This window comes from Granulicella sp. S156, assembly GCF_009766105.1.
GTDB lineage: Bacteria > Acidobacteriota > Terriglobia > Terriglobales > Acidobacteriaceae > Granulicella.
This window is the reverse complement of the sequence record NZ_LMUH01000022.1, coordinates 576,571-634,241: the sequence shown is the minus strand read 5'-3', so window position 1 is coordinate 634,241 and position 57,671 is coordinate 576,571. Positions and strand designations below refer to the sequence as shown.

Annotated in this window: 32 protein-coding genes (1 of these 32 running past the window's edge); 19 read left to right on the top strand and 13 right to left on the bottom strand. The window is 56.0% G+C overall.

Translation table 11 applies throughout. The features are described 5' to 3' along the window. From GSQ91_RS18345 to GSQ91_RS18310, 8 genes are all read left to right on the top strand, one after another. Positions 1–776, top strand: partial view of a TIM barrel protein gene (locus GSQ91_RS18345; protein ID WP_158823189.1) — the 3' portion only. The gene continues 418 nt to the left of window position 1, outside the view; the window shows 776 of its 1,194 coding nt (coding positions 419–1,194); its start codon lies beyond the left edge, outside the window; the stop codon is at positions 774–776. 104 nt (positions 777–880) lie between these two features. Next, a complete protein-coding gene (locus tag GSQ91_RS18340) occupies positions 881–2,092 on the top strand; it encodes a substrate-binding domain-containing protein (protein ID WP_158823188.1) in 1,212 nt (403 codons plus the stop codon). Positions 2,093–2,424: 332 nt separating this feature from the next. After that, positions 2,425–4,626 carry a bifunctional rhamnulose-1-phosphate aldolase/short-chain dehydrogenase gene (locus tag GSQ91_RS18335; protein WP_158823187.1) on the top strand — a complete coding sequence of 734 codons (2,202 nt, stop codon included), beginning with the start codon at positions 2,425–2,427 and terminating at the stop codon, positions 4,624–4,626. Continuing rightward, on the top strand, positions 4,623–6,083 hold the full coding sequence (locus GSQ91_RS18330; protein WP_158823186.1) for a rhamnulokinase family protein: 1,461 nt from the start codon (positions 4,623–4,625) through the stop codon (positions 6,081–6,083). Before GSQ91_RS18335 ends, GSQ91_RS18330 begins: the two co-directional genes overlap by 4 nt. 279 nt (positions 6,084–6,362) lie before the next feature. Continuing rightward, positions 6,363–7,757: an APC family permease gene (locus GSQ91_RS18325; protein ID WP_158823185.1), complete on the top strand. Its 1,395-nt coding sequence runs from the start codon at positions 6,363–6,365 to the stop codon at positions 7,755–7,757. A gap of 440 nt (positions 7,758–8,197) precedes the next feature. Then, entirely contained in the window at positions 8,198–12,142 is a 3,945-nt protein-coding gene (locus GSQ91_RS18320; protein WP_158823184.1) for a TonB-dependent receptor, read from the top strand. Positions 12,143–12,340: 198 nt separating this feature from the next. Beyond that, complete coding sequence (locus GSQ91_RS18315; protein WP_158823183.1) at positions 12,341–13,798, top strand: ATP-binding protein; 1,458 nt, start codon at positions 12,341–12,343, stop codon at positions 13,796–13,798. After that, positions 13,770–14,462 (top strand): response regulator transcription factor, encoded by a 693-nt coding sequence (locus GSQ91_RS18310; RefSeq protein WP_158823182.1) that lies wholly within the window; start codon positions 13,770–13,772, stop codon positions 14,460–14,462. Before GSQ91_RS18315 ends, GSQ91_RS18310 begins: the two co-directional genes overlap by 29 nt. Before the next feature lie 167 nt (positions 14,463–14,629). Here the strand turns inward: GSQ91_RS18310 and GSQ91_RS18305 are convergent, their stop codons facing one another. The 3 genes from GSQ91_RS18305 to GSQ91_RS18295 are packed head-to-tail and all read right to left on the bottom strand — an operon-like array spanning position 14,630 to position 15,915. Continuing rightward, positions 14,630–15,100 carry a DUF3617 family protein gene (locus tag GSQ91_RS18305; protein ID WP_158823181.1) on the bottom strand — a complete coding sequence of 157 codons (471 nt, stop codon included), beginning with the start codon at positions 15,098–15,100 and terminating at the stop codon, positions 14,630–14,632. A 27-nt stretch (positions 15,101–15,127) separates the two neighbouring features. Beyond that, complete coding sequence (locus tag GSQ91_RS18300) at positions 15,128–15,580, bottom strand: DUF3617 family protein (RefSeq protein WP_158823180.1); 453 nt, start codon at positions 15,578–15,580, stop codon at positions 15,128–15,130. Then, entirely contained in the window at positions 15,577–15,915 is a 339-nt protein-coding gene (locus GSQ91_RS18295; protein ID WP_158823179.1) for a hypothetical protein, read from the bottom strand. Before GSQ91_RS18295 ends, GSQ91_RS18300 begins: the two co-directional genes overlap by 4 nt. A gap of 115 nt (positions 15,916–16,030) precedes the next feature. Between GSQ91_RS18295 and GSQ91_RS18290 the strand changes: the two genes are divergently transcribed. Then, positions 16,031–18,382 carry a winged helix-turn-helix domain-containing protein gene (locus GSQ91_RS18290; RefSeq protein ID WP_158823178.1) on the top strand — a complete coding sequence of 784 codons (2,352 nt, stop codon included), beginning with the start codon at positions 16,031–16,033 and terminating at the stop codon, positions 18,380–18,382. Positions 18,383–18,407: 25 nt separating this feature from the next. On the opposite strand, the gene GSQ91_RS18285 is transcribed toward GSQ91_RS18290, so the two are convergent. From GSQ91_RS18285 to GSQ91_RS18270, 4 genes are all read right to left on the bottom strand, one after another. Then, positions 18,408–19,616, bottom strand: a complete 1,209-nt coding sequence (locus GSQ91_RS18285; protein WP_158823177.1) for an alginate lyase family protein — start codon at positions 19,614–19,616, stop codon at positions 18,408–18,410. A 103-nt stretch (positions 19,617–19,719) separates the two neighbouring features. Further along, entirely contained in the window at positions 19,720–22,236 is a 2,517-nt protein-coding gene (locus tag GSQ91_RS18280) for a glycoside hydrolase family 2 TIM barrel-domain containing protein (RefSeq protein WP_158823176.1), read from the bottom strand. A gap of 165 nt (positions 22,237–22,401) precedes the next feature. Beyond that, a complete protein-coding gene (locus GSQ91_RS18275) occupies positions 22,402–23,604 on the bottom strand; it encodes a Gfo/Idh/MocA family protein (protein ID WP_254064689.1) in 1,203 nt (400 codons plus the stop codon). Positions 23,605–23,807: 203 nt separating this feature from the next. Further along, complete coding sequence (locus GSQ91_RS18270) at positions 23,808–24,911, bottom strand: YncE family protein (RefSeq protein WP_158823175.1); 1,104 nt, start codon at positions 24,909–24,911, stop codon at positions 23,808–23,810. 342 nt (positions 24,912–25,253) lie between these two features. Between GSQ91_RS18270 and GSQ91_RS18265 the strand changes: the two genes are divergently transcribed. Then, positions 25,254–26,006: a response regulator transcription factor gene (locus GSQ91_RS18265; RefSeq protein ID WP_254064687.1), complete on the top strand. Its 753-nt coding sequence runs from the start codon at positions 25,254–25,256 to the stop codon at positions 26,004–26,006. 38 nt (positions 26,007–26,044) lie between these two features. On the opposite strand, the gene GSQ91_RS18260 is transcribed toward GSQ91_RS18265, so the two are convergent. Next, positions 26,045–27,142, bottom strand: coding sequence for a carboxypeptidase-like regulatory domain-containing protein (locus GSQ91_RS18260; RefSeq protein ID WP_158823174.1), 1,098 nt, complete (start codon positions 27,140–27,142; stop codon positions 26,045–26,047). A 341-nt stretch (positions 27,143–27,483) separates the two neighbouring features. Here GSQ91_RS18260 and GSQ91_RS18255 point away from each other — a divergent pair, with 341 nt between their 5' ends. Further along, positions 27,484–28,902 carry an ATP-binding protein gene (locus GSQ91_RS18255; RefSeq protein WP_158823173.1) on the top strand — a complete coding sequence of 473 codons (1,419 nt, stop codon included), beginning with the start codon at positions 27,484–27,486 and terminating at the stop codon, positions 28,900–28,902. A 108-nt stretch (positions 28,903–29,010) separates the two neighbouring features. Here GSQ91_RS18255 and GSQ91_RS18250 read toward each other — a convergent pair whose 3' ends face one another. Together GSQ91_RS18250 and GSQ91_RS18245 are read right to left on the bottom strand one after the other, a co-directional pair. Further along, positions 29,011–32,142, bottom strand: a complete 3,132-nt coding sequence (locus GSQ91_RS18250; RefSeq protein WP_158823172.1) for a glycosyl hydrolase — start codon at positions 32,140–32,142, stop codon at positions 29,011–29,013. 143 nt (positions 32,143–32,285) lie between these two features. Next, on the bottom strand, positions 32,286–35,957 hold the full coding sequence (locus GSQ91_RS18245) for a TonB-dependent receptor domain-containing protein (RefSeq protein WP_158823171.1): 3,672 nt from the start codon (positions 35,955–35,957) through the stop codon (positions 32,286–32,288). Between the two features lie 409 nt (positions 35,958–36,366). Between GSQ91_RS18245 and GSQ91_RS18240 the strand changes: the two genes are divergently transcribed. After that, entirely contained in the window at positions 36,367–37,716 is a 1,350-nt protein-coding gene (locus GSQ91_RS18240) for a hypothetical protein (protein ID WP_254064685.1), read from the top strand. A 12-nt stretch (positions 37,717–37,728) separates the two neighbouring features. On the opposite strand, the gene GSQ91_RS18235 is transcribed toward GSQ91_RS18240, so the two are convergent. Beyond that, positions 37,729–38,850: an ROK family protein gene (locus GSQ91_RS18235; protein ID WP_254064683.1), complete on the bottom strand. Its 1,122-nt coding sequence runs from the start codon at positions 38,848–38,850 to the stop codon at positions 37,729–37,731. Between the two features lie 401 nt (positions 38,851–39,251). Here GSQ91_RS18235 and GSQ91_RS18230 point away from each other — a divergent pair, with 401 nt between their 5' ends. From GSQ91_RS18230 to GSQ91_RS18205, 6 genes are all read left to right on the top strand, one after another. Beyond that, complete coding sequence (locus GSQ91_RS18230) at positions 39,252–40,229, top strand: sugar phosphate isomerase/epimerase (RefSeq protein WP_158823170.1); 978 nt, start codon at positions 39,252–39,254, stop codon at positions 40,227–40,229. Between the two features lie 8 nt (positions 40,230–40,237). Continuing rightward, the gene (locus tag GSQ91_RS18225; RefSeq protein ID WP_158823169.1) at positions 40,238–41,506 is read left to right on the top strand and encodes a Gfo/Idh/MocA family protein; all 1,269 of its coding nucleotides are present in this window, start codon (positions 40,238–40,240) and stop codon (positions 41,504–41,506) included. A gap of 104 nt (positions 41,507–41,610) precedes the next feature. Then, positions 41,611–44,946, top strand: a complete 3,336-nt coding sequence (locus GSQ91_RS18220) for a TonB-dependent receptor (protein ID WP_158823168.1) — start codon at positions 41,611–41,613, stop codon at positions 44,944–44,946. Between the two features lie 77 nt (positions 44,947–45,023). Next, positions 45,024–46,562 (top strand): M81 family metallopeptidase, encoded by a 1,539-nt coding sequence (locus tag GSQ91_RS18215; protein WP_158823167.1) that lies wholly within the window; start codon positions 45,024–45,026, stop codon positions 46,560–46,562. 274 nt (positions 46,563–46,836) lie between these two features. After that, entirely contained in the window at positions 46,837–47,238 is a 402-nt protein-coding gene (locus GSQ91_RS18210) for a BlaI/MecI/CopY family transcriptional regulator (protein ID WP_158823166.1), read from the top strand. A gap of 11 nt (positions 47,239–47,249) precedes the next feature. Further along, positions 47,250–48,818, top strand: coding sequence for a GWxTD domain-containing protein (locus GSQ91_RS18205; protein ID WP_158823165.1), 1,569 nt, complete (start codon positions 47,250–47,252; stop codon positions 48,816–48,818). Positions 48,819–49,300: 482 nt separating this feature from the next. On the opposite strand, the gene ccsA is transcribed toward GSQ91_RS18205, so the two are convergent. Both ccsA and GSQ91_RS18195 read right to left on the bottom strand, forming a co-directional pair. Next, entirely contained in the window at positions 49,301–50,032 is a 732-nt protein-coding gene (gene ccsA / locus GSQ91_RS18200; RefSeq protein WP_158823164.1) for a cytochrome c biogenesis protein CcsA, read from the bottom strand. A gap of 180 nt (positions 50,033–50,212) precedes the next feature. Further along, positions 50,213–53,626, bottom strand: coding sequence for a carboxypeptidase-like regulatory domain-containing protein (locus GSQ91_RS18195; protein ID WP_158823163.1), 3,414 nt, complete (start codon positions 53,624–53,626; stop codon positions 50,213–50,215). A gap of 428 nt (positions 53,627–54,054) precedes the next feature. On the opposite strand from GSQ91_RS18195, the gene GSQ91_RS18190 reads away from it, so the two are divergent. Further along, on the top strand, positions 54,055–57,671 hold a 3,617-nt coding region (locus GSQ91_RS18190), incomplete at its 3' end, for a carboxypeptidase-like regulatory domain-containing protein (protein ID WP_158823162.1).

The window sequence follows — 57,671 nt, the reverse complement described above, 5'->3', positions numbered from 1 at the left end:
CGGAGGTCTCTCTATGGCTTTCCGATGGATCGAACTATCCTGGCTCGCAGAGCATCCGCCGCCGTATCGGCTGGATGAAAGAGGCGTTGGCAAAGACACATGCCGCGCTTGCGCCGGGCCAGACCCTGCTGGTGGAGTACAAGCCTTTCGAGCCGGCCTTTTACCATACCGATATTGCCGATTGGGGCATGGCGCTTGAGATCGCGCGCAGTGCGGGGCCGCAGGCGAAGGTGCTGGTGGATACGGGCCATCACTACCAGGGGACGAACATTGAGCAGATCGTCGCATGGCTGATAGAGCTCGACGCTCTGGGCAGCTTCCACTTCAACGACCGCAAGTATGCCGACGACGATCTGACGCTGGGGTCGATCGACCCGTACCAGATCTTCCGCATCTTCCACGAGATCCTGTTCGAGAAGAGCAAGGGCGGCGTATTCAACGCGCCGACGTTCATGATCGACCAGAGCCACAACCTGAAGGGCAAGGTGGAGGCGATGGTGCAGACTGTCGTCACCGCGCAGGAGCTCTATGCGAAGGCTGCGCTGGTCGATCACGCCGCGCTTGCCGAGCTGCAGGACAGTTGCAGCCTGGTCGATGCGGAAGAGGCGTTTCGTGGGGTGTTCTGGCAGGACGTGCGCCCATGGCTGGCGGAGTGGCGCGAAGCACGCGGTCTGCCTGCCCATCCCCTGGCCGCGTTGCGCGAGGGTGGATACGTGGAACGCATCACCGAAGAGCGTAAGGAGAAGAATACTGCCGGTGCCAGTTCGTATGCCTGAGGCTGCGAAGTTTACAACTGTATTTCTGTGATGTAAGAATTCATTAGAGGAATTGCGGATTGGCCGCATGCCCCGTGAGTTTTGCATACCCGGAAGGGGTTGAGATGGCGCCTAAGACGAAGACGAAGCGGCTGTATCTGATTCCTGTTCTCACCAAGGCGCTGGACATCCTGGAGCTTCTGCAGAATGAAAACCAGCCGATGGTGCTGGAGACCATCCACAAGCGCACCAAGATTTCGAAGACCACCGTCTACCGGATTCTGAAGACGCTGGTTCATCGCGGCTACGTTGGACAGACGGCGGACCGGCATTACCGGCACATTGCGCGGCCCAAGAAGCTGCGTTTTGGCTTCGGTAGCCAGAGTGCGGAGATGCCGTTCTCCGAGGCGGTAACGGCGAGTCTGCGCGACGCGGCGGTAGCGGTTGGCGTCGATTTGCTGGTGCTGGATAACCGCTACAACGCGGCGACGGCCATTGAGAATGCCGAGACGTTTATCCGCGAGCGGGTCGACATCATTATTGAATTTCAGGTGGACGAACACGCCGCCCCGATTATTGCCGACAAGATCGCCGAGGCGAAGATTCCTCTGATTGCAGTAGACATTCCGCATCCCCATGCGACGTATCTCGGAGTCGACAACTACCGTGCCGGCCGGGAGGCAGGCGGTCTGCTGGCGGAGTTTGCGCAGCAACGCTGGGGCGGCAAGATTGATTGGATGATGGGTCTCGATCTGGCGGAGGCCGGGCAGTTGGTGCAGAGCCGCATCACGGGGGCTTTTGAGGGAGTGAAGACGCGGTTGCCCGATCTGCCTGTCGAGTGCTTCGTCCGGATCGATGGACGCGGAATGCGCGATCTCAGTTACAAGCTGGTTCTCGACTTTCTGAAGCGTCACCCGAAGGACAAGCACATCCTGATTGCAGCGGCGAATGACACCAGCGCGATGGGTGCTATTGCTGCGATTCGCGATCTGGATCGCGAGAAGCATGTGGCCATTGTGGGACAGGATTGCCTGGAAGAGATGGTGATCGAGATGCAGCGGCCGGGAAGCCCGGCGATTGCGTCCATCTCGCATGAGGTGGGGCGGTATGGGCCGAGATTGATCGAACTTGGCCTGGCACTGCTGCGTGGGGAGACGGTGGCTCCTTACAACTATGTCGAGCATGTGGCGATTACCGCGGATCGTGCCGGCCGCGGGTTGGAGGCCGATGCAGGACTTGCGCCGGTGGCTTTAGCTTCTAAAGCCGGAGATGAGAACAAGTCTGCGTCGAAGCGTGGCCGGAAGTCGAAGGAAAGCGCAGGGAAGAAGGCGAAGTAGAGCGTAAATCGCCGTTGCTCTTGTTTTTCTTTCTGTCATTCCGAGCGTAGCGAGGAACCTGCTTTCTCGCGTTCGTTGTTCGTGCTGCCCATAAATATGTGGTCTGGAACTGGAAGACATGGTTTGCGCTAAGGCATAGCATTTGTGGTGGCACTAGCGAAAACGGGAGAAACCAGGTTCGCTCCCCTTCGGCTTCGCTCAGGGTCGGAATGACAAACTAGAAAAACAAGGCAATTTTCTCTATAGAAATATTTGTCCTATTGGTATTCTATGTGTAATCATCATCACGCCGCACAAGCGGGTGACTCACATTACAGGACCGGAAAATCTGAATGACAACCTCCAATAAACTCCACTTCCTCGAAGACCGCTGGGACGAGGCTGTGGCTTCGAAACTCGACGCACCAGAGCTGCTGCGCTATCGCTCCAACCTGCTGGGCTCCGACCTGCGGCTGACGAACTTCGGTGGCGGCAACACGAGTTCCAAGATCGAAGAGACCGATCCGCTCGACGGGCAGAAGAAGACCGTGCTTTGGGTGAAGGGCTCCGGTGGGGACCTTGGCAGCATCAAGAGGTCCGGTTTTGCGACCTTGTACCTCGACAAGGTATTGTCCCTGGCCAAGAGCTACAAGGGCGTTGAGCTCGAAGACGAGATCGTCTCGATGTATCCGCTCTGTACGTTCAATAACAATCCGACGGCGGCCTCTATCGATACTCCGCTGCACGGCTTTCTGCCAGCTCCGCATGTGGACCATCTGCATCCTGACTGGGCGATTGCGCTGGCTGCTTCTGCCAACGGCAAAGAGAAGATGGAAGAGTTCAACCAGCGCTTCGGGCACAAGATGGTCTGGGTGCCGTGGCAGCGCCCGGGTTTTGAACTTGCAATGATGTTGCAAAAGGCTGTTGCCGCCAGACCCGGCTGTGATGGCGTTGTGCTGGGCGGACATGGTTTGTTTACGTGGGGGCAGACGCAGCGCGAGAGCTATCTGAACACGATCACGATCATCGACCAGCTTGGTCTGTTCATTCAGGAACATGCAGCGAAGAAGCGAAGCAGTTTTGGCGGCGCGAAGCACACGTCGCACGAAGAGCGGAAGAGTCTTGCGCTGAAGCTGATGCCGGCGATTCGTGGCCGTGTCTCTGCAAAGCAGCGTGTCATCGGCAGCTTTACGGACGCGCCGGATGTGCTGGCGTTCGTGAACTCGAGCTCGGCGAAGAAGCTGGCGCATCTCGGCACTAGCTGCCCGGACCACTTCATCCGCACGAAGATTCGTCCACTGTTCATCGACTGGGATCCTGCGACGAGCCTTACCGATCTCGAGGCGAAGCTGGATGAGTCGCTTGAGACCTATCGTGCCGAGTATGCGGAGTATTACAAGGCGCATGCGGCGACGGAGTCCCCGGCTATGCGCGATGCGAGCCCGACGGTTGTGCTGGTGCCGGGTATTGGCATGTTCAGCTTTGGCAAGAACAAGGCGGAGTCGCGCATCACAGGCGAGTTTTATATCAATGCGATTCATGTGATGGAAGGTGCGGGAAGTCTGGATGAAGGCAAGTTGCCTGCGGAGTTGCCGCAGGCGGGTTGCGCGCCGACTTCTGCATTTAGCGTGCATGAGAACTATGTTGCGCTGCCGCCGAGCGAAGCCTTCCGTATCGAGTACTGGGCGCTGGAAGAGGCAAAGATTCGCCGTCAGCCGCCGGAGAAGGAGTTGAGTCGGCGTGTTGTGCTGGTAGTCGGCGGCGCAAGCGGCATTGGGCGTGAGACGGTCCTGCTGGCTGCGGAACGCGGGGCGCATAGCGTGGTTGCCGATCTTTCGCTGGAAGCTGCGCAGAAGGTGGCGGATGAGGCGAAGGCTATCGGCGGCAAGGAGTGCGCGGTGGCTGCCGCCATCGACATCCGCAAGCGCGATGCGATCAAGAGCGCTCTGGATGCGACGATTACAGCGTTCGGCGGCGTCGACATTCTGGTGAACACAGCTGCCATCTTCCCGACTTCACCGGATGGCACGATCAGCGATGCGCAGTGGGCTTTGACGCTGGAGATCAACGTTACAGCGAACTACCTGCTCACGGATGAAGCGCAGAAGGTCTTCAAGGTGCAGGGAATACCCGGCAGTGTGGTGCTGACGAGCTCTGCGAACGCGGTTGTTGCCAAGCGCGGCTCAGAGGCTTATGACGTGAGCAAGGCGGCACTGAGCCATCTGGTGCGCGAGCTTGCGATTACGTACTCTCCGCTGCTGCGCGTGAACGGCATCAGCCCGGCAACGGTTGTGAAGGGATCGACGATGTTCCCGCGCGATCGCGTGAAGGCGTCGCTCACGAAGTATGGGATTGCGTTCGACGATAACGGCAGCGACGACGAGATTCGCAATCTGCTGGCCGCGTACTATGCCAAGCGCACGCTGACACATGTGCCTATCGATCCGAAGGACTGCGCGGAGGCTATCTTGTTTGTTGGCGGCCCCAAGGCTCCGGTGACAACGGGTCACCTGATTCCAGTTGACGGTGGCCTGACCGAGGCATATCTGCGATGAGCGTAGGCGGTACAGCGGCAACTCTTACTCTGCCAGAACCAACCGATCGGCGTGCGCTGGTTGCGATCGATCTGGGGGCGGAGAGCTGCCGCGTATCTTTGCTGCGCTGGTCTGCAGAAGGTCCGCGAATTCAGTTGGTGCATCGTTTTGCGAATCATGCGGCTGAACGCGCGGATGGTCTGCGGTGGGATCTCGGCTGTATCCTCGACGGACTACATACGGGACTGCGTCTTTGTGCAGAGATTGCGCAGGAGGGCGTGCGGTCGATTGCCGTGGATGGCTGGGCGGTAGACTACGTGCGGCTCAACGCGAGCGGTATGGCGATTGCCGATCCGTTCTGCTATCGCGACGAGCGCACGGTTGCTGCGGAGCCGGCGTTGCATGAACGCCTCTCGGCGGAGCGGATGCGTGAGATTACAGGCTTGCAGCTGCTGCGGATCAACAGCGTCTACCAGATGTTTGCCGACGATGCTGAGCAGAAGAGACGCTGCTGGCTCAACCTGCCCGAGTACGTTCTGCATCGGCTCGGCGGTGATGCGGTTTCAGAGCGTACCAATGCAACGCATACGCAGATGGTCGGGCTCGATGGAGAGTGGTCGAGGGAGATCTTTGAGGCGATTGGGCAATCATTGTTAGAAGCTCCGCCGATCGTTTCGCCGGGAACCGATATAGGAGAGGTGCAGGGTGAACTGGCGTTGCTACCCGTGTTTGCGAAGACACGCCTGATTGCGCCGGCATGCCACGATACGGCTTCGGCGATTGCCGCTATTCCTGATCCGGGTGACGACTGGGCCTACATCAGCTCGGGCACGTGGTCTCTGGTGGGAACGCAGTTGAAGACTCCAGTGAACTCAACTGCCGCGCGCGAAGAGAACTTCACCAACCTGGGTGGAGTGGATGGAACAGTCTGTTTCCATAAAAATGTGAATGGGATGTGGCTTCTGCGGCAGTGCCTTGAAAGCTGGAGAGAAAGAGGCACGACTCTCGATCTCACGGAGCTGGTTGCGGCGTCTGAAGAGTTTAGTCCTCGGGAGTATGTGCTGCATGTGGATGATCCGGACCTTATGCTCCAGGGCCACATGCCGGAGCGCATCAATACACAGCTTCGGCGTCGCGGATTGGCTGAGTTGAGTCCAGAGGCCAAGGATGCGGCTGAGATGGCCTCGTTCCTCTTTCATAGCCTGGCGGCGCGATATGCGCATGTGCTGCGCAGTGTTGCAGAGATTACCGGCAAGCGCTTGCGGCGGCTCTACATGATGGGTGGTGGAAGCCAGAATGATTTTCTGAATCGGCTGACTGCGAAAGCCACGGGGCTTGAAGTATTGAAGGCGGGGACGGAGTGCTCTACATTGGGCAACTTTGCTGTTCAGCTTGCGACTTTAGAGAAGACAGGCGAGACGAGTTCGCGACCGGCGTGTATCTGGGCAGGTAGGCTTGCGAAGGTGCAACAAGTTTGAGCCGACACAGGCCTTAGCTGTGATCCATCCGGTGCAATGGCACAGGTGTTATCGATAAGGTGAAGATGAGCAGGAGCGGTCGGGCGTTCGCCCGATGCCCACCTTAGCCGCGCAAAAGACGCGCGTCGAAGATGGGGCACCCGGGATGTTGCTGGTGCGGGCAAGTTACAGCCGCAGAGCTTGGTTGCGCTATGCTGAATCCACACGAATCATCCAGTCGGTTTTTCCCGGCCCAGTCTGTGGGGCTCTTAACCGAACTTCCACCTGCGGGGTTGAACGATGGATTCCTCCATGGTCGCGACGGTAAGCGACGACCAGAAGACTGAGACTTCGCCGTCTTATGGGCTGCGGCAGCATGTGCTCTCTCCGCTCGAAACATTGGCGCAGTCTGTCTCCCTGATTGCTCCAAGCACGACGCCAACGCTTACAGTGCCTTTGGTATTTGCGCTGTGCGGAGCAGGTACAGGTCTCGCTTACCTGATTGCGACTGTTGCAGTCGTTCTGGTGGCACTGTGCGTAGCGAGCTTCGCACGCGAGTCAGCTTCGCCAGGCTCGCTGTACAGCTATGCCCACTCGTCGCTTTCACCCGCGTGGAGCGCGGTAACCGCATGGGCACTGTTCTTTGCGTATGTGACGACTGCATCGTCGGTTATCGGAGGCTTTCTCAACTATGCGTATGTCTTCCTCGATGAATACCACCTGCATGTGTCTCCTGTGCTGCTGTCGCTGGTAGCAGCCGGTGGAGCGATGTGGGTTGCGTACCGCGATATCAAGGTGTCGGCGGAGCTGATGCTGTGGATCGAAGGGGTGTCGGTGTGTCTTGTTGCCTTCGTCACGGGCATTACGCTGTGGAAGCATGGACTGCACTTCGATGTGTCGCAAGTGCGTCTCAAGGGAGTCTCCGCGCAGCAGGTAAGGATGGGCGTCATGCTGGCGATCTTCAGCTTTGTAGGCTTTGAAAGCGCGACGACACTCGGCTCGGAGGCCCGCGAGCCCCTGAAGACGATTCCTCGTGCGGTCATTCAAAGTGCTCTGCTGGCGGGCGTGTTCTTCATTGTCTGTACCTATGGTGAGATTCTTGGATTTCACGGATCTCCAACGACGCTGGATGCCAGCGCTGCGCCTTTTCACTATCTCTCCGCGCAGGCTGGGGTCAGGATCGTTGGCACGGTCATCGATGTGGGTGTGCTGATCAGCATGTTTGCGGCGACGCTGGCCTGTGTCATTGCCGCATCGCGCGTTCTGCTGCTGATGGCACACCACGGTCTTGCGCATAGCCGGTTCGGGGTCACACATGCTCGCAATGAGACGCCTGGTCTGGCTAGCATCCTTACGGCAGTACTTGCGTTCCTGCCGGTCGCAGTGATTGCTCATCGCGGCGCCAGTGGAGCAGATATCTATGGCTGGATGGGCACGCTGGCGGTCTTCGGCTTCCTCACGGCGTATACGATGGCGGCCATTGCACTCGCAGTGCATCTGCGGCGAGAGCAGCGGCTGACCTTGGCGAAAGGTCTGCTCGCTGCCGCGGCGACGCTGGCGATGGTTGCCGCTCTGGTGGGAAATATCTTTCCTGTTCCACCGGCCCCTTACCGCTACTTCCCCTATATCTACGGTGTGTATCTGGTGTTGGCTATGGGCTGGTATGGCTTGAGCCGGCAACGCGATCGAGCGTAGATCTGCTGATAAGCCGGTCTTTTTCCGCAGGCTCGGCGTTGAAAGCGCATATTTTTATTGGATTCCGTTGAATTGTCGGTTATTCTTTGGTCATCGCAACACAATTTACGGGACGCCAACCGCTCCTCTAACCCAGTACCTGGCTTCGAACTTAACCATTCGATCGAACCTATCTTTTTAACCTCGATTGAATTGCTCAGTAAGTGTCCTTGCGGCACGGCGCGGAGTTGTATCCGTTGTCGAAACTAGAACGTACATCCCCAGTCGTCCGGGGCTGTACCTCCGTTTTTAAAGACGTACCCAAAGTGCTGTGGATACGGGGCGGAAACGCCGCTCCGATCGCAGACAACAAGTTTCAGAACAACGGCCTCTGGGCTGCATGCGATACGTGTATCTATCCATTGCGGCGCTCCCGTGGGTTCTTCATAGGAGGTAACACCTTGCTATACCTACGCAGAACGGCCGCGTCGCTTGTCCTTTTCACACTTTGCTTTTTCTTCCTGGCAACGAATACAGCCCGCGCTCAGCAGACCCTTGGTGGCATCGTCGGAACGGTGACCGACCCCTCGGGCAGCGTCGTGCCCGGTGTGCAGGTGAAGGCTGTTTCGGACGATACGAAGCTTACGCGCACCGCTCAGTCCAGTGGACAAGGTTCTTACACTCTGAACGATCTGCCCATCGGCAAGTACACGCTCACGTTTACGCGCGACGGCTTTACGTCCCAGAAGTATCCGGGCATTGTGGTCCAGGCGGACCGCACGGTTACCCTTCCGGCACAGCTTGCCGTGGGCGCCGTTGCCGACTCTGTAACCGTCGAAGTTAATCCGCTGCTGAACGCCACCGACACGACCAACGGCTATGTGCTCGACAAAGCTCAGATTGAAAACATTCCGATGCCTGCTGGCAGCGTACTTGGCGCTGCCACACTCTCCGCCGGTGTCAACGCTGAACTCTCACCTGGCACCGGAGCGAATGCCGGTCTTGGCAATCCACCTATCTGGGCCAACGGCCAGCGCGATACCAGCAACAGTTTCTCTTTGAATGGTGTTGACTCCAGCAACCTCTTCAACGGCAAGAGCACCAGCGAAGTGGGCTCAGCGCGTGTGATCAACAGCACCGGCGTCTCTACGAGCAACGGTGCCGGCGGCGTTATTTCGTCGACAGCCTCCATCTACCTCTCCATTGGCAACGCCATCCCTACGCCTGCCCCTGAGACCATTCAGGAGGTTCGCGTGAATGCTTCCATGTACGACGCCTCGCAGGGGTCTACTTCCGGTGCTCACATCGATCTCAGCACGGCGTCCGGTACGAACAGCTACCACGGCACGCTCTATGGTCATCGCGGCACCAACTGGCTCAACGCCGCGCCGTTCTTCTTCAAGAACGATGGCGACATCCCCGATAACCTCAAGAACCCGGAGTTGCATCGTTACACGGTCGGTGGCACATTCGGCGGTCCTATTATCAAGGACAAGCTCTTTGGCTTCGTTGCCTATCAGCATGTGCATGTCTCTGATCAAGAGATCGGGGACGACTTCCTCAACGTGCCCGTGGGTCTCTCAGACACCACCCGCAGTGCGGCTGGTTTTGCGGGTATTGTCGCCGCACAGTACCCCGACGCAAGCGTTACAACGGGCAACGATCTGGCCGCAAGCGATATGAACACTACGGCCCTCGCCTTGTTCAACTCACCTGCGCTTCCAGGGGAACCCGGCAAATGGCTGATCCCTAATGACACAGGATCAGGTTTGCTTTCGCCCTCTCATCCCTTCAACGCCTTCCTTCCTGGAACCGGTCGTTTCAAGGCCGATCTGGCGGTGGCTAACCTCGACTACAACGCCACCGCGAAGGACACTGTCGCGCTGAAGTATTACTACCAGCACGATCCCACGATTGCTCCGTATGCGTACTCCAGTGTCCCTGGATTCACCCAGCATCTTGATGCCGGAGCGCAGGTCTTCTCCATCATCAATACCTACCTCATCAAGTCCAACCTGAGCACTACGGAGACTGTCGGTGTTCTTCGCGAGAAGATCTGGGGCGATAATGAGCAACCCTTTGGCCCTAGTGCTATCCCGGGTGGCTCCTTCGGAACGGTGTCGATCAATGAGTTCGGTTCCAACTACTTTCCGGGCGTCTCTATCTACAACGTACTCGGCAATGCGGCGACCAACGCCGGCCTTAGCAGCAAAGGAGTTTTGAACATCGGCCCCAATGCGGAGGGCCAGGCTCCCAACACCGGTGTCTTCCAGAATCGCATTGCGCCTTCAGGTAACGCTATATGGACGCTCGGCAAGCACACCATCAGCTTCGGCACCAGCTACACGTATACGCAGCTCAATACTATTGACAAGCGCACTGGCAAAGGTACTGTCGCCACCGACGATCTCAGCGCCTTTTCCCAGGGCTTTGTCACTCCTGGCAGCTCCGCCACCGGCTTTTATGTCAGTTCCTTCCTGCAGGGTGACGCTAATCGCTACTACCGTGCCAATCAGCTTGGCACTTACGTGCAGGACAAGATCCAAGTCACACCGAATCTTTCGCTCACGGCGGGCCTTCGCTATGACTGGGATGGCGGGTTGACCGAGAAGTACGGCCGCCTCTATAACTTCGCTCCCAATCTCTACAACTACAGCGCGACCGCTGACACCATCGTCAATCCAGGACTGGTGATAGCCGGCAACAACGCCGAAGGTACGGCTGGTGTAAGCCCGACCACGTTGACCGGTCGCCAGTGGGGCATTGCTCCTCGAGTGGGTCTTGCCTGGCAGCCTGAGGAGTTCCATAACAAGCTCGTCGTCCGTACAGGTTTTGGTATGTATTATGACCGCGGCGAACTGTTCAGCTACTTCTCTCCCGGTTACGCGATCGGCACGGTGACTGGAGGTCCCTTTGGCGTGAACCAGTCGCTTCCTTTCGTCAATGCCTCCAGCTGCCCTGTCGGGAGCCTCTACGACTACTACATTCCGACCTGCGGCGGTGGCGGTGGCTTCAACCCTCCGACTGCACTTCCAACCGACGCTGAAGGCAATCTGGCGAATCCCTACGGTCTATCACCGCTGCCTGCGCCGAACAACCCCAAGGCCTCTGACCTCAGCAAGTACCTGCCTAACCTGGCGAGTATCAGCAATGGCGGCCAACCCATCTCACTGGGTGTCTATGATCGCGCTAACACGCTGCCCTACACCTTTAACTACACCTTTGATATCCAGTGGCAGCCACGCAATGACCTGGCCATCGACCTGGCCTACGTTGGCAACATCGGTCGCCATCAGGTTATTCCGCTGCCATTCAACCAGCCGGGAATCGCCTCTCCTGGCAATCCTATTCACGGAGAGCAGTACAGCTACGGCTACACCGTGGGAGGAGCTACCCTGCCCAATGGCAATAGCTACGACGCTGACTACGAAGGCGGCAACGTCGATCATCGCGTTCCCTATGTCGGCTATGCCGCGGAGTCTATCGACTATAAGGCTGTGGGCATTGACGATTACAACGCACTTCAGGCCCACATCGAAAAACGCATGAGCCATGGCTTCCAGGTAGGGGCTTCTTATACCTATTCGCATGCTCTTGATGAGCAGAGTGGCCTTGGCCTCTTCTATAACGGTAACGATCCTAACAATCTACAGAGCGGTTATGGTTCTTCCGACTTCGATCGTACTCATGTCATCAACTTCAACTACGTCTACCAACTGCCGGACTTTTATGGCAAGGGCACGCTTGCCGGTAAGCTCGCCGATGGCTGGTCGTTAGTTGGTCTCACCGTACTACAGAGCGGCCAGCCCTATAGCGTCATCGACTTTAGCGGTGCTATCGGCAGCATCTACTACAGCACTGCCGATGGCATCACGAATCCCATTGTGCCGCTTGCTCCAGGTTGCACGGCTAAGAACGCTAAGACCGGTCTCTCCGGGGCCTTCAATGGCGCGAATCCAAATGATGTTGCACTAAAAGCGAACTGCTTCACGCTTCCAATTCTGCCAGCAGGAGGCTTGAATGGCGCCATTCCCACCTCGGACCCCTACGAAACTGGCTTTACTAGCGGCCAGCGCAATATCTTCCGTCAGGCCTTCCAGAAGCGTGCTGATGCCTCGCTGGTCAAAGTCACAAACTTTACCGAGCGATATGCTCTCAAATACACATTCGATGTCTTCAATCTCACGAACACCAGCAGCTTTGACGTGCCCGGCAACGAAGTCTCGCAGAACATAAACTACACCTCTTTCCCAACGGGGGGAACGACTCCGCTGCCTACCGGCTGCAATGCACAAGGGCAACAGACAAATACCAGCTTCTACAACTGCCCCGCAGGTCTGGGTATAGTCAGTCACACTATCGGCAGCCCACGACAGATCCAGATGTCGTTGCAGTTGACCTTCTAAAGCGGTTCCCATAACCCTCACAACAGAACGGCGGAGCTTAGGCTCCGCCGTTCTGTCGTTGATGTAGCGTAGTGTAATCCTGTAGGTTCCGGGCTTAGCATCCCTCGGAAAGGTGTAAAAGAGATAAGGAAATCGCGCGACGTGGCGGCTTTATGAATTCTTTACGGATCTCTATCTATGTTGATTAAAGAGATAATTTTGTACGTTCGCGCCAGGTCCGTTCTTGCCACGCTTACAGCCTGTGCTCTTATGGTTGGGCTCGGAGCCATTAATCTCCGGCATGAGCTTGGGCTTGCGACCGCCATTCCGCTGTACATGTTGGTAGTTCTTCTAGTCGCGTGGCGAATGAATTTTCTTACCGCGGCAATCGTATCGGTCTGTGCGACGCTGTGCCTGGACTTCTTTTTTACTCAGCCCCTCCTTACGTTTCGAGTCTCCTCTCCCACCAATGTATTGGCTCTGGTTACATTCGGTTGCATCTCGCTGTTGGTGAACCGTCTTTCGCAGAAGATCAGCCGGACAGACCTTGCACTGCAGCGTCATGATGAACAGCAGCGAGCGATTTATGAACTATCCCAGGGGATGCTGCTGCTGGATTGGCGAGATTCCGTCGGCATACACCTCTGCATGCTGGTTCAGGAGTGCTTTTTTCTCGATGGCGTTGGGCTGCTGGAGGCCCACGAAGAACGCTTCGCGTGGACAGGAGATGCTGAGGACTCTTCTGAGTCTCTGCGAGCCTCCTTGCTGGCAGATCGCGACCTCGATCTTGAAAGCAGGCATGAAGCGGTTCGTGTATTGCGGTCCGGCACGCGCCCGATTGGAACGGTGTTGCTGCGCGGCAGTCTTATCGATCCGCTCATGGCCAGCGCCATCGGCACGCTATTGGCTTCTGCGCTTGAGCGCGGACGTGCCCTGAAGGCGGAGGTTGTAGCCGAGTCGGAGAAACTCTCGGAGCAACTTAGATCGGCGGTGCTCGATGGTCTTGCTCATGCGGTGAAGACTCCGCTCACTACGATCTCCGTTTCGAGTGCGGGACTTATGGAGATCGGTGGGCTGACATCGGTCCAGAGAGAACTCGTTGAACTGATCGAAGGGCAAGCGGCACGGCTATCGAGCCTTACCGGCAAGTTGCTGCGTACCTCCAGGCTAGATGTCACGGAGATGAAACTTAATCGAAGGCCACTGGAGTTGCGAGCGCTATTGCAGTCGGCGATGGATGATCTTGGAGCGGAGTTCGACGCCGAGCGGCTGCAGGCAAATTTTGAAGAGGGCCTGGCGATCGAGGGTGACCGTGAACTGCTCAGTATGGCCCTGGCGCAGGTCCTCGAGAACGCACAGAAGTATAGCCCTGCGGGATCTGCCATTATGTTGTCGGCGAAGGCGGACCACGATTCCATCATTCTATCCATCCATAATGACGGTTCTTACGTTCCGGTAGAAGAGCGAGCGCTGATCTTCCGGCGCTTCTATCGCAGCCACGATGTCGAACACCGCGCCCCCGGTACCGGTATTGGGCTCTCCGTTGCACTGCGAGCCGTGGAGGCGCATGGCGGTGAGCTATGGGTTGAGAGCGAACGCGACACCGGAACCACTTTTTATATTTCATTGCCTGCCCAAGGAGAAGCTAGTGACGCAAGGCTCAGTACTAATCGTTGAAGATGACTCTGCCCTAAGGCATAGCCTGCATAGCACGCTGCAAGCGCTTGGATTTTCCGTGGGGGATGCCTCGAACGGAGAGAATGGCTTATTGGAGTTGCGGCAGAGCAGTTATGACGTCGTGTTGCTCGACATGAATATGCCTGGCATTGGGGGCATGGCTACCTGTCACAAGATGCGCGAGCAGTACCCTCGGCTTCCGATCATTGTGCTGACCGTTCTCGATCGAGAGGAAGACAAGGTACGCGCTCTGGACGCGGGCGCCGATGACTATGTGACCAAGCCGTTCCAGCTGTCGGAACTGGCCGCGCGTATCCGGGCGGCGGTTCGCCGGGTACGCACTCCAGTGGGCGAAGATACACGCGCGCTACAGATCGGCGATGTAGCTTTAGACCCCGTCACGCATCGCGTCACGAAGCATGACGAAGAGTTGCATTTGACGCCGAAGGAGTTCGAGCTTTTACATCTTCTGATGCAGCATGCAGGAAAGCCACTCGCACACAACCGTCTGCTGAAGACGATCTGGGGGCAGGAGTATGGTGGTGAACGCGAATATCTGAGAACCTACATCAGCCAGTTGCGGAAGAAGATCGAGGATGATCCCGCCGAGCCGCAGTATCTCCTTACGGAAAACTATGTTGGCTATCGGTTTCGGCAGGAGTGATGAGAGGCAAGTGTGCGGGCATTTCCTCCTGATGCAGAGCGTGATGCCAACGTTTGTGGTGCGCTTAGCATCATTCCCTCAGCGGCTAAAGCCGCACTGATTCGGGGAGCTTTCCGGCGGGACTGAAGTCCCGCCCCTTCAAAGCAAGGCACTTATTCAGAGATTCCTTAGTGGACTGTGACAGGCTTGTCGGGAGTGACTGTGCCACAGTCCGAGCTAATGAAGTGGGAGGTCGTCGCGGAGTCGATGGTGACCCCCTGGGGACCCGAGTCCGTGTGAACAGTGCCATGGAGTGCGGCCGGGCTGTCGAAGGTTGTTTCGTAATGCGATGTCCTCTTGCCCTTGCTGCAACTCATGTCGAAGCTAAAGCCGGTAGAACTGTAAACCTCGTTGGAGCGCACGCAGCTTTTCTGATCCTGCTGCGGACCGACACCCTTGGCCCAGCTATCGGGTGTAAAACAAACACGCATGACTGTCGTGCGCGGTCCACCACCCAGGAAGCTAGGTGCTCCGGGGGGCAGTTTCACGGTCGTATTGATGGTCGACTCCCACAGACCCATCTTCACGGGTGGGGTGCTGGGCATCTGCATCATCGCAGCGCCGATCAGGACGGCTCCTAAGAGCAGGGTAGTTTTCACGATAGATCTCCTTCAGAGTAGGCGTACTTATTTAAGGATCTCGGGGTTGCTCGGTGTGACCGTACCGCAACTGGAGCTGACAAAGTGGACGTCTACCTTGCTGTCACTCGTTCCTTTGACCGCTCCTCCTGTGCCGAAATCCATGTGCATGGTGCCATGTCCTGTCTCTGGGGTGTCGAAGTCGATCTGCATGTGTCCGGATGTGGTTCCGCAATTCAGATCTAGTGAGTAGCGCTGAGGGGTCCAAACCAGATTCGTTAGTTTGCAGTTCTTGTGCACCTGCGTGAATGGGTTTACAGGGGTCACACACAGGCGCATCTTCATGGTCTGAACCTCTCCGCCAGGTATGACCGTTCCGGGAATGTGGGTTGTAGCGGTGACAGTCTCCTCCCACAGGCCCAGTTTCATGGGTGGAGTGCTGGGCATCTGCATCATCGCAACGCCGATCAGGGTGGTTCCTATAAATGGCATGGGCTTCATGGCAACTCCTTGGGTAGAGCGTTTTTCAACGATTCGGAGCAGATGAATACCTTGCCCGAGCTCAATTCCGTGAAATGAAGGCCGGCTATCTCCATCAATCGATAGATCTCGTGGGGCGTCGTTCCGGCCATGGCTGCAGCAGCTTCAGGTGTGAACTTGAGGACCACGCGGTGGCATTGCTTGCAGCGGCCCGTGAAGCTGGCCACGGGATGTTTGAGAACGGAGACCATCTTCTGCTTAGCGGTCGTCTCGACGTAGCGATAGGTCCGCACAGGGCTCTTGCGATTCTGTCTGGAGACATCTCTGGCTGATACAGTGTGGGGAAACAGCTTCAAGTGGAACTCCTGTCGTGAGGTCGACTGGCAACGTCGAGTTCCACTACACCCCGAGTCCTTCTATAGAGTCTTTTAAATCGGATTAATCGTTCTTAATTGTTTGTGGGTTCCTTCTATGTCGTTGACAGCAAAACGTGTTTACCAATTCGGCGAGTTCGAGTTGAATGTGGAATCGCGTGTGTTCGAACGGCGGGGGAAACGCATCCCTCTGGGGTCGAAGGCGTTCGAGGTCCTTGTCTGCCTCCTTGTCCATGCAGGGGAGGTGGTCAGCAAGGAGATGTTGCTGAACACGGTGTGGCCGGAGTCCTTCGTCGAAGAGAGCAATCTGGCTCAGCACATCTTTGCGCTGCGAAAGGCCCTGGGGGACCGGGCAGGCTATATCGTCACCGTTTCGGGGCGGGGATATCAATTTACAGAGGCTGTTCAGGAGATCGTACCGGAGAGCGCACAATCCCTGCCGGAGAAATCCCACGAGGCTATTGTGCAGCGCCTGATCGAGCGCACACATCTCCTCATCGAGGAGTCGGCGGCTTCGCCGGTTTTGGATGCTGGCGCCAGGCAGAAGCGTCTCTCCTCCAGGCGGCGCTTCTGGATAACAATGGCCGCCGCATTGGCTATTGGTGCTGTGGTCATTGCGTGGATTGTGGTGCGGAGGCGAGTTCATTCGTTATCAAAGCCCGCATCGGTGGTCGTTGCTGATTTCCTCAATGCCACGGGGGACGCTGCCTTCGATCGCACCCTAAAGCGTGCGTTAGAGATCGACATGGCGCAGTCTCCCTACATGGATGTTCTGAGCGGACGTGAGACTGTGCGCACGCTCCGGATGATGGGACGCCAGGGGGACGTCACACTCACTGCCGATATTGCGCGAGAGGTCTGCGAACGAACCAACCGTCAGGTATTGCTGGTGGGAAGCATCTCCAGCGTGGGTAGTGAATACCTGCTCACTTTGGAGGCGACCGACTGTAGCACCGGGGAGCGGCTCACTGGAGCCAAGGCAGTGGCGAAGACGAAGGCGAAGATCCTCAGCGCATTGGATTCAGTGGCTGAGCGTGTCCGCACAGGACTGGGCGAGTCCGAAAAATCGGTGGAGAGCTTCCGGGTTCCGATCGTGCAGGCGACTACCCCCTCGCTGGAGGCACTGAAGTTCTACTCGCTGGGAATGAATCTCGTGGCCCAGTCGAAGGACGAGACCGAAAGCCTGCCGTTCTTTCAACGGGCTGTCGAACTCGATCCACAATTTGCCATGGCCTACGGTGAGATCGCCAACGATTACTACAACCTCTCTGAATACAATCGGGCAGCCCCCTTCTTCCAGAAGGCCTTCGAGTACAGCGAACATGTAGATGCCAGGGAGAAGCTGACGATCCAGGCGCACTACTACGAAAGCGGACTGGGAGACATTCTGCGTGGGAATAAGACGTATCAGGTATGGGCGGCAACGTATCCGCAAGACTGGGTGCCGTGGCTCGACCTGGCGAACAATGAAACTCAGCTTGGCCAATATCCAGCTTCCATCGAGGCTGGGGAGCAGGCTTTGAAACTGGGACCGGGGCGGGGGATCAACTATACCGTTCTTGCCCGGGCCTACATGCGCGCGAGTCGCTTCGAAGATGCCAAGAGGATAGGCCGTCTGGCGACGGGCAGAAGCATTAACGCTTCCGCCCTGAACTGGACGTTATTTCAAATAGCCTTCATCGAGCACGATCAGAAGGCGCTTCTTGAGATAACGGCCTGGCTGGCGAAGCACCCGGATGACTGGCATCTTCTGGACGACCAGGCAGTAGCTGCTGCCTCCATCGGGCAGTATAAGAATGCAGTCAAACTCTTCGAGCAGGCCTATGCCATCGCAGAACGCGAGAGCCTGTTTGAAGCTGCGGACGGCATTCTGCTCGACAGGGCCCAGGCAGAGGCCAGCCTGGGATTGATCTCAATGGCGCGCGCTACGATGGGCCGCATGACTCAGTTCGCGCCGGACAGCAGGGATCTTATGCTGATCAGCGCACAGTTAGGTGATGCCACCACTGCGCAACGATTTCTGGCGGCGAATGGTGGAAAGTCCGGTTCCGCGACGCTGATGACGTATATCTATCTTCCTCAAGCGCGCGCGGTGTTGGCCATGCAGCATGGAAAGCCTCTCGAGGCCGTTGCGGCGCTTGAAACTGCCAAACCCTATGAACTGATCGACTATTCCGTCCCGATACAACGGGCCGAAACGTATGTGCAAGCCCGACAACCCGATATGGCGATCGCGGAGTATAAGAAGGTCCTCGCCAATCCAGGCGTCGATGGTACAAATCCTCAATACGTGCTGACGCATCTTGGGCTCGCCAGGGCGTATGTCATGGAAGGCCATGTGCCGGAGGCCCGGTCTGAGTACGAAGCATTTTTCGCTGCATGGAAGGATGCCGATCCAGACGTTCCGGTGCTGCAACAGGCTCATCAGGAATACGCGCGTCTTCGGTGACCATATTCGATTCTTGTTGCGACGATTAGACCGGCGTGACCCAGAGCAGTGGTTGCCGAACGGGGAAGTTGCGGATGATCTCCGCGGTCTTCGGGTCGGGAGGAAGCGTGCGCCAGAGGGCGATGAACCTCGGTTCGTTGTAAGCCAAGCCAGAGAAGAGCAGACTAGGCTGACGGTTGGGCAGGTCGTCGAAGTATTCGACATCGTGCGGATAGGGCCACTGGCTCTTGTCCTGAATGAACGGGAACATGAAATCGACGGCCTTCTTGTAACGATTGCCATTGGGTAAGGTGAACTGCCAGAGGTCGTCCGCCGAGCCGTCGTTTGTGGAGACGAGTTGGCAGAGGATGGCTGTTACATCGAGGTCGAAGAGCGAATAGCTATAGGGTTTTGTGCGTGCCAGTTCCAGCGGAAAGCTGCCGTTGGGGGCGAGTTGGTCCGGCATTAGATTTTCTTTGAAGCGCTTGCGGCAGAGAGCGATTGCGTCCTGATTGCCGGTGTAGACGGCAAATGCCGCAGCCTGTGCGACCCAGCAGGTACCGTGGTTGTTCTTCGCGAGTTCCTCCTCAATGCCGTTTTTGGAGGTGCGCATCCAGTCGAGATACTGCGCGAACCACTCGTGCAGGCCGTGCAACTCTGCGGGCGTGAAGACGTTGGCCTTTTCCAGATGGCGTGCGGCGCGCGTGACTTCGATGAGATGCAATGTGTCGATGATGCCAGTGCCTCGGCCTGGGCTGACTCCGAAGATAGCCTGTGCATACTGCAGGTTGGGATTCATCTTCGTGGCGGGATCGAGAAACCAGGCGCGAAGATGCAGCGCGGCATGTCTGGCATAACGGGTATCTCGCGTGACGAGCCACGCGGCCGTCAGCGCTGGGACGTGCAGACTCAGCCGGATGAGAGCTTCGCGGTGGTCGTTGAAGTTAGCGGGGTTGGAGAGGCCGTCGCGGCGGATGTAGGGACCGCCGGGGTTCTTCGGATCGGGCCACCAGTAGTCGCCTTCGGAGAAGTAGTCGTGCGGGCCGCCGGTGCTGCGCTGCGAGTGGGATGCGGTGAGGGTGATCGGCTTTTGTGCAAGGTAGTCGTTCGCTGCCTTCAGAATGCGGCCGTGGTCGATGCGCGCGATCTCCTTCGCCGTGATCAGCGGCTCGGGTGCTGCCGGCACAAGGGCTCGCATATGCGGTGTGATTGCGAGTGCAGCGGCGGAGAGCGTGAAACGGCGACGATCGATCATAGTTTCTCCTGAGGGCTTTGAAATCGCTCCAGACAGTTGCAAGTGCGGTTCTTATTCAGCAACGAGCTACGAGATAGCGAGCTTCGAGTTGGGTGATGCTCACTCATGCGATGGAAACAAAGGCAGGGGCGATGCCCTCGGTGATGACGGCTACTGTGTTGGATCCGTCATTGCGTTGCAGGCTGATTTGGGCGCGTCCGTTGTACATCTGCACGACGCGTGAGCCGGTAGAGGTGCCGAGGTTGTCGATCAGCTTGCCGCTGCCGGCGAGTGAGAAGCGTACTGTGGCGCGAGAGTCGAGGCAGAGCACGCCGTTCGCGTCGAGCAGGGTGGCTTCGACCGTGGCCTTACTTTCGTCGCGGGTGAGTTCGCGCAGTTGCAACTTGGCGGGCTTGTCCCACTTAGTGGTCTGGAACTCGAACTCGATCTCGTCGGTGAGGGTGACGCCGTTTTTCTTTGCGACTACACGCAGATGATTTTTGCCGGGCACGAAGTTAGCCATCCAGCGCAGGCCGGCGGCAGGGAAGTTCTGGCTATCGCGTTGTTTGGTGCCAGCGGATTTGCCGTTTACGAAGAGCTCGGCGGACGGGCAGTTGGAGTAGACCTTCACCATGCGCTGTTCGCTCTCGGAGCCCCAGCGTACCGGCCATGAGTGGCCGTAGATGTGCGCCATCGGCTCCTCGCTCCAGTAGGACTGGAAGACGAAGTAGCCTTCCTTCAGCGTCAGGTCGCGTTCGAGCAGGCCTTTCTGGTTGATGCGTGGGACGGGGTTCTCCGCGCGCAGAGGCGTGGTGAAGTCCTTGAAGATCCACTGCGCGGAGCCCGCGAACCAGGGGAGTGTCTCCTGTACTTTGAGGTGCCAGTCGAAGAGGTCGCAGGCATAGGTCTCAGACCAGTCGCCGTCGCGGGAAAAGCGCGCATCGCCGCCGGTTTTGAGGTAGGCCATGCCGACTTCAGCAGTGCCCTTGCCGGTGTCTATCTTCGGAAGGTTGGCGTAAGGGTCTTCGGAGTGACGGCGAGCATGGGAGTCCGCGCCCCACTCGATGTGGAGGAGGTGTTTGCTCTTCTCGCGTTGGGTCTCCAGGGACTTCTGATACTCGGTGTAGAGTCCGCTATACCAGCCTGCCCAGATGCTGGGTGAGTAGGTGTCGGGGATGTCGCGAGCGAAGTCGCAGCGACGGAAGCTGGTGGCACGAGAAGGATCGAGATGATGCGCGAGGTCGTTCATCTCCGTCATGAACTTGCGGATGGCATCCTTATCGATGGAGGGAAACTCGTTGGGCCAGTCGTCCTCATTGCCCAGCCCCCAGATGAGAATGCTGGGGTGGTTGTAGTGCTGCCTGATGGTGTTGGTGAAGGATTGCTTGACCTGGTCCTGCCACTGCCGGTCGCCGATGCCGGAGCGGCACCACGAAGCCTCTTCCCAGACGAGGATGCCGAGTTCATCGCAGAGGTCGAGCACCTGACGCGTCTGTTGATAGTGACCAAGACGGATGAAGTTGGCGCCCATCTTCTTGACCAGCTCCATCTCTTTGCGGACCAGTTCGTCGGGTTGCGCGGCGGCGAAGCCTGCATGATCCATATGGCGCTGTGTTCCGCGCAGCAACAGACGTTCGCCGTTCAGCTTGAAGGGGCCGTGGTCAACCCATTCCGTGTGTTTGAGGCCGAAGCGTTCCTTCATCTCGCTTTCGCCGTGCTCGCTGGTGAGTGTGACACTGCAAGTGTAGAGGTGCGGTGTCCTGGGCGACCAAAGCTTCGGGGTGGGGATGTCGAAAGAATCAATCTCGGCTTCATCGTTCCACAGGGCTAGTGTCTTCGTCGTCTGGTGGACGGTTTTGCCGTTAGCGTCATTTACACGAATAGCGAGTGTGACGTTGCCGGCGAGTTTGGTTGGGTTGTGGAGGCGGGCTTTTACTTTGACGCTGGAAGGAGAACCGAGTACGACCGTTGGTGTGATGTGGAGCGTTTCGCATAAAACCGCAGGTGAATAGACCAGATGCACACGGCGATAGAGGCCGCCATAGAGGCTGAAGTCGCTCAGATCGGACGGAGAACGCTCGAGGTCCGGCGAGTTGTCGCATAGGATGGATAGTGCGACGCCGGGATCCTTCTTGCCCTTTACGGCTGCTGCTCCGGGGACGGGTGTCACCGAGGCGAGGGCGTCGGTGATGTCGTAGACGAACTCATCGTAGCCGCCTACGTGCGTTCCTATGAGTTGCGTGCCGATGTAGACCTGCGAGGTCTGGCCGGCGCCTTCGAAGTGCAGCAGCGTGCGGCCGTTCTTCACGGGGTTCGTAGCCGGAATATGCGTGCGATACCAGCCGTGGCCGCGATAGTACGGTGTATCGGGATCGCAGGCGTCGTAGTGGTTGAAGCAGTGCGGGAGAGAGATCTTCTCCCAGACGGCGATCTCATCTCCATGCCAGACCTCCCATGGACCGGCTAGCGGGCCCTGATAGTACTCCCATGAGGTGTCCAGAGGGAGGGGGGATGCGCCCGCAGCGGCGAGGAACGGCTGCACGATCGATGCGCGCAAAGGGATGATCCCTTGTGAGATCGCTGCGGTTGCGGCGAGGGACTTTAGAAATTGCCGGCGGGAGTGGGAAGAGGTAAGAGGCATGGGTAGATAATCGCTTCGGCTCGGATAAAGCCGTCTTCTGCGGTATATCTATGCCAGGTTGCTCTTGTCAAGCGGTTGTACAGAAGCTGAATGGGTCACGACGTAGATGGCGTATGTTACCGCTACTGAACATCGCAGACCCGTTCCTCGCCTGGTATGTGTTGGCTAGACATCCATATGCACGAACCTGGCATTCTTCTGCGCGGTGATGACCAGCTCCGCGGCTAATAATGCCTGTTCCTGGTCCTGCGCGGTGTGCGTGCGATTGACGATGTCCGAGACGAACTGGGGACCGAAGGGCAGGTCGATATTGTTGCAATCGATGTAGCGTGACTGTTTCGCATCCACGATGAAGAGATTGTTGCCCTGATGGTTGACGGCGACATTGGTGTACTTGCGCACCTCGATGTACCCTTGTGTGCCGAGAATGAAGAGCCTTCCATCGCCCCATGTCCCTAGTCCGTCAGGAGTGAACCAATCCAACCGGACATAGCCGAAGCCTTTGTTGCCGCGCAGCACCATGTCGCCGAAGTCCTGGAAGCGTGGATGCTCCGGATGCGCGACGTTTGCGATCTGCGACTCTACAATTTCGGCCTTCGTCGATCCTGTGTAGTAGAGAAACTGATCTACCTGATGTGAGCCGATATCGCACAAGATGCCGCCATACTGGTCGGGGTTCCAGAACCAGTCGGGCCGGGCTGCTCCACCACCGTTGTCGCCGGCTTTTTGGGTGATCTGGTGCGGCGCGATGTTGATGGTTTGGATCACGCGGCCGATCGCACCCGACTGCACTAACTCTCCGGCCTTGACCGCTGCCTTTACCTCCAGTAACTCGCTGTACATGATGCCGTAGATACGCTTGGTCTCGGCGATGGTCTTTCGGACTTCGGCGAGCTGTTCCAGCGTTGTAATGCCAGGTTTATCGCTTAGGTAGTCCTTGCCGTGCTTCATCACCTTTACCCCAAGCGCGGCGCGCTCGCTGGCGATCTTCGAACTCATTACGAGCTGGATGGAAGAGTCATTCAGGATCTCTTCTTCCGAGGAGGCGACTTTGACGTCGGGGAAGCGTTTGCGGAACGCCGCTATCTTGTCGGGCTCGGAGGCATAGGCTGCTACCATTTCTCCGCCACCACGTTGAACCGCGCCGATCATTCCGTAGATGTGATCGTGGCTCATGCCGCACACAGCGAAGCGGATTTTATTGCCGGGATTCGCACCTGCAACCTGCAACGGTGCGGCGATCTCATGCACGATATGTCCGCTCCCGGTGTGCGCGGCGAAAGCCGTTTCGGGGAGCGCTCCCAGTAGTCCCACCGAGCCTATTGTCTGCAAGAACGACCGACGATCCATCTCACTGTTTCCACTCATCTATTCATCCCCTTTACTTGCAATTTGCGTGTTCCATCTTATTCCGTGGAAGCAGTCGCTGTCGCTGAGGTTTGATGGATGACGGCAGTTTAGCGAAAGAGCGCCCAACGTGGCGCAATTGTATGAGCGACACATCCGGTCAGTATTTCTCCCTGTCCGTGAGCGTGTTCATGAGGCCGGCTTCACGTGTTGCAAACACGTCTTCACGGTATGGGGGAGAAGACGGCGATCCTGGGGGGAGCGAAGAGGCTTGCGTAGGCTACGAAGACCTTATGGGAAACAGGGTCTACAGCGAGAGTATGGGCTCCATAGTGGGTACGTATCTCGTCCAGTACCCGATAGACGTCGGGACCGTCTTGCTGGATCACTGTTAATTTTCCAGCTCGTCCGGCAGAGTAGATTCGATGAAGGGTTTGGTCGAATGCCACTGCATCAGGGCCCCCGCCGATCTTTAGCGACGTGATCACTCGATGTGTCTCCAGATCGAACACTATTAGTCTGGCATTCCCGGAGCAGACCGCGAAGAGCCGCCGCTGCACGGAATCAATAGCCATCCCGGACGGCCCTTTGCATGGGGCGAGAGACCATTGTCCTACTACTGATCGCTTGCCAAGGTCGATTGCAGCTATCGAGTTGATGTCTACGAGATTTTGATAGAGCAAGCCTGTCTTCGGGTCCAGCGCAGGAAACTCGGGCTTTCCAGGAAGCGGAATGGCCCCTACGGTTATGCGCTTTTCCGAATCGATCAAGGTCGCCAATTTTGCGTCTCCATTGGCTACATACACGAGCTTTCCCGATGGGACATAGAGTATGGCATCTGCATCATCCGCAACGGGGATACTTACAAGCTGTTGGAGAGATTCTGGATCGAAGACATCCACCATGTTCGTTTCGCTTCGTGTCATGAAGGCAACGTTCGCTTCGGGCAGCAAGGCGACACCGTGAGCGGCGCCGGACCCAGGCATTTCCGATACGATACCTGCGGCCGGTTTACTTGAATCCAAAACGATTTTGAATAAGGCGCCCGACGATTCATTGGTAACGAACAGCGTGTGATCGCTTAATGTCAGATAATCGAGAACGGTGAGGAGTCCGCCGCTCTTCGGAAGCTCGATAAAACCATCGAAAGCCATGAACCTGGACCGACTTGGCGTCCCAGGATAGATCAAGTAGGCCAATGCCACTCCGAGGAAACTGACCAGCGCAACGACAACTGCTACTGTCACCTTGCGCATATTGGTCATGGCGCGGTTCTTTTTCCCTTTTATTGCCGCGGCAGGACCAGGGGTTGTAGATTCAGCAATCATTGTCTCGACCTCCTCCAAAATGCTGTTTTGAATCCATGAAATGATCTACTTCCCTGTCTAGGCTTAGAAGAATTTATGGACACACAATCGGTTATGTAAGAAGGATGACCACGCGAATTACAAAGAACGATACTGCCCATGCAATTCGATTGAAGCTGAGCGAGATATGGGGCTTCATCGTTCCCTCCATGGTTTTCATTGTCGCGGGCAGCCCCGGACGGTGCTGTCAGGAAAGCTCTGCGAAGTGTGAAGATTTGTAAGCTGGCTGAGAATAGCTTTGGGGCAGATTCTCAGGGGTATCATGAATAGGAGCCGCTTCTTTGGTTCGCGGAGATATAGACCTTGCTCAGTTCGAAGGGCGTGACACAGCCAGCGAACCCACGTCTGCTGGTAGTGGATGACGACCGTGATTTGTGCCATCTGGTGACGCAATACCTGGAGCCGGAGGGCTTTATGGTGTCCGCAGTCCATACCGGAGGAGAAGGAATAAGAGCGGCACTCGAGGGAAATTATGAGCTGATTGTCCTGGATGTCATGTTGCCGGATAAGAAGGGCTTTGACGTTCTGCGGGAGATCAGAATGCGTGTCCGGACACCTATCCTGATGCTTACAGCAAAGGGAGACGAGTTCGACCGCATCCTGGGCCTTGAACTCGGCGCCGACGACTACTTGCCGAAGCCGTTCAGTCCCCGCGAATTGATCGCCCGAATCTCGGCTATTCTCCGTAGGTCCGGATGGCAATCCGAAAGCAGTACCGCATCGCGCCCCCCTGTGATCCATTCGGGAGATATCGAGCTCGATCTGGCGGCGCGCACCGTGTCCAGGGCGAGTGAGTTTCTGCGGCTGACCTCCGCGGAGTTCGATCTATTACGCGCGTTCTTCGAAGCGCCCGGCCAGATCCTAACCCGTGAGGCACTTGTTGAGACTGTTCTCGACCGAAAGTTTTCCCCTTTCGATCGAAGCATCGACCTCCACATCAGCAACCTTCGCCGCAAGCTTGGCCCACAGAGCGATGGCGCTGAGAGGATTCGGAGCGTGCGCGGAGTTGGCTATCTTTATGCGTGGCCTCCGGGTACTAGTACCACGACTGAATGAAAGGTGTTTTATTTTTTCTGGTTTTCATTTCGTCCCGCTCACGGTTTTCCATTGGCCGAAGCCGATGAGTTTTTCGTCAAGCGCTTCCCTATAAACTCCTGGAGGACATTTCCCCCTGCTCGTCCGGCAATGCCAATGAAGGAATTGGTAAAGACGAGGTTCAGCCCTCGATCTGCGTGAGGATAGTATGCATTGGAGAGAGCGCCCGAACACATGGCCCCGAGGAGATAGGAATAGTTCGGCATAGTATTTCCGCTGTCACTGCGCGTGACAAAGGCGCTACTCACCGCGTGATACAGGCGCGACTTCTTCGTTCCGGTTCCCTGGTAGAAGTAGCGTGGATCCTGGTGAAAGATCGAGGGAAATACTGCATTACTCAGGTAGTCGCTTGAACGCCCGTTGCCAAACTGTGCGGCCCAGCGCTTGCCGTATCCTGCGGCGCCTTGCCCGTATCCGGCAAAGCTGTTATTCGCCTGCTCGATGCCCGCTGTTACGCTGACGCCCACGAACGAGGTCCAATCGAGGGTGTCGTGCGAAGCAAGGGCGTATTTCTGTTTCGTGGTAAGCGGAGCTGGGTCATGAACGTAGCTCACGTAGAAGTTCGGGATGATGCCGAGCAGGCGCTGTTTCTCTTCCGCTTTTACCTGCTCAGCGGCAATCACTTCAGTGGGGCGGACAGTAATCTCCGTACTTGCCGTTGCAACCGGCAGCAAAATCCTGGGGAGCTCATAGGCCTGTTGTGCGGTGATATCGAACTCCGCAGAGGTAAAGGGCTCAAGGCCCTTGGCGTGGACGATGACGAGATAGGAACCGGGAGGAAGCCTGGTAAAGGAGAATTCGCCATGTGCGCCGGATAGCAGCGTGCGCTGTTGTGCTCCGCCCATATCGGTCAAGCTGACCTGTGCTCCTGAAACAGAGGCTCCGCTTATGTCGAGCACGACACCGGAGACGCTGGCTGAACCATCAGCCGATTTTTGTGGACCTAACTGGGGCCGCGGTTCTTCCGGCAGAACGCTGCTGCTAATCTCCAGCCCAACAGTTTGTTGCTGAGCAGGCGCAGTATAAGGGAATAGACACAAGAGAAGTGGGGTGCAGGCAAGGGCAAAGTGTGGCCGGAGCCTTGTTGCTCTTCTCAAAGTGCGTCTCCAGATCAGAGAGACATGCACCTTGTGAGGCCCAATCAGGCCCAGGATGTTAAGCTAACAGCCCGCGCGGAATAGAATGCGCATGAGGATTTGTTACTTCTGAAACGCATAGCTCTCCAACAGGACGAATATCTCTATTCGAAAGGTATGTGGTCCAGATATGGCATGCGGTCAGGAAACGTGAAGCGACTGTAAGGATTTGTATAGATTTGGCGAGGAGCCCGTCCGTGGGCAGAGTTGTGTCGTATACATCAAAGTGATGTTCAATGATCAGGAACGGAGATTATTTGCCATTTAATCTTCAAGCAAAGCTCCTCAGGGTAAGAGCCAGAGTGCCTATATACCGGCTCTTCCTAACCATCTTCCTTTGGTTTTGGGTGACTGCCTGGGGCATTCTCGCCATTGTGTTTCTTGGCAGTCACTTCACTGGCATGAGGCAGGTCTCTGCTCCAAACATGTACGCGACAGTAGCTCCTATCCTGGCAGCTGAAGCCGTGAAGGCCTATGAATCGGGCGGCCCTGAAGCGTTTGCCCGTTTTTCGCAAAGCAATGATGACGATAGTGCGAAGCAACTCTTCTTGCTCGATGGATTCTATAAAGACGTGCTGTCGAGGCGGCTGACAAACGACGGTCTCAGGGTTGCGCACGCAGCCAAGGATGGCCAGCTCGTCGTACTGCGAGCCCGTATCGCAGCCTACAAGTTTATCTCTCCCTCAGGGCATCCCTACATACTGGTGCTCTACCTGAAGCCTGGTATGCGTGAGATACGAGACGCATTTCTGGGAGAGGGTCTCCCGTATACCATCTCCCTGATCCTTTTGGTCACTGTACTCTGCTTCGCACTTGCGCATCATATCGCGTCACCGATCCATAGCATTCAGTCGACGGCTAGAAGAGTCGCTCAAGGAGACCTCAAAGCGCGGGTGCCGTCTACTGTCTCGAGGCGCTTTGACGAGTTGTCATCTCTGGCAAAAGATTTTGACTCGATGGTCGGTCGTCTTGACCTATTGATTCAAACCCAAAAAAAGCTTTTGAACTCCGTATCGCATGAGCTGCGCTCTCCTCTGGCTCGCATCAATCTCTCTCTGGCACTCCTAAAGAAGCGTTCCTCGGCAGAGTCCGACGACATGTTTCAGCGTCTGGATCGGGATGTTGCGAGGATCGATCTATTGATAGGGCAACTTCTAACGCTCTCACGTCTTGAAGCCGAGCTTTCGTCAGCTGCAAGAGAAGACCTAGACCTTGCTCAGCTCGTCGAGGCAGCGGCTGCCGACGGCAACTTCGAAGCACAAGCGGTGGGCAAGTCTGTAAGTCTTCACTCGCCTGATTCCGTTATTGTAGGGAATGCAGACCCACATGCGTTGCGAAGCGCTTTTGAAAACATTATTCGTAACGCGATTCGTTTCACACCGCCAGGGAGCAATGTCCTGATTGTTTTGGAAGTCGATCAGAGCGTGCCGGAACCCATTGCCATTGTGACTGTGCAGGACCATGGTCCTGGAGTGCCGGAAGATTCTCTTCTAGCAATCTTTCAGCCCTTCTATCGAGTGAACGGAGATGTAGAAGGTACGGAAGGAAACGGCCTCGGTCTGGCTATTGCCTCTGAAGCGATACGTTTGCACCGCGGTACGATCAGCGCCGCCAATCTTCGGCCCACAGGCCTGGAAATAACGATTCGACTGCCGATCATTTCCGCGACAGCATTCCCTGGATATAAGCTTTCGCAGATCGAGCATAGCAACGCGATCTAAGTGCTTCGACCAGTGCAATTGGCGGCAGAAGCAATACAGGGTTCCGTCAGCTAACGCTTCAGGATGACGGCGAAAAGCAAACTACCGCAATTTAAGCAGGCTACGAGCTCAACGTACAGCGAGCGGGAGGTTGTAGACGGGATCCAGTTCTACCGGCCCAATGATTCCGGAGGGTAGCAGTGGTGAGTCTTTGGTGTACTGGCGAATGTTGGTCCAGGTGTAGTGCTTACCCTGACTTTCCTGTGCGTCTCCTATGAGGCGGTTTGGCCATAGGTTGGTGACGTCGATCTCGATCTCGTTTTCTCCGGCATGCAGGAGTCCATGGAGTGGAACTATGTAGGGTGACTTCCAGAGAATGCCGGCGTTGCCTCCATTGATTCTTACAGCGGCAACTTCATGCACCTCTCCAAGATTCAATTCGGTGGACGAAGCCGCGTTTGCCTGGCTGGCTGTGAGCTGCAGAGAGGTGCGGTAGGTAGCTCGACCGGAGAAGTAGCGCACGCCAGCATCGTTGAAGGCTGTCCAGGATTGCAGCTTGTCCAGCTGTATCTGAGGCGGAGCGCCCCAGTTCGGAGGAAAGTTGAGCGTCCAGGGGCCCGCTATGGCGATGGGGTCGATCTTGTCTGTAGAAACGGTACTGCTTGTGCCGTCAGAGAAGAGGACATTGTAGGAGCCAGGGAGATGCGTCGACAGCCAAACGGCCTTTCCGTGTTGAACGATGGTCAACGAGGCTGGCAGAGATTCTTTGGCAGGGAACTCCGAGTCGTACAAGACACTTCCGTTGTGTTCGATGCGAGTTACATGTTTGAGTGGCGTGTGATGGCGAAGGATGATGAAGATCGATCCGCGCGCGTCGAGCGATAACGGCAGCATCGTTCGCGCGTCAGACGTTGGAGAGAACAAGAGAGTAGTCTCGACTGCTCCTGTGTCGGCGTGGAAGAGTTCAGGCTGGCCTTTGTCCGAGCGGAGCAACACAGTGGCCTTTACCGGAGTGTCCAGAGTGTTGCGAATGAAATATATGTCTGCCTGCGCGGTGTGGCGATGGGCATAGTCCAGCATGGGTTGTTGCGTGTCGGCCTCCTGCAGGTCAGGCGGGACGCCCATAGCCTGAAGTGCTTCGTGCGCCTTTGCGGTGCAGTAGAGTTGGCCCTTTCCAGTGGCAATATGGTGGCTGGTGCTGGTTTCGCAGTCTCTCCATAGGTGGTTGGCGAGGAGTTGGAACGCTTGCTCGTCCGATGCCGAAGTAATGCCTTGACTGCGGAGCGGACGTTCTCCGATCAGTGTTCCGCCGGCTTCGACATAGCGTTGCATGAACTGCAATACAGCGAGAGGAAGGATGCGCGACGCCGGCAGAGCTAATGCACGGTAGCGAATGCCCTCAGGCGTACTGAGGACGCCTTCTTCAAAAGAGAACCGGTGCAGCAGGGCCTCAGTATCTGTGACGTCGTAGTCGTATCCGGGCAGGATTTTGGCTGGATCGTCACGCTTCAAGCGTACGAAGTTCGGCACGTTGTCTCCGTAGTAGTAGAGAACGTCGCTGACGGGAAGTCCCTGCTGCATGAGGAACTGCGAGCGGTTTAGATATTGAAAGAATGGAGTTGAGTCACGCCACCACGTCACATTGGGATTCATGTGAGTTCCGGCAAAGTACTCCTGTCCAGGCAGGCCCAGTTCCGGCGGCGATGAGGTGAACGCATGCCAGACGAGGCGATTCATTCCTTCGGTAAGCGCCTGATCGAACGATGGCCGAAGGTTCATCCCGATAGATTCGTTCCAATGATTGCCGATGGAGGTCATGCCTTCCGCTGCGGCGAAGGGACGGCCATAGATGTGAGCTGCGCTGGAACCCTCCTTGACGAAGTAACGTGCTTCGTCGGAGGTGCGATGCTCTTTGGACATTGCCCAATATTCAGTCTGCGGGACTGCACTGGAGCGAAAAGTTTCTAGTGCATCGATTGGTGCTCCGTGTGGACCGCCGGACTCGCACTGAATGCCGAGGCCATAGGACTTCGCACGCAAGGCCATTCGATCGTAGTGCGTGTTGACGAGGTCGCCGACAGTGCGTCGCAGATCGGTGAGAAAGCGGGTACTGAGGTCACGGCTGCCTACGATGCGGCCGGCAACGACAGGCAGGTAAAGGGTTGGGTCGTATCCTCTTCGTTGGTTGAATTCTTTGCCGAATGCGGCTGTCCAGTTGGTGCCACCCAGCTCCCAGCTATCGGTAGCGACATACTTCAGGCTCTTGCCGACGTAGGGTTTGGCCGCGGCCAGCAAGGGTTCTACGTTTATCTTCCAGTAAAGATCGAAGGCGTGCGGATCGAGATAATCGATGGCCAGCCCCTGCCACGTATCGCTCGACGTAGATATGCGTGCGTCTGAATCCGTATAGCCGATGCGTAGAATCTCCCATGCGACTGCGTTGCTTGCTGGCGGAGCCCAGTGGACAGTTCCATCTGTATCCACTTGATGAGTGATGTCCTGAATCTCCGAGAGTTCGACATCTTCGTCCTTCTTCTCTGGAGTGGTGTCGGTTAGTAGTGAGGTGGCATCGGGCATGGAGAAGCCCATCTCTGCCGATGCCGACTTATAGCTCAATCCAGGGAGAGCACTGCGCTTGCTTCCACGGTCTCCGGGGAGATCGGCGCCGCGATGCAACGGATAGGCAAGCACCGCAATCTGCTGATAGAAGCCGTTCTTTGTCGGCGGCATCTCGATCTGGATAAACGCCAATTGCTTCGGCATGACGATGACACGCGACCAGGTCAACAGCTTCGACGCATCCTTCGGCTTGACCAGAGGGCTACCCAGATTCCAGCCACTCGTAATGTTGAGCGTGATCTCCAGGCCCAGCCGGTCGGCCTCTTTCAGGGCATGAACGTAAAGTTTGGTCCACGCGGGACTGCCGAACTCCGGGCCTGGCGGAACATTGTCGTTGCCGTTCTGGTTGGCGCCGTTGGCGTCTACCAACAGCGCGCCGCCATAGCCTTTCTTCGACATTTCCTCCAGGTCGCGTGTGATGGTGGCCTCGGTAGTGTGTCCATTCAGCCACCACCAATAACAACGCAGCCGCGCCGGAGCGGGAGGATGTTGAAAGCCCTGCACAAGTGCATCTGTTGGCACGCTTCGAGCAGCGTCGTATTGCTGACTGCTCGCCGCTATGCCCGAGCTACAGAGAAGGATGGTCATGCTGGTGCAGGCTATCAGCGAACGAACGGTATAGATCTTCTTTATCGAGGGCATACGACTCCGCATATTGTTATCGAAGCGACCGATCTACTCCAAAAAATGAGTGCGGGTCGACAAGTAATTTTAAGAGGATGTAAGGGCAAGAGACGGACCGCCTAGGGTGCCGGATCGTTCGGCGGTCCGTCTCGAGCACACAGTTAGAAGTTCATGCGAATCGTAATTTGAGTCAAACGTGGATCGTTCACCTGGGTTTTTGTCACGACGCCGTAACTGGCAGTTCCTGGGGTCGTTCCAGGTGCGCCAAAGTTCGGGGTGTTCAATACGTTGAAGAACTCGCCACGCAGTTCGAAGTTGAGTGAGTCGTGAATCTTGAACTGCTTGAACAATGACAGGTCCAACAGCGGATGGACAAGTTCACGAATATTCAAATAGGGGCCGATGGTGGCCAGGGTGAACTGTGGATTCTGCACGAACGCCGGGCTCGACGCAGAACTGGCGCAAGCTGTTGGTCCCACGACATTGGCCGGAGCGCCGTTGACGATGTTTTGATAGCAGGTATTGAAGAAGTTGCTATACGTAGGATTTGAGTTTCTGACACTTCCGACCTGTGTATAGGTGGCCGAGGTGCCATATTGCGACCCCGTTCCTCCTCCTGGCGCTGGCACGAGCGGTCCATCATAGGCGCGGAGTGCGCCCTGCAGGCTCCATCCACCCAACGGCAGCCGCTCATAGAGCGGCAGGTTGGTGAACTGTGTGAAGTGGTATGTCCCAAAGAGATTTCCACGCAGGTTGGGTATTGGATCTTGATTGCGAACCGGGTTGGCATCCTGAGGGTTCAGATAGGAGTTCTGATCCATGATCTTGGCCCACGTAAAGTTCCCCTGCATATCCAGCCCGTGGCCTAACTGCTTGTTCACTGAGACAGTCAAGGAGTTATAGAGCGCACTGCCGGATGAGAGGTAGTCGTCGGTGACGCCGGTGAACTCGGGGAAGGGGACGTCAAGGAGATACTGCGAAACCTTCGCTGCGTTGAGAGAAGAGCCAGGCAACAGGCCTGCCATAGGGTTCGTGACCTGTGCGTTGAGCGCCGCATTCTGTGCCGTGGTGAGCGGCGACGCGTGAGTTCCGAAGAACGAAGCCGGAAGGTTGTCGATCTGTTGATTGATCTCCAACTGCGAGACCTTGTTGCCGGAGTAGGCAATCTCGACCGCCATCTTTGCGGGCAGTTGGAACTGCAGGCTTGCTGACCACTGCAGCATCTTGGGTTGAACATGATTGGGATCGGGATAGCTGACGCTTTGACCTAACTGGGTTGCAAGTCCCAAGGAGTTTCCGGTGGGTGCCTGAATGCCCGACGGATATGGATTCGAGAGGAAGTTGGCCGGCAGTACGTTATTCGTGGTCGCTACGTAAGAGGTCTGATTGCTGTATCCCTGGGCGAGCGGGCTCTCCAGCGTGTTGAAGTAGATAAGACCAATACCTCCACGCAACACGATGTCTGGAGCGAGTTGGTAGGCGAGTCCAAAGCGTGGCTGGAAGTTGGCGTATTTCTGTGGGGCAGAGTAGCGGCTGGGCGAACTCTGTGTGTCGACAAAGGTGAGGCCGCCGTTGAGCGCGAGCCCGGTGACAGAACTTTGCAGTGGGTTCGCGCAAGTGATGCAGAACCCCGCGTTCAGCCGGTTGTAGCGCTCCGATAGAGGTGACTCATAGTCCCAGCGAAGGCCCAGGTTCACAGTCAACTTGTCCGAGACGCGCCAGTCATCCTGCGCGTAGAACGCGTAGTAGATCTGCTGCAGGGCATAGGCAATCTGGTTGGTGTAGAGACCATTGGAGGGGACGCCCAGCAACATCGCGGCGACGGCGTTGCCCGAATTTACATCGCCGCCCACGGTGCAGTTCGTGGTTGGGCAGTTGGCGCCGGTCAGGCCGCTGGAGTTCTGCTGCGTAAACTGGCGATTGAAGACAAAGTTGCCGAGACCGCTCTGGGGATTCTGCACGTTATAGCGGCTCATGTTGCCATCGAAGCCAACGCGCAGGGAGTGCCGCTGAAGGGTTTTTGCTACCAGCAAGGACGCGGAGCCTAGTGTGTCTTCGCTAATCTGTCCAGAAGCACCGCCGGCCAGACCGGCATAGCTGTCCGAGGAAGAGGTGTTAGGGAAGGATTGAAAAGGCAGATTGCTGCCGTTGATGCCGATACTGCTCAGATTGAAGACGTTGCCTGGATACACCAGGCCAAACGGATGGTAGATCACGCCGAAGCGTGAATCCACCACCAGTGTGGGCTTTATAGCAAAGACGTCATCTATGCTGCCACCTTCGTTATTGCGATAGACCGTGTAACCGTCACCGCCGGGTGCATTCGCGTTCGTGCTGGAGTAACCGGTTGTGGAGGGGCCAATATTCTTTGGAAACCCTTCGTTCGGCTCGATCTGGTTCAGGACGTCCTTGAAAAAGGTGGCGTTGGCTTTGTGGCGGTCGGAGAATGAATGATCGACGCGCGTCACGATGGAGTAATACTTATTCGGTTCGGTGGTATCGGACGAGATGTAGTTCGTCGTGCTGTTGAAGTTGCTGTTGGGAGCAGGAAAGTAGCTCAGGAGCGCCGCGCCAGCAGCATTGATTCGACTGGATGGAATGATGTTGTAGGGAAACGGAGTGCGGTTGGCTCCGGGCGTGGCGACAGAGGTGGGATCGTAGATCTGTTCACCCGCACCAGCGACGCAGACACCACTCGCATTGAAGTTGGAGCACAGGTTGGAGAAGTCGCCACCGACCTCGCCGCCGTCCGCGGCGCCGGTGAGAGGATTTGTGCCTGTAGTGGTTGGAACGAATCCCTGGTACGGCAGCGGCTGGTGCAGTTGAATGCGTTCGTACGCAACCATGAAGAAAGTTCTGTCTTTTCCTTTGTAGACATGCGGAATGCTCAGAGGGCCATCGATCACAAACCCCGGCTGCGTCCACGTGTCGTTGACACGCGGGGTTCGCGCAGTTCCTGTTGCATTCTGCGTCGGCACACGCTCATACGTGTTGGCATCCATGTAGGTATCGCGGAAGACGAAGTACGCTGAGCCGTGATATTGGTTCGATCCCGAGCGCAGGACGGTGTTGGTCACCACTCCGTTGCCGTGTCCGTACTGCGCATCGTAGAGCGCGGTTTGGATCTTCACTTCCTGCACCGCTTCGGGCGATGGGACAAAGCCGGTATAGCTGGCTCCCGAGAGACGCTCGGCAGGATCGTCGGGGATACCGTCCAGAGTGAGGCGGTTGTGTCCGCTGCTGCCGGCTGCGTCGATCTGTACGGCGGTTCCGCTGAAAGGGTTGGTAAACCCGCTGGCTTTGCCCTGCATGTAGTTGCCGGAGTAGACATTGGCGGCAAGTGTCGCGAGAACAAATGGGTTGCGGCCAATATTCGGTGTATCGGTTACCGCCGCGGTCTCGAAGGTCGTGGCAAGGTTGGCTGAACCGGTATCGAGCAGTTGGACATCCGCGGTAACCTCAACGCTCTCTGTGGCTGAGCCAATGGTCAAGGCAAAATCGGTGTTCACATTGCCGCCGGCTGTGAGGGTGACGCCGGTCCGAGACTCGGTGCGGAAGCCCTTCGCCGTAATCGTCAGGCTGTAATCGTCAGGAGTCAGAAAAGGAATGGAATAGCCGCCAGCCTCATTGGTGACAGTTTTTGTGGTGAAGTGAGTCACCGTATCGGTAGCGGAGACCTGGGCGTTCGGAACGCTTGCGCCGGTTGTGTCTTTGACCTGTCCGGTCAATGTGCCGAGATACTGCTGCGCCTCGAGGGGGACTGTGATGGCGAGACTCGCGAGAGCAAGCAATCCTGAGACGATGAGTTTATTGCAGAAACGAACTTGATACACACAACCCTCCATAAGGCTTAACGCTGAACCGTGGGTCTCATGCCCGTGTCGATCCTTTGGAAAGGCATCGATCACCGGCAAATTTGAGAGACAGACGGAAATGGTGTTTTGAAGACGGCCAATCGTCTGCTTCCTGCTTGGAGGGGGACAAGTTAATTTACCGGAAGAGCTAGGCTAAGACATTTCTAGTGCGGCGATGAGGGCACTAATACCTTATGGAATCAGATATATAGGAATGCATGATGCGAGAGGGTGTGTGAAGCAAAGGGAGGATCTCTTTACCGTAAGAAGTTCGGAGTTGTGTGGCTAAGTGGCCTTGGTTCCCGGGTGGCCAGAGAGAAACTGAGCGTGCTAGACTTGGCAACGTTTACTAGGTGAAATCTATTACCAAGTGAAATAAGCAGCGCGTATGAGTGCAACAGCCTATGTTCCGGCGCCAGAGACTTCTGAAGCTCTAGCCAGCGTCGAGGAGCGGCGAGCTCTTATAGAACGGATCGCAGCGAGTGCCCACTTTGGGCGCTCCGCTCGCTTGCGGGATTTTTTGCTGTATGTGGGAGGGCAGTCTCTGAAAGAGGGCTGTCCAGAGATCCACGAGCAGGAGATTGGGGCGAAGGTTTTTGGCAGGCCCTCCTCCTACGACAGGAGCCAGGACAACATCGTTCGGGTGAATGCGACGGAGCTGAGGAAACGCATTGACCTTTACTTTGCGACTGAAGGTGCTCACGAACCTTTGATCCTTGAAATCCCTCGCGGCGGGTATAAGCCAGTCTTTCATTGGCGGTTGCCTGAAGTTGAGAGCCCAGCGGAAGAGACGCCCCTGCAGCCCTTAGCGCAATCCACCCAGCGCAGAGAGCCGGAATCTGCCGTTCTGCCTTCAGTGAGCAGAGCAGCACATCTGTGGTGGGCTGCCGTGAGTCTGGTTCTCGCAATCGCGTGTGTTGTGCTCTTGCAGCAAAACCGCACGATGCATAAAGAGCTCTCGCCATCGGAGGGAAAGCCTGCTCTTGCAGCCTTCTGGACGGAGTTTCTCCGCTATCACCAACAGACGGATGTTGTTCTGCCCGACGACTCGGTCAGCGTGATTCAGGATATTATCCATCATCCAATCTCGCTTGAGGACTATCTGACCCGCGACTATATGCGCCAGATTCAATCATCGGATGTCAGCGTCGACCGAAGGGCCGATCTTGACCAGATCTATGTGCACAATCTGATCACGTTTGGTGGTGTTCGCGCTGCGCAGCAGATGCTCGCACAGATTCCTGCCTCACCCGCTCCGCATCTCACGCTTTCGCGTTACTACACTGCGGACGCGATGAAGCGGAACAACGTGATCCTCGTTGGCGGCAAGAAGGCTAATCCCTGGGTTCATCTGTTCGACGATCAGATGAACTTCATCACGGACTATGACCATGAGCATGATCATGCGTTTGTTGGGAACCTTCATCCGAAGCCGGGCGAACAGGCCACGTATGCACCCCCCATAGATCCGAATGCGCTCGTTGGATACAGCGTGGTCGCCTATCTTCCAAATCCAAGCAAGACAGGGAACGCCATTATTCTCGCTGGGACGGATTCCGATGCGACGAGCGCGGCCGCGGAGTTCCTTACCTCGGAAGATCAGTTGGAACGGCTTCGCAATACGCTTCACGTGCAGAAGTTCCCTTACTTCGAGGTGCTTCTCAAAACGTATCGTCTAAGCGGAACGTCGTTCAACGCCGAACCTGTCGCTTATAGGACCTATCCGGAGATTCGCTGAATCGGTCTCGTCTCAGCTCTTTTGAAGAGTGCTGCCGTTGACCCGAGAGACTATCCCCGTACGCAGGTACTGCTGCGCTGCAACGCTTGCAGCTGCTCTCGCCAGGAAGCTTCGTTCAACCTGATGAAACACGATCTCAGTGGAGGCCAGGAAGCGTGGCAGAATATTATTCTCGATCACTTGTCGGGTGGTTGCCTGGAAGATTCCTTTTCCGAAGCCTTCGACATCTGCGAAGAGAACGCACTTCGGGTTATTGATCTGAATGAGACTGGCGACCGCCAGTCCAAGAGCCTGCCCTCCATTGCGCAAGATGCTCATTGCCTTTGCGTTTCCAACGGTGGCGAGGCCTTCAAGATCATGCACCGTTTGGCAGTCAAGACCTGCTGCTTTGGCTAACCCCAGCATGGCCGTGCCGCCGGCGTACATATCGAGACAGCCGTTCTTTCCACAACGGCAGCGTGGGCCGTTGACGTCGAGTGTGACATGTCCGATCTCACCTGCGCCGCCGTCGTATCCGCGATAGAGATTGCCTTCGATGTAATGGGCGCAGCCGATATTTCCGCCGAGAATAAGACTGGAAAAATGCCTCAGATCGCGTGCTCTTCCGAAGAGCTTCTCCCCGATGGCGACTGCATTTGCATCGTTGCCTACATAGGCCTCTGCGCCGGTTGCCTTTTTGACAAGCTCGGCGATGGGTACATCGCGCCAATTCAGAGCTGCTGAATACCGGCAGACACCATTGTTCTCATCGACGACCCCGGTAACGGCAATGCCAATGCTGAGGAGACGGCTTCGAGGAACACCCGTTCGACGGAGCAGATCGTTCATAGCCTGACGGATGGTTGTGGCGAGTTTCTGCGGAGCATCGCTAGGCGGAATCTCACATTCGCCGACGACGTTGCCTTGCATGTCGGCAAGGATAACGAGCGATGGTGTGTCGGTAACACTTACACCGATAAAGTATCCGTGTGAGGCGCTGAAGCGGAGTGAGACAGCAGGCCTGCCGCGTCCCTGCTTTTCCTGAATGACTGGAAACTCCTGCAGAAGTCCCATGTCAAGGAGGTTCTGCGTGATCTCGGTGATTGCGGAGCGGCTGATTCCGGTAAGAGCTGCAAGGTCAGAACGAGATAGCATGCCGTGCTGCAAATAGGCTTCGATCACGACTATGAAAGATGATCGGAGTAGTCCTGCATTCATGGTCATACCCTACACGCCACATCCAGATTGCACATCTTGAATCTTGTAAGACGAGACAACGTCGCTGAGAAATGAGCTTTGGATACGAACGCCAATCCGGGGTGAATCGATGGCGAAGGTTTTAGTGCCATGACCCGCTTTATTTTTAATCCTGCAATCTCTCTTGACAGTCAACGTAAGTTACCATAATCTTCACTCACTGAAACAAAACAACCTATTTATTTAAACAATCGTTACATAGTTCAATTGTGGCGCTGTTTTATTTATTTCCGTTTTTGAAATAAATGGGCTCAAAAGAGACCCCTGGCAGAACTGCAAGCGTTAGCTGGAGGTACTGTATGCGTCGTCGAGAGTTTCTTCAAGCAGCCCTCGGTACAGGGTTGCTGTACTCTAGTCCGGTAGCGAAGGCACTGTCGGTTGGTTGGGGGCGTTCCTCTGCTGGCGAGTCCGTGCCGGCTTCTTCCGGCATTGCTCCGATGGCGCTCGGTTTGCTGGTCAAGCCTTCGCGCGGTCCTGAGGTGGTGTTCTCGCGCGTAAAGGAACTCGGGTTTTCGACCTGCTTTTTATCGCTCGACGATTACATCGGAAAGTTCAATAAAAGTCTTGCGCAGGAGCTGCAAGGCTTGCTGAATAAATACGAAATTACTCCGACGGCGGCAGAGGTGGTCGGGCCCGGGCCGTTGAAGTGGAACTTCACTGAAGGACCCTCGACGATCGGGGTCGTTCCCAGAGCCACTCGCACAGCGCGTATAGACGCGCTCAAACAGACATCGGATTTTGCAAAGTTGTTAGGCATTTCCTGTGTGCAGACCCACTGCGGATTTATCCCCGAAAATCCTGGAGATCCGCTTTACGAAGAGGCGGTTCTCGCGATTCGTGAACTGGCCCAGTACTGTGCCGGCAATGAGCAATCCTTTTTGATGGAGACCGGACAAGAGACTCCGACTACTCTGCTGCGTGCCATCAAGGACGTCGATAGGCCGAATCTGGGTGTGGGTTTGGATACGGCCAATCTGATCCTCTATGGCAAGGCCAATCCGGTCGATGCTGTGGACATCATCGGACCGTATGTCCGAAGCGTTCATGCGAAGGATGGCAGGTGGCCCACCGATCCCTCGAAGCTGGGTGAAGAGGTTGTCATCGGGAAGGGACTTGTCGATTTCGATAAGGTGTTTACCAAGCTGCACAAGCTTGGTTACGCGGGAGCCATCACGATCGAGCGCGAGACTTCTGGTTCGCAGCAGATTGAAGACGTACGGCAGGAAAAGATCTATCTGGAACGCATCCTTAAGCAGATTCAGAGCAGTTCAACTTAAGAGGGACTATGAATCGAAGAAAGTTTCTTGGCATGTCAGCTGCCGGGGCGGGACTTTTGATCTTAAAGCCAAAGACTGCCTTTGGGTATGAGGCAAACTCCGCGGTGCGCTATGCGTTGCTCGGGTGCGGAAGACGTGGGACTGCTGTAGCGACGTCGTTTGCAAAGAATACCAGCGCCCGCATTGTTGCTTTGGCCGATATCTTTCCCGATCAACTGGAGAAGGCGAAGACACACTTCGACGAAGTAAATGCAGGCTTGGGACATCCAGCCATCGACCCCAAGCTGATGTTCCGGGGCTACACCGCGTTTCAGCAGCTTGCGGCAAGCCCGGATGTCGATGCCATACAGATTTCGACACCGCCCTTTTTTCATGTGGAGCATCTCGAGGGTGTCGTGAGCGCGGGCAAGCATGCCTATTGCGAAAAACCAGTAGGCGTGGATTTTGCGCAGACAGTTCGCGCGCTTGAGATTGCGAAGCGGGTCGACGGGACGGTGAGCATCGATGTGGGATTTCAGGTTCGCAGCGCCCCACCGTTTGCAGAGATCGTGCGCAGAATCCACGCGGGAGAGATAGGCAGGATCGCATCGATCTCCGCGCATTACAACGCTCCGGCTTCCAGCTATCCGGACCGCTCCGGCATGCCTGCTGACGAGCGCCGGTTGCGAGACTGGTTGTGGGACCGCACACTGTCGGGAGACATTCTGCTGGAGCAGAATATCCATGTCATCGATGTCTGCAACTGGATTGTGGGAACGCATCCCATTAGCGCTGTGGGGAAGAGTAGCCGCCTGGTGGTCCAGAACTTCGGAAATGTCTCGGACAACTACCAGGTTATTTTTACCTATCCTGGCGGAGTAGAGTTGAGTTTCTCTTCTACACAATTTGGGACGAACGGATTTTTCGACGTATCCGAACGCATCTTCGGTTCTCTGGGCGTCGCGGATGCTCCTTACTCAGGGGCATTGAAGATTGCTGGACAGAATCCGTGGACGTGGGTCGACGATGCACCGGCGAAGAGTGCTCCGGGAAAGTTTGCCGCGGACGGAGCGTTCACCGACAATCTTCGGCTCGCCGATACGATGAAAGATCGTGGATTCATCGAGAGTATTACTTCTGGGAAGTTTCACAACCAGATAGCGGACGGCGTTTCAAGCGCTCGAAGCTGCATGCTCGGCCGGAAGGCAGCGGAGACTGGCCAGGAGGTAGCGTGGGACGCACTACAGCAAAACAGCGAAGCGTATTCGCTGGGTATGGATATCACCCAGTTTAAGTAGGCTCCGTTCGAGCCTGCAGCATGGCAAGACACCCGCTTTCCAATCGGCGGATGTGTTGGCAGACCTTTACTTAAAATCGACCGACTCGATGCAAGGAGATCCGCATGAACGTTCTATTGAATTTCATTTCCGGTAGAGATTTCTCCCACTCATGTAACAACACCTCTGCCTTGCCTGCTCTCAGTCGAGCACATGTTCTGCGGTTTGTTGCAGCTCTGACGCTGCTATTTCTGAGTGTCTTTTCTGTGCCACGTTCCCATGCGCAGGCCACAACTGCGGATGTAGTCGGTACCGTTTTCGATGCGACTGGTTCCGTTGTTCCGGACGCGACAGTTGTGCTTACCAATGTGGACACACAGGAGAAGCGAACTACCAATTCGAATGGAGCAGGTGAGTTTGTCTTTACGCTGCTGAAGCCAAACCACTACTCGTTGGAGATCTCCCGGACGGGGTTTAAGCAATCCAAGATCGACACGTTCAATCTCGTCGCTGGTGACCGGGCACGTGAAGATTCTCACCTGCAGGCCGGTGCGGAGAATCAGGTTGTTGAGGTTGAGGGACTGGCTCCTGTACTGCAGTCCGACAGCTCAGTGCTGAGCGCGATCATTACAGAGAAAGCCACACAAGACCTTCCTTTGAACGGAAGAAACTTCTACAACATGGTGCAGGTGTTGCCCGGCGCTACGGAAGGTCTCAATAATGGGCTCGCGAGTGGGAACCGCCCCGACGACCGCCGCCTGACTTCCTCTGTTTCCGTGAATGGCCAGGCGGATGTCATCAATAATCAACTGATCGATGGAATGGACAATAATGAACGCGTGATCGGGTCGATCGGTGTGCGGCCTTCGATCGATGCGATTCAAGAGGTTAACGTACAAACGAACATCTTTACGGCAGAGGTCGGTCGTTCAGCCGGAGCCATCATCAATGTGATTACAAAGACTGGTACGAACGAACTGCATGGAACGGCCTATGAATTTGTTCGCAACACTTCACTGGATGCCAATCCGTATAAGTTTGGGCAACCCATTCCAAAGCCAGCCTGGCACCAGAACCAGTTCGGAGGAAGCCTCGGCGGCCCAATCGTGAGGGGGCGCACTTTCTTCTTCGGTGACTATGAAGGCTTTCGGCTTGTCAGAGGACAGAACCCCACAGAGACAACTGTGCCGACAGCGTATGAGCGTGCAAATCCTGGAAACTTTACGGACAATTCTGCCATCGGCACCATCATCGCTCCAGCGGCGTTTGATCCGGTGGGCCTGCAGTACTTCAATCTGTTCCCGGCGCCAACGAGTTCGGGGGTGAGCAACAATTTCACGGCCTCACCTTCTTACGCACAGCTTGGCAATACTTTCGACGTGCGAGTGGACCACCGGTTCAACGACTCAAACTTGTTCTTTGCCCGTTTCACATGGAACCGTGTGAACACGAATATCGGGGGACTCTTCCCCAATGTCACTGAGGATGGACTGACGATCTCTCCGGCCGGCAATTTGGGTAGCTATCCGGGACCTGCTAAGAGCCTGGCCTACCAGGGACAGCTGAACTATATTCGTACGCTTACGCCGAACTTGTTGTTGGAGCTCAAGGGTGGGTACACGTTCCTGAATAATGCCCAGGATCCACTGGGTTTTGGCCAGAGTGTTAACACGGCCTTTGGTCAGCCCAATATCAACATCAGCCCCCGCACGGACGAACTGGCCCCCATCACAATTAGCCAGGGGCCCACTCTTGGGGTGCATCCACCAATCATTTATCTGGAGAACACCTTCCAGTACTTAGGCTCGCTCAACTGGACCCATGGCAAACAGAGCATCAAGTTCGGCGCGGGGGTATTGCGTCGTCAGGATACTGTGACCCAAACCGATTCGGCGGCAGGATCCTGGACCATCACGAATTTCGAAACGCTTCTTGCCGGTACGTTTTCAAACGTGGTTCGCAATGCCATTCTGGTTCAGCCTCACAACCGAAGCTGGGAGCCGCATGTCTATTTTCAAGATGACTGGCATTGGCTGCCGAACCTAACGCTTAACCTTGGCGTTCGTTACGACCTATTCACGCCGTATACGGAGATCAACAACTATCTCTCTAACTTCGATACGGATACAGGAAAGATCGTGGTCGCAGGCACTGCCGGTGTCAATAAGTACGGCAACATTCGGCCGGATTACTCCAATTTCGCGCCTCGCGTTGGATTCGCATGGACGGTACTGCCAAAGACCGTTGTGCGTGGAGGGTTCGGTTTGACGTTTGCCCCTGAAAATCTGACCTCGGGTTCGGCACTTGTCAACCAGCCCTTCACTGGTTCCTACGGATCCTGTTCGTCGGTGTCCACGGCAGCAAGCGGATGTAATCCTTCCTTCGCGACTCTAGCCGAGGGTCTGCCGTTGCCTGTTGCAACCAATGCAAGCAACCCTCAGGGGTCTGTGAGTGCCGCTCTTGATCCGCACTTCAAGTCCACCTATGTTGAGCAGACCAACCTGACAGTGGAGCGCGAGTTCGCCGGGACGGTTGCCAGCGTCACCTATGTGGGCGAGTTTGCACGCAGGATGGCCTATTACCTTCCAGACGCCAATGCAGCTTCACCCAATAGCGCTTCCTACGTCGATCCAACAGCGGCGACGCTTGTTCTATCAAGCTACAACTACAACGTACTGCGTCCGTACTATGCCGATTCGCCCGGCGTGACGAGTGTCCCACTCTTTACTTCGAAGGGTGCAGGAAGCTACAACGCGATCGAGTTCGTTCTCAAGCGTCGGCTGAGCAAGGGCCTGGATCTCTCGTTCGACTATGTGCATGCGCACAATCTCGACGACTCCGAGGCGATCAGCAATGACGGAGGCGACGGCTTTGGTTCGATCCCGTCACAGGTCTCGACGCTCGAATATGGCAACTCGAACCTCGATGTGCGCAACCGTGTCGCCGGAACCTTCAACTATAGCCTGCCCTTTGGCAACAGCCTGAGAGGCTTCAAGGGCATTCTCGCAAGGGGCTGGCAGACAAATGGTCTGGTGGTTTTGAATACAGGCCTGCCCTTTTCGGAGACCAATATTACCAACCGCAGCGGAACGCGACCCGGAGTCGGTACCTCCGATCGCCCAAACCAGATTGCGAGTGCCCGGCTCAGCCGTCGTACTGTAGGCGAGTGGTTCAATACTGCTGCTTTTCAAGCACAAGATGGCGGAGTTGTCGGCAACGAGCGGCGCGACCAGATCACTGGTCCTGGCTTGCAGCGTGTCGACCTCTCCGTCTTCAAAACCTTCGACCTTACCGAGCGTTATAAGCTCGAGTTCCGGACCGAGGCTTTCAATGTCTTGAATACTGCGCAGTTTGCCTTCCCCACTGCAACTTTGGGCAATGCCGCAAATGGAGTTATCTCGAGTACCGCAAATGCGTATAACCCTAGGATTATTCAGTTTGCGGGTAAGTTTCACTTCTAAAGCCTCCGCCAAGCGGCAGACCCGGGAGTACCGGGTCTGCCATCTTTTCGCGCAGTCCAACTCTGGAGCTTATTTCTATGCAAAGAAGATCATTTCTCAAGAACGCGTCCGCAGCTACTCTTGTGGGTTCTTTGTCGCGGTATGGTCTTGCGAAGACATTTGCTGGAGAGAAGCAGCCCCGCATCGCCTTTGGTGGCATTGGGATCGAATGCAGCACCTATAGCCGTATCCGCGCGCGGATGGCGGACTTTGAGATATTGACCAGTGACGCTCTTACCAACTCACAGCGATTCGCCTTCCTCAAGAAATATCCTGTGACCTTTATGCCGACTGTGGTGGCGCAGGCTGTGCCCGGAGGCCCAGTCGACAAGGATACCTATGACACCATCAAGGCGGATTTTTTGAAGCGACTCCAGGCGCTACTTCCGCTCGACGGTCTTTTCTTGCCTATGCACGGAGCCATGTTTGTGGATGGCATGCGGGATGCAGAAGGGGACTGGATGGAAGCTGCGCGAAAGGTCGTCGGTTCCGATTGTCTGATGTCGGCTTCGTACGATCTGCACGGCAATGTCAGCCAGCGAGTGATCGACAACGTCGACATGTTCTCCGCGTTCAGAACGGCACCGCACATCGACAAAGAAGAGACGATGCAGCGTGCTTGTAATATGCTTCTCCACTGTCTGGATCAACACATCCGTCCCAGCCTCGTGTGGGCTCCCATCCCGGTGTTGATGCCCGGCGAACGCAGCAGCACGGAGTGGCAGCCAGGCAAGCGGTTATGGGCGCAGTTGCCAAAGTTGAACGAAGAGCCGGGCATTCTGGATGTCTCACTGCTCGTCGGCTATGTGTGGGCCGATGAACCGCGCTCGACTGCGTGTGCGGTTGTAACCGGTATAGCTCCTGCTACAGAGAAGAAGATCGCCGTCGACCTCGCGCAGCAGTACTGGGATGCGCGTAAGGAGTTTCAGTTCGGCACAGAGACTGGGACCGTAGACGAGTGTATTCAGCGCGCCATGAAGGCAACGACACATCCGGCTATTCTGGCCGATTCGGGTGATAACCCCACCGGCGGTGGAACCAGCGACCGCGCCGAAGTTCTTGAAGAGCTTTTGCGCTTCAAGGCGCAGAACGTGGTCTTTGCAGGAATTACCGATAAGCCAGCCGCTGATGCCTGTTATGAGGCCGGTGTAGGCGCCACGCTTCCTCTTTCCATCGGTGCGACGCTCGATCCGTTGGGTAGCAAGCCTGTGAAGGCTAAAGCGAAGGTGATCTTTCTGCTTCAAGCCTCCACACCTCGCCTGCGTGAAGCGGTGGTGCAGATCGAAGGAATCACTCTCGTTCTTTCGGCCCAGAGGCGTCCTTATCACGACATTGTTGACTTCACGCGGCTGGGCCTTCAGCCCTCGTCTTTCAAGATCATTGTTGTGAAATCGGGATACCTCTCGCCTGAGCTCGCACCACTGGCAAACCCCAGTCTGATGGCGCTCTCAGATGGTTCTATTAATCAGGACATCATCCACCTGCCGAAGAACAGGCTCCGCAAACCGACCTATCCTTTCGTCGAAGATCTTACTTACACGCCTCGTGCGATCGCCTCTGCGCGTGCCCCCGTTTAATTTTGATATAGGTTTGTCAGAATATGTGCCGGGATGTTGCAACGTAGATCTGAGATTTGCCATTCGTAGTATGGGAGAAAAATCGACCTCCACAAATACGTGAGTTATTTGCGGTTATCGGGCGCAATCCCACGTAAGTAACAGATTCAATTACCCGCGCTACTGTCCTTCCTTGCGGCGGTTTTTGCCAGCAGTGGGCATTTTCGCGTTCGCTCCCAGCTTTGTACGATATTTATCGTTGACATACGAGATTTGTCGTACTACTGTGGTGCTCATGAATAAGAAAGTCCCTGCAGCACTCCTGACCCCGCTCCCAACCGAAGCAGAGCTCGCTATTCTCAATGTGCTCTGGAGTACCGGCCCAGCAACTGTCCGCGAAGTCTTCGACGCACTTAGCGGCAAGGACATTGGCTACACTACGGTGCTCAAGCAGATGCAGGTTATGTCCGAGAAGGGCCTGCTGGAGAGAAGCGAACGCTTCCGCTCGCACGTTTACGGCCCAGCTATTCCCAGAGAGCAGACCCAGCAGCAACTAGCTGGGAACCTGCTTCAACGCGCGTTCAATGGCTCCGCCAAGAATCTCGTGCTTGGCGCGCTTTCGTCAAAAAAAGTTTCTTCCGCCGAGTTGAAAGAGATTCGGCAGATGCTCGACGCCTTTGAAAAGGGGAACCGATGAATATGCTGAGCGTGCCGATAGAATCTCTTACCCATGTCGTTGGTTGGACACTGCTCCACTTCTGCTGGCAGGGAGCGCTGGTTGCCATTCTGATGTCCTGTGTCCTGCCGCTGTTGCATGGGCGATCTTCACAAGTCCGCTATCTCGTCGCTTGTTCCGCGCTTGTGCTTATGGCCGTATTGCCTATGATCACCTGTATCCATCTCGTCATGGTTGGGCAGAGTCATACCGGTGAGCTTTTCGGTTCAACATTGCAGTTACCTTCGGTAAGCAGCCGTGGTGGAGTCTCATTCTCCGAGCCTCTGCTTGACCGCATCACCTATACGCTCGATCGCTTCTTGCCTCTGCTTCTGTTCTTGTGGGGCACAGGTGTGTTGTTTGTCTTCGGCCGTCTGGGGCTTGGTCTAGTCGTTGCACATCGGATTAAATCCGCCGCATCATTCCCGCTGCCTCAGGAACTTCAGGCTAACTTTTATCGACTTGCTCGTCGCCTGTCTATCACGCGGCCTGTCCGCCTGATGAACTCCGCTATCGTTCAGGTTCCTACTTTGATTGGTTGGTTTCGTCCGGTCGTTCTCATCCCTTTGGGTTGTCTAAGCGGACTATCAATGGCGCAGATTGAAGCCATCCTGGCACATGAGCTGGCTCATATTCGCCGTCATGACTACTTGTTCAGTGTGCTGCAGTCCATCGTGGAGGCACTGTTGTTTTACCATCCGGCCGTCTGGTGGGTCTCGAAGACGATCCGACAAGAGCGCGAAAATTGTTGCGACGATATCGCTGTAGAGGTCAGTGGAAACGCACTGATCTATGCCAGAGCGTTGTCCCTGCTTGAGGAACATCGTTCCACCCTGCCTGCATTCACCCTTGGAGTTACTGGAGGAAATCTCACCATGCGCATCAAACGTTTACTCGGATTGCAGAAAGGTCCTGCTCTCACACAACCCATAGCCTTCGGAGTTCTTACACTGCTGATTGCAGTTGCCGCAGTCAGCGTCGGCACAATGGTCCGAGCGCAGTCCACGGTACCAACTCAGTCCGTCCATACACAGAGTGCCGCAGCTTCGGGCGCGGCCAGCAATCCTACAACCGATTCCAGCCCTATTTCCCAATCTGCGAGTCCGAACGCATCCACGGCTCCAACGATTACTTCTCAATACCAGAACTGGCTTGATCAGGATGTCCGGTGGAATATCACTCCGGCTGAACGTGCCGCCTTCCTCTCGCTTGGGAGCGACCCGGAACGCGACCACTTCATCGAGCAGTTCTGGCTGAGGCGCGATCCAGCGGGGGCTCCAGCGGATACCTACCGAACGGAACACTACCGGCGTATTGCCTATGCCAATCAGCACTTCGCCGCTACCATTCCTGGATGGGAGACCGATCGCGGACGCATCTACATTCTCTACGGCCAACCGTTCAGCATTGACTCTCATCCAGCTCTGAATTCTTCAGATGAGTCACATGAGACGTGGAGCTACAAGAGCGTACCTGGACTTGGTGAGAATATTGAGTTGAAGTTTGTCGATGCCTGTAAGTGCGGCAACTATCAGCTTCAGCCAACACCAAGCGTTCCATGAACGGATCAGCCCGGCGAGGCGCTCTAGGAGAGCGCCTCGCTGCGATCACTTCTATGTGACCTGCTTCGTTTTCTGCTGCGGGTCTGTCTGGAGATATGCTTGGTTTGAATACATCAGCATAAATCTAAGAACAGTCTGTTATGGGACAAGTGACAAATCATTCGTCATAAACATATGACTTGTTTATAGCTAGAAGGGGAGATCACGTTACGTGGCAGATTCAATTACCAACGATAGCGCGCGTGATCCGGCTACGAGCGCACTATCCTCTCACGCGAAATCCAAAGTGGTTACTGATGTCCCATTATTTGTTGAGTTGCGTTTGTCTGTTAGCTATTCGCCACGTGTAGAGAGTGTAGGCCGCATAACCAAATTGCAAGCCCCACGTCAGTATGTAAATCAGGACGAGGTTTCGATGACCCAAGGGGGTGTCGATTGTTGGATCGTACGGAAAGATCTTGGGCAGGAAAACCAACAAGATATTAAACATGTTGCAACCCCTGAACTTCTGTTGAGAGACTGATGTTCAGCGCCTCTTCTTTTTGATTCTGTTGGCGACGCAACTCTGCAGCATAGCGGATGCTGGCAATCAGAAGACCCCACGCGACCCAGGCGAGCACATTCCACCAGACAGGCCGAGCAATGCTGGGAGCGATTGAACCTTCGCCTCCAAACACGGGAGCGGGATGCTGGGTGCGCCACCAGCGGGTCGACATGTAAACGATGGGAATATCGCAAAACCCGAAGATTGCCAGGACAGCACAAGTGGTCGCGCGAGTAGAACCAGAACTCACATGGCGCACAAACAAATAGCTGATGTAGATAGTCCATAGCATAAGAGTGGTTGTCAGGCGCGCGTCCCACGTCCACCAAATACCCCACACCTCCCTTCCCCAGAGAGAACCCGACACAAGACCAAGGGTGCAATATAGGACGCCCATCTCCGCTGTGGCAAGAGCCAGTGCGTCTGCTTTCATAGAAGCCTCAGCATACTTTTGCCGAAGGAGCAGGTACGCGACTGACGCCGCTAAATTCAGAGGAAGGAATATCGAAGCGCCAATCCAGTTTGGAAAATGATAGTAAAAAGCCCGAATCATGTTGGCCTGCTCCGCATCGGGCGGAGAGGCCCAGAGAGCCAATCTGAGGCCGTATCCTAAGAGCGCCAAGGTGATGATGAAGCAGATTCCGCGGATCAGCTTGCCCTTTGCGCTCATTGAGTAACTTTCCACATAGTCATAACGAAATTTTCTCACTCTCCGGCTTTCATTGGTCAATCCTCAATAAATCCGTGGAATCTGCCTGAAGTGACGATTCGACTCGCCCCGCTTGGATTAAAAAACTTGTCCCGGAAGGCAGTCGAGCTCTCCGGGACAAGCCAGTTTATTTCCGCCTGGTTAGAAATGGAGTTTGAGTGCGAACTCCACGGTTCTCGGATCGGTTGTGCCGGTTACTACACCGAAGGTCGGATCGCTCGTGGTGCTGTCCACCGTCCACGCAGAAAGATGGTTCGGGAGGTTGAACATCTCGGCACGGAAATCGAGTGCGAAATCCCTAAAGAGTGGAAATGTCTTTTGGAGGGACATATCCCAGTTGTCATAGAGAGGTCCCTTGACACCGTAGTGTTGCAGGTTCCCAAACGTGCCCGGCGCGGGCAACGCAAACGCTGCCGGATTGAGATACTGCAATCCGTGCTTTTCGATCGGGTTCCCTACCAGGTCGGGTCGCTCCGACACATTGATCAGGCCATCCCCAGACTGGTCCGTGCCTCCTGGCTGCGATACATTGATTGGCAATCCAGAGTGAACTCCCGTAATGCCGGAGATCTGCCAGCGGCCGAACGCCGTCTTGTACCATCCAGACCCTTCCTGCCAGAAGGGAAGCGGATAGACATAGCTGATGGACAGAATCTGAGGTTGGTTGAAGTTACATGGACCGTAGTCGCCCCGCAGATTCGTGCTGTCCTGTGGCGTCGCGTTAAAGGTGTTGGCATCTGTCAAGCACTTCGACCATGTATAGGCCACATTCAGCAGACCGCCTCCGTGCATTCGCTTCTTCAACTCTGCCTGCAGCGACTGGTAGTTAGAGATCGAGCCGTTCTCTGTCTGATAGATATCCTGGTAGCCGCGGAAAGGCATCAGCGAAGTAGGGGCAACGTTCGGATTTGCCTGCATCGTTCCCGCCGGCAGTTGGTTTATATCGGCGGCCCACACCAGGTTCGGCGAACTTGAGCCGACATAGTTGAGCTCAAAGATGGTGTCGGCCCAGAACTGCTGCTGAATGCCAAAGCTCCAATTCATGATGCGCGGCGGCTGAAGATTGAGCGTATGCGAATTCCCAATGGTCGTGGGATAGGCTGCCGGTGCACTTCCTGCGGCAATATTGCTTATGTTCCCATTAAGAACATTGGAAGTATTCACGAAGGGAAGCTGCGAGACGGCGCCAAAGATGAAGTTTCCTTCCAACCGTTCGTAGGAGATGCCATAGCCGCCACGCACCACCGTACGCTGGTTTCCGCCTATATCGTACGCAAAGCCAATTCTCGGCTCCCACGTATTCCAATACGTGTTGGACAACCCTCGAGGCAGCCCATGGAAGAGCGCAAGCACTGCGGGATTGTTAATATCGGGAACGCGTCCCTTCGCCTGCGAGGGGAAACCGGACCCTGGAAGTACGAGACCGTTATAGGGATATGGATTGCTCGTGATGACTCCGTTGGCATTCACGGTTGCCGCATTTGCTGCTGAATAATATTCAGGCAGAAAGCTGGCTGTATTATTCAGCGCGCTGTATTGCGGTTCCATATACTGCCAGCGCAGTCCAAGGTTCAACGCAAGATGCCGGGTCGCCTGCCAGTCGTCTTGTCCATAAAACTCCAGTTGCGTAAACCTGGCCCACACCTGTTCGACAGCGCTCCCCTCCTGATAAGAACTAAAGTTTCCCATCAGAGCATTTGCAACTGCCTGGTTGGTCGATAGCTGTCCCGTCTGATCGTTGTTCCCGGTGAAGGTAAAACCACCGTTGATCGCAGGCACCGAAGTCTGGTTCTTACGGCTTCGCCAGAGGTAGGCTCCTGCCCGTATATTGTGGTTTCCGATGATCTTTGAAAGATCATCCTTCGCAGCGTAGACGCGAGCATAGTTATTCCATTGCTGCGCTGTTGCACTCAAACCAGACAGTCCTTCGATATTCAGGGATGGAATATCGGGTGAGGCGTTATAGAGCGTCGAGTAGGTCATTCCGTTTCCGGAGCGAGTCAGGTCCTTGAGGCCCAGTGCGGTGTTGGGAGAAAGACAGCAGTTCTGATTGATGACGTTTCCTGAAAACGAGCCCGTCAACGTATTGACCATCGAGGGGCTGAACGTATGTGTCCATTGCATTGACGAGATCAGTCCAGGCAGTTGAGACGTGTATTGAATCATGGAGTTGGTATTCTGCAAGGCCGTGTAATAGTCGTGGACCCAATCTCCTGTTATCAGGTTCTTATCATTGATCTGATAGTTGATTTTGATCAGGTATTCCTGCGTATTGAGTGGCGATGCGGAGAGAAAGTTGTAAAACTGGCTGGAGTTCGGGCTGGGTTCCAGGTTAACAAGAGCGTGGCCATTTGCCTCGATACAGCCAGTTGTCACAGTGGCCGTACACGCCGGGATGATTCCACCGGGAAACGGCAGGTTTGTTGCCGGATTGATCGGCCACTCCGAAGCGGGAGACTCAGAGAAGTTGCCGTTCTTCTGGGCCACACTCGGCACGTTGAAGGATTGGATGCTCGATGTCCGTTTCCTCTTGAACTCCATCCCACCAAAGAAGAACAGTTTGTTTTTGTTCTTGTTGAAGTGCCCCGGGATATAGATCGGGCCTCCGAGCGTCCATCCGAAATCGTTATACGTGAATGGCGGCTTGATTGGTGTGACAGTGCCAACCGGCTGAAAGGCATACCCTTCCAGCGAGCGATTGCGCAGAAATTCATATGCCACACCGTGGAAGGCAGTCGTGCCGCTCTTGATCGCCGCATTCACGCTCGACCCCGCGCTACCGCCATAGCCGGCGTCATAGCTGGAGGCCGCCGCTCGAAATTCCTCAAGGGCGTCGGGTGAGATGTTCACATAGTTATTGCCGCCGCCGCCGTTGTCCTTGTTATCCACACCGTCGATAAAGAAGTTATAGGAGTCCGTGCGAACTCCATTCACAGATTGATCGCTGCCATCGACCCCAAACGTTCCGAACAGGTCGAAACCGCTGGCGTCGTTGAAGGAGACTCCTGGCGAGAGGGAAAGAAGCTGGATATAGTTGCGTCCATTCAATTGAATCTGCGTTGCCTCCTTACTCGTAATCAGGGGGCCGATCTCGCTGCTCGTCGTATCCAGCCGGAGCGAGTTGGCGCTGACGGTCACCGTCTGGCTTTCGCTGCCGATCTCCAGGGTCACAGCAACACTCGGAACGCTGCCGACATCCACATGAATCCCCTGGATCGCAGCTGTCTTGAAACCTGCCGCAGTCGCCGTAACGTAGTAGATGCCGACTGGAATATCAAGCACGGTATATCGGCCGCTCGCGTTAGACTTCACCGCTTGCGAAATACCCGTACCCGTATTCGTCACTGTGACCGAAGCGTTGGCGATGAGAGCGCCTGTGCTGTCGGAAACAACTCCGGTAATCTGCTGACTATTAATGCCCTGGCCGTAAACAACCCCGGCCCCTCCCGGAAGGCACAGCCAGAGAACGAGCACGATTCCTCGCAGTAGATGGCCGATATGGCCCTTTTTCGAATCTTTGATTGGGGCTATGGCACCCTGTGATCTTCTCGGCATAATTGCGGCTCTTTTCTTTGGGTCTCAAAAAAAATACAAAGCGGCTACGTTCGTTTTTTGGGCGACCAAAATGGATAGGTTTGAATAACGCGAACAACCCTAATTGCTGGTTCTTATCGTTGGCAACGTTAGGACGGTCTTCTAACGTGTCGATATCCTATTGATAAAACAGGGCTAATCCCGCGTAACGGTAGCTACATTGGTCAGCATGCTCTGCGATTATGCTGTTATACGTTTCTTCATAGAAGAGGCGCCGGCGTCATGTCGTTATACGTTTCTTCATAGAGGCGTCCCAAGTCAACATACGTACTGAAACTTCTATTCTCCATATTTCATGGATTTACGAAAAAAAGAGCATTGCCTCAAGTTTGGTCCGAAAATTGCTAGTCGGGTAATTACATGCAAATCACTGAATAGCTGGAGGATCCATGTTTCGTCGAATCTTCGTCGTGGTCAGCGTTTCTCTATTGGTATTATTTTTCTCCCTAACCGCAGAAGCTCAGCAAGGGACTGCCGCTATTACCGGCGTCGTGACGGACTCATCCGGAGCTATCATTCCCGGCGTGAATGTAACTCTCCGTAATCCCCAGACCGGCGTGACGCTTAAGGCCAAAACCGAGAGCGCCGGCGCGTATACGATTAAGCTTGTTCCTCCTGGTCCCGGCTATATCATCAAGTTCGAGGCCCCGGGTTTCAGCGCCACGGAGATTTCGGGGCTATATCTGAACGTCGATACCACGCGTACACAGGACACCAAGCTCCAGGCAGGTGCCAATTACACGATCGAAGTCTCGGCGGCCAACCAGAACGAAACCCTCAACACGACCGACGCTCAAATCGGCACGAGCGTCGAAGTGCAGGTGCTAAACGATCTGCCAGTGCAGAATCGTGACACGCCGGCAGCCCTGTTTACGTTGTTGCCCGGCATCACATCGACCGGCGCGACCACCGGTGCCCGTGTCGACCAGACGAACGTCACACTCGACGGACTGGACGTCAACGACAACGAGACGGGCAACTTCCAGGCGATCGTTGCCAATGCGCCGATCGACTCCGTGGAGGAATTCCATGGCCTTGTAGCCGGCCAGCTCTCGAGCTCTGGTGAGGGCGGCGGTGGACAGTTCCAGATGGTCACGAAGGGCGGTACGAACCACTTTCATGGTTCTCTCTATGAATATCACCGTGATACTGCCATGGAGGCGAATGACTGGTTCTACAACAACGAGGGCCTTCCACGCACGCCACTGATCCGCAACCAGTTTGGCGGTTCGATCGGTGGCCCGGTGCTCAAGGACAAGCTCTACTTCTTCTTCAGCTATCAGGGCAGCCGGATCACCCAGTCCTCTAGCGCGACGCGCACCATCCCTCTCCCAGGCTTCCGCGCCGGTACGGTCACCTACGACTCGACCAACGGCGGAACGAACACGCTTTCCGCAGCTCAAGTTGCGAGTCTCGATCCTAAGGGACTGGGTTTCAACAGTTCATTGTTGAGCCTCATCTCCAGCCGCTACCCTGGGCAGACGAACAATTCCTCCTATGGAGATGGTCTGAACACCTCGGGATATACGTTCACATACCCTGCTCCGAGTAAGGAAGACAACTACACACAGCGCGTCGACTATAAGATGACGCCGAAGGTCAGCTTCGAGGGCGTCGGCCACTTCACGCGCGCTAACAGTGTTCGTCAATCTCCGAATTCTCCGCAGTTCCCGGGCGACCCTGAGACCTTCCCCGACATCGACCAAAGCTATAGCTGGGCCGGTATCAACACCTGGGTCATCGGCTCAAACAAGACCAACCAGTTTGAGGTCGGTGAAACGTACGAGAATTACTCCTTCCCCTGCACCTACAACCCGGAAGGCAACACGCAGTTCGGCAGCCTCGGCGGAAATGGTAGCGGCGGCTCGGTCATCGACGGACCCTATGCAGGCTGCGGCAACGCCCAGGGGCGCACCTACCCCATCCTGATGATCAAAGATGACTTCACCTGGACCAAGGGCCGTCACGACATCACGCTCGGCGGTCAGATCAAGCGCATCAGCCCCAACAACTTCGTCATCCTGAACTACAACGGCGCCGGCATGGGCCTTGGTGGTTTCGTAAACAGCCTCAGCTCGCCCACGGGCACACCCAGCCTGCGTCCGGCAGATCTGGCGACCAGCGGTAACGCCGTGGCCTACTACGATCAGGATTACGCTCTCGCTCTGGCGCCTTACACGAGCACCTCAGCCACCTACAACTACAACAGTCAGGGACAGGCACTTTCGCAGGGCTCGGGAGCCAATCAGGACTTCCGCTTCTATGAGACGGAGATCTATGCCGGCGACACCTGGAAGGCCACGCCGCACCTGACGCTCACGTACGGCGTGCGCTGGCAGTACTATACGGTCCCCTACGAGCGTCACGGTCTCGAAGCGCTCGCGCACTTCGGTAGTCAGTCCATCTCAGACTCGACCTTCAACTACTACTTCGGCCAGCGTCTTACGGATGCCGCGAATGGAGTCAGCGGCAACACCGCCCTTCCTCTCATCTCCTATGTTCTCGGTGGAAAAGCGAATGGCGGCCAGCAAAGCTATTACGCGCCGGAGTATCACGACTTCGCTCCGCGCGTAGCGTTCGCGTATACACCCTCCTTTGACGAGCACACCGTCTGGCGTGGAGGCGCCGGTCTGGTGTACGACCATACCGTCGTCAGCGCCATTCAGTATCAGCAGACCCAGTTCAACTACCTCTTCAAGAACAGTGTGAACGATAATCTCGGCATTCAGGGTAATGCCTATGCGTCACTCCAGGCGTTGTCGCGATTCGGCGGTCTCAGCAACCCCCCGACCCCGCCGTCGGCGCCTGCAGTCACACCTCCGTACTATCCGTGGGTGAATAACCCCACCTCCTCCAACCCCGACCCTGTTGGTTTGCTCAATGGCGAGTTCAACGAGACCGTCGATCCGCACTTCAAGACTCCGTTCTCGGTTCTGCCGACCTTTGGCATGCAGCATGAGTTCCAGAAGGGCTTCATCCTGAAGGCAGACTACGTTGGGCGCTTCGGCCGCAGGCTGATGGCTCAGGCCGATATGTCCCAGCTCGTCGACTTCCCGGACAAGGTCTCCGGGCAGACGATGTCGCAGGCATACTCCAACCTCGTGCGGCAGACCCGCGCCTGCCAGGCCGCTGGGACCCAGTCGTGCGCCTATACGGCCCAGCCATGGTTTGAGAACGTGCTTGGCGCGGGTTCCGGCGTGGCTGCGGGGTATGCCAACAACACGCAGCTCGCTGCAAACATCGCACCCTATGTCTCGCGCGGTGACTTCGCCGACTGGCTCTTCTCCCTTGCGGGAACTCCGGGGACGTTGGCCAGTGGATACGCCCTGCCTGCAAACATCGGTATGGCGTCGCAGTTCGCTGAAAACACCGTCTACACCAACAAGGGCTTCTCGAGCTACAACGGTCTTCTCGTCACTGTGCACAAGAATTCCGGGTTCGGTCTGACCTACGACATCAACTACACCTGGTCGCACTCCGTCGATAACGTCTCGGTCACCGCAAACACGGTTGCCTACGGCGGCTATGGATTCATCTGCGATGTCGTCCGCCCGCGCTCCTGCCGTGGCAACTCGGACTTCGACATCTCCAACCAGGTCAACGGCTACGTCACCTACGACCTGCCGTTTGGCCATGGAAGGACGTTTGGGGGCTCCTCGTCATGGCTCGTGAATGAGCTTGCAGGCGGCTGGTCGATCAGCGGCCTGCCGGCCTGGCATACGGGTACCCCTTATTTCGCGGGCGCTAACGCGTTCGTTGCTGGCTTCGCGAACAACGCTGCGGCCATCTTGACGGGCAACAAGGCCGACATGAACGTCCACCTCAACGGCGGAAAGGGACAGACCCTCTACGCTTTTGCTAACCCGACACAGGCCGTGAATGACTACGAAGGTCCCATCGGTTTCCAGGTCGGTAGCCGCAACAATCTGCGTGGACCCCGAGCAACAACTCTGGATGCAGGAGTTTCGAAGTCCTTCCCCATTGTCGGGGTTTGGGTCTTCAAGCT

Excerpts from the sequence above, each read along its gene's own strand:
- GSQ91_RS18340 (WP_158823188.1), top strand. The coding sequence starts at position 881 with ATGGCGCCTAAGACGAAGACGAAGCGGCTGTATCTGATTCCTGTTCTC.
- GSQ91_RS18335 (WP_158823187.1), top strand. The coding sequence starts at position 2,425 with ATGACAACCTCCAATAAACTCCACTTCCTCGAAGACCGCTGGGACGAG.
- GSQ91_RS18330 (WP_158823186.1), top strand. The coding sequence starts at position 4,623 with ATGAGCGTAGGCGGTACAGCGGCAACTCTTACTCTGCCAGAACCAACC.
- GSQ91_RS18325 (WP_158823185.1), top strand. The coding sequence starts at position 6,363 with ATGGATTCCTCCATGGTCGCGACGGTAAGCGACGACCAGAAGACTGAG.
- GSQ91_RS18300 (WP_158823180.1), bottom strand. The coding sequence starts at position 15,580 with ATGAAGCCCATGCCATTTATAGGAACCACCCTGATCGGCGTTGCGATG.
- GSQ91_RS18290 (WP_158823178.1), top strand. The coding sequence starts at position 16,031 with ATGTCGTTGACAGCAAAACGTGTTTACCAATTCGGCGAGTTCGAGTTG.
- GSQ91_RS18285 (WP_158823177.1), bottom strand. The coding sequence starts at position 19,616 with ATGATCGATCGTCGCCGTTTCACGCTCTCCGCCGCTGCACTCGCAATC.
- GSQ91_RS18280 (WP_158823176.1), bottom strand. The coding sequence starts at position 22,236 with ATGCCTCTTACCTCTTCCCACTCCCGCCGGCAATTTCTAAAGTCCCTC.
- GSQ91_RS18275 (WP_254064689.1), bottom strand. The coding sequence starts at position 23,604 with ATGAGTGGAAACAGTGAGATGGATCGTCGGTCGTTCTTGCAGACAATA.
- GSQ91_RS18270 (WP_158823175.1), bottom strand. The coding sequence starts at position 24,911 with ATGATTGCTGAATCTACAACCCCTGGTCCTGCCGCGGCAATAAAAGGG.
- GSQ91_RS18250 (WP_158823172.1), bottom strand. The coding sequence starts at position 32,142 with ATGCCCTCGATAAAGAAGATCTATACCGTTCGTTCGCTGATAGCCTGC.
- GSQ91_RS18240 (WP_254064685.1), top strand. The coding sequence starts at position 36,367 with ATGAGTGCAACAGCCTATGTTCCGGCGCCAGAGACTTCTGAAGCTCTA.
- GSQ91_RS18235 (WP_254064683.1), bottom strand. The coding sequence starts at position 38,850 with ATGCTATCTCGTTCTGACCTTGCAGCTCTTACCGGAATCAGCCGCTCC.
- GSQ91_RS18230 (WP_158823170.1), top strand. The coding sequence starts at position 39,252 with ATGCGTCGTCGAGAGTTTCTTCAAGCAGCCCTCGGTACAGGGTTGCTG.
- GSQ91_RS18225 (WP_158823169.1), top strand. The coding sequence starts at position 40,238 with ATGAATCGAAGAAAGTTTCTTGGCATGTCAGCTGCCGGGGCGGGACTT.
- GSQ91_RS18220 (WP_158823168.1), top strand. The coding sequence starts at position 41,611 with ATGAACGTTCTATTGAATTTCATTTCCGGTAGAGATTTCTCCCACTCA.
- GSQ91_RS18215 (WP_158823167.1), top strand. The coding sequence starts at position 45,024 with ATGCAAAGAAGATCATTTCTCAAGAACGCGTCCGCAGCTACTCTTGTG.
- GSQ91_RS18210 (WP_158823166.1), top strand. The coding sequence starts at position 46,837 with ATGAATAAGAAAGTCCCTGCAGCACTCCTGACCCCGCTCCCAACCGAA.
- ccsA (WP_158823164.1), bottom strand. The coding sequence starts at position 50,032 with ATGAGCGCAAAGGGCAAGCTGATCCGCGGAATCTGCTTCATCATCACC.
- GSQ91_RS18195 (WP_158823163.1), bottom strand. The coding sequence starts at position 53,626 with ATGCCGAGAAGATCACAGGGTGCCATAGCCCCAATCAAAGATTCGAAA.